The 44,261-nt window shown below is 71.7% G+C and carries 45 protein-coding genes and 1 pseudogene; 21 read left to right on the forward strand and 25 right to left on the reverse strand.

From position 1 onward, the window contains the following. Positions 1–233, reverse strand: a 233-nt coding sequence (locus tag ABD120_RS15645) for a GntR family transcriptional regulator (protein ID WP_343950602.1), incomplete at its 3' end; no start/stop codon positions are given. Between ABD120_RS15645 and ABD120_RS15650 the strand changes: the two genes are divergently transcribed. Further along, complete coding sequence (locus ABD120_RS15650) at positions 232–1,146, forward strand: DMT family transporter (RefSeq protein WP_343950603.1); 915 nt, start codon at positions 232–234, stop codon at positions 1,144–1,146. The two genes, ABD120_RS15645 and ABD120_RS15650, sit on opposite strands and share 2 nt — an antisense overlap. A 53-nt stretch (positions 1,147–1,199) precedes the next feature. After that, the gene (locus tag ABD120_RS15655) at positions 1,200–2,222 is read left to right on the forward strand and encodes a hypothetical protein (protein ID WP_343950604.1); all 1,023 of its coding nucleotides are present in this window, start codon (positions 1,200–1,202) and stop codon (positions 2,220–2,222) included. A gap of 45 nt (positions 2,223–2,267) precedes the next feature. Here ABD120_RS15655 and ABD120_RS15660 read toward each other — a convergent pair whose 3' ends face one another. Together ABD120_RS15660 and ABD120_RS15665 are read right to left on the reverse strand one after the other, a co-directional pair. Further along, positions 2,268–2,741, reverse strand: coding sequence for a GntR family transcriptional regulator (locus tag ABD120_RS15660; RefSeq protein WP_343950605.1), 474 nt, complete (start codon positions 2,739–2,741; stop codon positions 2,268–2,270). A gap of 512 nt (positions 2,742–3,253) precedes the next feature. Continuing rightward, positions 3,254–3,811, reverse strand: coding sequence for a TetR/AcrR family transcriptional regulator (locus tag ABD120_RS15665; protein ID WP_343950606.1), 558 nt, complete (start codon positions 3,809–3,811; stop codon positions 3,254–3,256). A gap of 87 nt (positions 3,812–3,898) precedes the next feature. Here ABD120_RS15665 and ABD120_RS15670 point away from each other — a divergent pair, with 87 nt between their 5' ends. Further along, positions 3,899–4,711 carry an SDR family NAD(P)-dependent oxidoreductase gene (locus ABD120_RS15670; RefSeq protein ID WP_343950607.1) on the forward strand — a complete coding sequence of 271 codons (813 nt, stop codon included), beginning with the start codon at positions 3,899–3,901 and terminating at the stop codon, positions 4,709–4,711. Between the two features lie 18 nt (positions 4,712–4,729). Here ABD120_RS15670 and ABD120_RS15675 read toward each other — a convergent pair whose 3' ends face one another. Beyond that, positions 4,730–5,395, reverse strand: coding sequence for a JAB domain-containing protein (locus tag ABD120_RS15675; protein WP_343950608.1), 666 nt, complete (start codon positions 5,393–5,395; stop codon positions 4,730–4,732). Between the two features lie 174 nt (positions 5,396–5,569). On the opposite strand from ABD120_RS15675, the gene ABD120_RS15680 reads away from it, so the two are divergent. Beyond that, entirely contained in the window at positions 5,570–6,487 is a 918-nt protein-coding gene (locus tag ABD120_RS15680; protein ID WP_343950609.1) for a Rossmann-fold NAD(P)-binding domain-containing protein, read from the forward strand. Between the two features lie 180 nt (positions 6,488–6,667). Here ABD120_RS15680 and ABD120_RS15685 read toward each other — a convergent pair whose 3' ends face one another. Further along, positions 6,668–7,384 (reverse strand): GntR family transcriptional regulator, encoded by a 717-nt coding sequence (locus tag ABD120_RS15685; protein WP_343950610.1) that lies wholly within the window; start codon positions 7,382–7,384, stop codon positions 6,668–6,670. A 627-nt stretch (positions 7,385–8,011) separates the two neighbouring features. On the opposite strand from ABD120_RS15685, the gene dapA reads away from it, so the two are divergent. Both dapA and ABD120_RS15695 read left to right on the forward strand, forming a co-directional pair. Further along, a complete protein-coding gene (dapA, locus tag ABD120_RS15690) occupies positions 8,012–8,929 on the forward strand; it encodes a 4-hydroxy-tetrahydrodipicolinate synthase (protein ID WP_343950611.1) in 918 nt (305 codons plus the stop codon). A 54-nt stretch (positions 8,930–8,983) separates the two neighbouring features. After that, positions 8,984–10,669 (forward strand): ribonuclease J, encoded by a 1,686-nt coding sequence (locus ABD120_RS15695; RefSeq protein ID WP_343950612.1) that lies wholly within the window; start codon positions 8,984–8,986, stop codon positions 10,667–10,669. A 32-nt stretch (positions 10,670–10,701) separates the two neighbouring features. On the opposite strand, the gene ABD120_RS15700 is transcribed toward ABD120_RS15695, so the two are convergent. The 3 genes and pseudogenes from ABD120_RS15700 to ABD120_RS15710 all read right to left on the reverse strand — a co-directional run. Further along, positions 10,702–11,460: an ABC transporter permease subunit gene (locus ABD120_RS15700; RefSeq protein ID WP_343950613.1), complete on the reverse strand. Its 759-nt coding sequence runs from the start codon at positions 11,458–11,460 to the stop codon at positions 10,702–10,704. Further along, positions 11,457–12,188 carry an ABC transporter permease gene (locus tag ABD120_RS15705; RefSeq protein ID WP_343950614.1) on the reverse strand — a complete coding sequence of 244 codons (732 nt, stop codon included), beginning with the start codon at positions 12,186–12,188 and terminating at the stop codon, positions 11,457–11,459. Before ABD120_RS15705 ends, ABD120_RS15700 begins: the two co-directional genes overlap by 4 nt. A gap of 74 nt (positions 12,189–12,262) precedes the next feature. Then, a pseudogene (locus tag ABD120_RS15710) lies at positions 12,263–12,904 on the reverse strand (ABC transporter ATP-binding protein); the annotation flags it as partial. Between the two features lie 101 nt (positions 12,905–13,005). On the opposite strand from ABD120_RS15710, the gene ABD120_RS15715 reads away from it, so the two are divergent. Together ABD120_RS15715 and ABD120_RS15720 are read left to right on the forward strand one after the other, a co-directional pair. Then, positions 13,006–14,112, forward strand: a complete 1,107-nt coding sequence (locus ABD120_RS15715) for a sensor histidine kinase (RefSeq protein WP_343950616.1) — start codon at positions 13,006–13,008, stop codon at positions 14,110–14,112. Continuing rightward, positions 14,109–14,747 (forward strand): response regulator, encoded by a 639-nt coding sequence (locus ABD120_RS15720; RefSeq protein ID WP_343950617.1) that lies wholly within the window; start codon positions 14,109–14,111, stop codon positions 14,745–14,747. The genes ABD120_RS15715 and ABD120_RS15720 overlap by 4 nt, the downstream gene beginning before the upstream one ends. Before the next feature lie 4 nt (positions 14,748–14,751). On the opposite strand, the gene ABD120_RS15725 is transcribed toward ABD120_RS15720, so the two are convergent. The 3 genes from ABD120_RS15725 to ABD120_RS15735 form a co-directional block, all read right to left on the reverse strand. After that, complete coding sequence (locus ABD120_RS15725; protein ID WP_343950618.1) at positions 14,752–15,243, reverse strand: DUF402 domain-containing protein; 492 nt, start codon at positions 15,241–15,243, stop codon at positions 14,752–14,754. Between the two features lie 231 nt (positions 15,244–15,474). Then, positions 15,475–16,587: an alpha-amylase family protein gene (locus ABD120_RS15730; protein WP_343950619.1), complete on the reverse strand. Its 1,113-nt coding sequence runs from the start codon at positions 16,585–16,587 to the stop codon at positions 15,475–15,477. Next, positions 16,584–17,840 carry a glucarate dehydratase family protein gene (locus ABD120_RS15735; protein ID WP_343950620.1) on the reverse strand — a complete coding sequence of 419 codons (1,257 nt, stop codon included), beginning with the start codon at positions 17,838–17,840 and terminating at the stop codon, positions 16,584–16,586. The genes ABD120_RS15730 and ABD120_RS15735 overlap by 4 nt, the downstream gene beginning before the upstream one ends. 99 nt (positions 17,841–17,939) lie before the next feature. On the opposite strand from ABD120_RS15735, the gene ABD120_RS15740 reads away from it, so the two are divergent. After that, positions 17,940–19,400, forward strand: a complete 1,461-nt coding sequence (locus tag ABD120_RS15740) for an aldehyde dehydrogenase (NADP(+)) (RefSeq protein ID WP_343950621.1) — start codon at positions 17,940–17,942, stop codon at positions 19,398–19,400. Here the strand turns inward: ABD120_RS15740 and ABD120_RS15745 are convergent. Genes ABD120_RS15745 through ABD120_RS15765 form a run of 5 tightly spaced genes read right to left on the reverse strand, consistent with a single transcriptional unit; the run spans position 19,397 to position 24,198 of the window. Beyond that, positions 19,397–20,296, reverse strand: coding sequence for a 5-dehydro-4-deoxyglucarate dehydratase (locus ABD120_RS15745; protein ID WP_343950622.1), 900 nt, complete (start codon positions 20,294–20,296; stop codon positions 19,397–19,399). The genes ABD120_RS15740 and ABD120_RS15745 overlap by 4 nt on opposite strands. A 12-nt stretch (positions 20,297–20,308) precedes the next feature. Continuing rightward, the gene (locus tag ABD120_RS15750) at positions 20,309–21,070 is read right to left on the reverse strand and encodes an IclR family transcriptional regulator (protein ID WP_343950623.1); all 762 of its coding nucleotides are present in this window, start codon (positions 21,068–21,070) and stop codon (positions 20,309–20,311) included. A gap of 40 nt (positions 21,071–21,110) precedes the next feature. Next, positions 21,111–21,968: a carbohydrate ABC transporter permease gene (locus ABD120_RS15755; RefSeq protein WP_343950624.1), complete on the reverse strand. Its 858-nt coding sequence runs from the start codon at positions 21,966–21,968 to the stop codon at positions 21,111–21,113. Beyond that, the gene (locus tag ABD120_RS15760) at positions 21,965–22,891 is read right to left on the reverse strand and encodes a carbohydrate ABC transporter permease (protein WP_343950625.1); all 927 of its coding nucleotides are present in this window, start codon (positions 22,889–22,891) and stop codon (positions 21,965–21,967) included. The genes ABD120_RS15755 and ABD120_RS15760 overlap by 4 nt, the downstream gene beginning before the upstream one ends. Beyond that, complete coding sequence (locus ABD120_RS15765) at positions 22,888–24,198, reverse strand: ABC transporter substrate-binding protein (protein ID WP_343950626.1); 1,311 nt, start codon at positions 24,196–24,198, stop codon at positions 22,888–22,890. Before ABD120_RS15765 ends, ABD120_RS15760 begins: the two co-directional genes overlap by 4 nt. 136 nt (positions 24,199–24,334) lie before the next feature. Here ABD120_RS15765 and ABD120_RS15770 point away from each other — a divergent pair, with 136 nt between their 5' ends. Beyond that, positions 24,335–25,135, forward strand: coding sequence for an NAD-dependent epimerase/dehydratase family protein (locus tag ABD120_RS15770; RefSeq protein ID WP_343950627.1), 801 nt, complete (start codon positions 24,335–24,337; stop codon positions 25,133–25,135). 39 nt (positions 25,136–25,174) lie between these two features. Here the strand turns inward: ABD120_RS15770 and ABD120_RS15775 are convergent, their stop codons facing one another. Further along, on the reverse strand, positions 25,175–26,260 hold the full coding sequence (locus ABD120_RS15775) for a mandelate racemase/muconate lactonizing enzyme family protein (protein WP_343950628.1): 1,086 nt from the start codon (positions 26,258–26,260) through the stop codon (positions 25,175–25,177). Next, a complete protein-coding gene (locus ABD120_RS15780; RefSeq protein ID WP_343950629.1) occupies positions 26,257–27,132 on the reverse strand; it encodes an NAD-dependent epimerase/dehydratase family protein in 876 nt (291 codons plus the stop codon). The genes ABD120_RS15775 and ABD120_RS15780 overlap by 4 nt, the downstream gene beginning before the upstream one ends. A 93-nt stretch (positions 27,133–27,225) precedes the next feature. On the opposite strand from ABD120_RS15780, the gene ABD120_RS15785 reads away from it, so the two are divergent. The 9 genes from ABD120_RS15785 (at position 27,226) to ABD120_RS15825 (ending at position 36,644) form a co-directional block, all read left to right on the forward strand. Then, positions 27,226–28,164, forward strand: a complete 939-nt coding sequence (locus tag ABD120_RS15785) for a LacI family DNA-binding transcriptional regulator (protein ID WP_343950630.1) — start codon at positions 27,226–27,228, stop codon at positions 28,162–28,164. Further along, the gene (locus ABD120_RS15790; protein WP_343950631.1) at positions 28,161–29,060 is read left to right on the forward strand and encodes an aldose epimerase family protein; all 900 of its coding nucleotides are present in this window, start codon (positions 28,161–28,163) and stop codon (positions 29,058–29,060) included. Before ABD120_RS15785 ends, ABD120_RS15790 begins: the two co-directional genes overlap by 4 nt. Positions 29,061–29,093: 33 nt before the next feature. Then, on the forward strand, positions 29,094–30,113 hold the full coding sequence (locus tag ABD120_RS15795; protein ID WP_343950632.1) for a WD40 repeat domain-containing protein: 1,020 nt from the start codon (positions 29,094–29,096) through the stop codon (positions 30,111–30,113). Positions 30,114–30,180: 67 nt separating this feature from the next. After that, positions 30,181–32,700 carry a DNA translocase FtsK gene (locus ABD120_RS15800; protein WP_343950633.1) on the forward strand — a complete coding sequence of 840 codons (2,520 nt, stop codon included), beginning with the start codon at positions 30,181–30,183 and terminating at the stop codon, positions 32,698–32,700. Between the two features lie 78 nt (positions 32,701–32,778). Further along, on the forward strand, positions 32,779–33,537 hold the full coding sequence (locus ABD120_RS15805; protein ID WP_343950634.1) for a helix-turn-helix domain-containing protein: 759 nt from the start codon (positions 32,779–32,781) through the stop codon (positions 33,535–33,537). Positions 33,538–33,573: 36 nt separating this feature from the next. After that, complete coding sequence (rimO, locus tag ABD120_RS15810) at positions 33,574–34,974, forward strand: 30S ribosomal protein S12 methylthiotransferase RimO (protein ID WP_343950635.1); 1,401 nt, start codon at positions 33,574–33,576, stop codon at positions 34,972–34,974. Further along, positions 34,971–35,543 (forward strand): CDP-diacylglycerol--glycerol-3-phosphate 3-phosphatidyltransferase, encoded by a 573-nt coding sequence (pgsA, locus tag ABD120_RS15815; protein WP_343950636.1) that lies wholly within the window; start codon positions 34,971–34,973, stop codon positions 35,541–35,543. Before rimO ends, pgsA begins: the two co-directional genes overlap by 4 nt. Further along, positions 35,540–36,037 carry a CinA family protein gene (locus ABD120_RS15820; RefSeq protein ID WP_343950637.1) on the forward strand — a complete coding sequence of 166 codons (498 nt, stop codon included), beginning with the start codon at positions 35,540–35,542 and terminating at the stop codon, positions 36,035–36,037. Before pgsA ends, ABD120_RS15820 begins: the two co-directional genes overlap by 4 nt. A gap of 256 nt (positions 36,038–36,293) precedes the next feature. Then, the gene (locus tag ABD120_RS15825; RefSeq protein WP_343950638.1) at positions 36,294–36,644 is read left to right on the forward strand and encodes a helix-turn-helix domain-containing protein; all 351 of its coding nucleotides are present in this window, start codon (positions 36,294–36,296) and stop codon (positions 36,642–36,644) included. Here ABD120_RS15825 and ABD120_RS15830 read toward each other — a convergent pair. Further along, positions 36,641–37,426 carry a DNA-formamidopyrimidine glycosylase family protein gene (locus ABD120_RS15830; protein ID WP_343950639.1) on the reverse strand — a complete coding sequence of 262 codons (786 nt, stop codon included), beginning with the start codon at positions 37,424–37,426 and terminating at the stop codon, positions 36,641–36,643. The genes ABD120_RS15825 and ABD120_RS15830 overlap by 4 nt on opposite strands. After that, complete coding sequence (locus tag ABD120_RS15835) at positions 37,413–38,000, reverse strand: TetR/AcrR family transcriptional regulator (protein WP_343950640.1); 588 nt, start codon at positions 37,998–38,000, stop codon at positions 37,413–37,415. Before ABD120_RS15835 ends, ABD120_RS15830 begins: the two co-directional genes overlap by 14 nt. A gap of 82 nt (positions 38,001–38,082) precedes the next feature. On the opposite strand from ABD120_RS15835, the gene ABD120_RS15840 reads away from it, so the two are divergent. Further along, a complete protein-coding gene (locus ABD120_RS15840; protein ID WP_343950641.1) occupies positions 38,083–39,270 on the forward strand; it encodes an MFS transporter in 1,188 nt (395 codons plus the stop codon). 1 nt (position 39,271) lies between these two features. Here the strand turns inward: ABD120_RS15840 and ABD120_RS15845 are convergent, their stop codons facing one another. Continuing rightward, positions 39,272–39,721: an RrF2 family transcriptional regulator gene (locus ABD120_RS15845; protein ID WP_343950642.1), complete on the reverse strand. Its 450-nt coding sequence runs from the start codon at positions 39,719–39,721 to the stop codon at positions 39,272–39,274. Between the two features lie 261 nt (positions 39,722–39,982). Here ABD120_RS15845 and ABD120_RS15850 point away from each other — a divergent pair, with 261 nt between their 5' ends. After that, positions 39,983–41,158, forward strand: coding sequence for an ROK family transcriptional regulator (locus tag ABD120_RS15850; protein WP_343950643.1), 1,176 nt, complete (start codon positions 39,983–39,985; stop codon positions 41,156–41,158). 111 nt (positions 41,159–41,269) lie between these two features. Here the strand turns inward: ABD120_RS15850 and ABD120_RS15855 are convergent, their stop codons facing one another. The 4 genes from ABD120_RS15855 to ABD120_RS15870 all read right to left on the reverse strand — a co-directional run. Continuing rightward, positions 41,270–41,707 carry a S26 family signal peptidase gene (locus tag ABD120_RS15855; RefSeq protein WP_343950644.1) on the reverse strand — a complete coding sequence of 146 codons (438 nt, stop codon included), beginning with the start codon at positions 41,705–41,707 and terminating at the stop codon, positions 41,270–41,272. Positions 41,708–41,782: 75 nt separating this feature from the next. Then, entirely contained in the window at positions 41,783–41,956 is a 174-nt protein-coding gene (locus tag ABD120_RS15860) for a hypothetical protein (protein WP_343950645.1), read from the reverse strand. Between the two features lie 70 nt (positions 41,957–42,026). Next, entirely contained in the window at positions 42,027–42,527 is a 501-nt protein-coding gene (locus tag ABD120_RS15865; RefSeq protein ID WP_343950646.1) for a MauE/DoxX family redox-associated membrane protein, read from the reverse strand. Next, positions 42,524–44,261 (reverse strand): ABC transporter ATP-binding protein (locus ABD120_RS15870; RefSeq protein WP_343950647.1); only part of this gene is annotated, 1,738 nt, incomplete at its 5' end. The genes ABD120_RS15865 and ABD120_RS15870, both read right to left, overlap by 4 nt.

Here is a 44,261-nt window from a genome sequence, read left to right on the forward strand (position 1 = left end):
TCGGCGGCGGCGTGCCGCGCCGGGCGGTCGGCCACGTACGCGCCCGCGCCCGGCCGCGTCACCACCCTGCCCTCCGCCGTCAGCCTGCCGATCGCCCGCGACACCGTCACGGGGCTGACGCCGTGCCGCCGCATGATCTCGCGGCTGGACGGCAGGCGGTCGCCCGGACGCAGCCGGTCCACCTCCTCGCGCAGTATCGCGGTGATCTGGGCGATACTGCTATCGTCTGTCATGAAATCTGAGAATAGCGCTATCGTCGCCGGTGGAGTAGCGGTCCCCCGCGCCGGGCGTGGCACCGCGCTCGCCTTCCTCGGAGTGCTCGCCTTCTCCGGCTCCCTTCCCGCCACCGTCTTCGCGATGCGGGGCTTCGACCCCTGGCTCGTGGCCATCGGGCGGGCCGCGCTGGCCGGGTTCGTCGCCGCGCTCTGCCTCAGAGCCGCCGGGCGGCCGATGCTGCCGCCCCGGTCCCAATGGGGGTCGTACGCGGTCATCTCGGTCGGGGTGGTGTTCGGGTTCCCGGTGCTCAGCGGGCTCGCGCTCGACCTCGGGGCGGGGACCGCGCATTCGGCCGTCGTCATCGGGCTGCTGCCCGCCGCCACGGCGGCCTGTGCCGTACTGCGGGCGGGGGAACGGCCCCAGCCGCTGTTCTGGGCGGCCTGCGCGGCCGGGGCGCTGGCCATCACGGCCTTCACTCTCACCCGGGCCGACGGGGGCGTCGCCGGGTGGGCGGACCTGCTGCTCGTGGGGGCGCTGGTGGCCGCGGCGGCCGGGTACACCGAGGGCGGGCGGCGGGCGCGGAGCGTGCCCGGGTGGCAGGTGATCTCGCACGTGCTGGTGCTCTCGCTGCCGGTGACGCTTCCGGTCACGGTGGTGCTGGGTCTCAGCACGCCGGTCGTGCTGTCGGCGGAGGCGGTGGCCGGGTTCGCGTACGTGGGGCTGGTGTCGATGTTCCTGGGGTTCATTCCCTGGTACGCCGGGCTGGCGATGGGGGGAATCGCGCGGGCCGGGCAGACGCAGTTGACGCAGCCGTTGCTGACGCTGGTGTGGGCGTGGGGGCTGATGGGGGAGAGGTTCGGAGTGGCCACTGTGGCGGCGGCGGTCGCGGTGCTGGTCTGTGTGGCGGTGAGTCAGCGGGCCCGGCTGTAGGGCTTTGAGCGGAGTTGGAACTCCCGATGCTTGAATGGACGGGGAGGCGCCGTATGGGAGAGCTGACCGTGCCGGAGGGTGGGTTCTGGCCTGCGCCGGAGGTGCCGCAGCCGAACATCTACCCCATGGAGTGGCGCGTCGAGACGGAGAAACTCGCCGCGATCTACCAGAAGTCCAAGACCACCCTGTGGAACCCGGCCGACCTGCCGTGGGACGGCCTGCGGCCCGAGGACTTCACCCGTGAGCAGCGGCTGGGCATCATGTACTGGTTCTCGGTGCTCGCGAACTTCGACGCCTCCGGGCCTGCGGTGTTCGCCCGCGCGACCATCCAGGCGTTCGAGAAGCACGAGGAGGATCCGGTCCGTAAGTGCTTCTTCTCCATCACCCGCGACGAGATGAACCACGAGGAGTGCTGCCAGCGGACGATCGCCCGGCTCTGGCCCGGCGGCCCGCTCGACTGGACGCCCGCCGACGACCTCGAACGCGCGGCCCACAACAACATCGGCTGGCTGTACCACAACGGCGGCCGTTACTGGACGGGGTACACGGCCGCCGTGAGCAAGTACTCACTCCCTGTCCTGTTCACGAGTTTCATGATGGGGGAGATGGCGGCCTCGACCCTGTTCAGGGGGATGGCGTCGGGGACCGGGCATCCGGTGTTCGGCGAGATGTTCCGCCGCATCGGCCGGGATGAGTCCCGACATCTCCAGATATGCATGACCATCTTGGAGAAGGAGTGGCCGGGTCTGACCGACGAGGTGAAGTCGCTCATCACCCGGCAGCTCCGAGCCGGATTCGTCTTCCTGTCCATGATCCTCTGGGAGCCGCCGGAGGGGTTCTGGGAGCTTCCGCCGTACTTCCTCCCCAACCACCGCGTCCTCATGGACAAGGCGCGGGACGCGGGGCTCGGCGTGCTTTCGTACGAGGAGCAGGCGGAGAACTGGCGGCAGGCGATGGCCCGCATCCGCGCCATCGTCGAACGCTGGGGCATCGCCTTCCCGGCCATCCCGGAACTCGACCTGGACGGCGTGGCGGTCGACGCCATCGACCCCGAGGACATCATCCCGGTGTTCTAGCCGTTCCCGACCTCTGCGGTCAGAACACCTGGACGGCAGGGGCGGTCACCCGCCTGGCCATGACTCCTTCGGCGTGACATAGCTGCCGCGCTGGGCGACCGTGTAGATCCAGCCCTCCTCGCGGAGGAGCGCGACGGCACGTCTGGCCGTCTCACGGGCGACGTCGTACTGCTGGACCAGCGCGGTCTCGCCGGGGATGCGCCGGCGCGGCTGGTACCGCCCGGCCTTGATCGCCTCGACCATGTCCTGCGCGATCTGCTGATAAATCGGGATCTTGCGTGGCGCGCGTGGCGCCTGGTCGGGGCCGACGAACGTGCCCTCGCCTTGGACGGTGTAGATGAGGCCCTCTTCGCGAAGCACGTGGATCGCCCGCCGCGCCGTCGTTCGCGCTACGCCGAACTCCTGCTGGATGGCCGCCTCGCTCGGAACCGGCTGTCCGGAGTCGAGCTCCGCGACGCGGTTTCTGAGGATCTCGGCGATCTGCAGGTAGAGGTGAGTGTCTCCATCATGGTCGAGCACATACGCAAGATAGACGTTCGGGTACGATCCTTCCCATAATGGTCCGTCTAGGTGGGCGAGTGCTCTCGTCTACCTAGACACTGAGATACGACTAGACATATTCTTCCTCTGTGTACCCGAGCGAAGACTGCCCCGGCGGCATACACCTCTCGTCATCGGTGGTGGTCACCGAGATCGAATGGAAGCTCGCCGTACGCCGAGTGAGGGGGGTGCGCGTGTATGAGGCCACGTGTCCGTGCCAACCCGTCGTCTATGAACTGTGTGCCGCAGGTGGGCTGATGTTCATACGAAGGAGCTGCGAGGCGGGCTCGCGCACGCAGGAGTCATCGTGGGAGAGAGCGGCGACCATGGAAGAAATCTGGGGGCGCCTTCTCGCGTCTGGCCGACCCCCTGATCATTCGGCCCGGCCGAGCAGAGCTGAGGAAGTCAGCTTGCTTGGCTGGTGGGAGCAGGTGCAAACGACGTCGCCGAATGAACGAGAGCCCGTGGCGGTGATTCGCGTGTTCGGAGGGTCAGGTGGCCAGGCCGCGTAGTGCCAGGGTGACGTGATGGTCGATCATGTCCGGTTCGTGCTCGGGGATGAGTTGTGCGATGCGGACGAGGCCGAGCAGTTGGTAGGCGAGGTCGTCGGCCGTCACGTCCGGGGCCAGGGTGTGGTCGGTCGCGGAGCGTTCGAGCGCTTCGCGGCCGACGGTTCGCAGGTGTTCGAGGCATCGTTCGAGCTCCGCGTCGGACGGTGCTCCGGCCGCGAGCAGGTCGATCACGGCCTTGTTGCCGACGACCTGGTTCAGCGTTCCGGTGAAGAACTCGCGCAGGGCCTCGATCGCCGAGCCCTGGGCAGGGAGGCGGGTGGCGGCGAGATCGGTGAGGTCGGCCCCGGTGATCGCCTGCAGCAGGTCGTCCCTGGTCGGGAAATGTCGGTACAGCGTGCCGACGCCCACGCCCGCCGATGCCGCGACCGCGCGCATGTCGACGGACAGGCCCTGGGTCCGGAACGCCTCTTGCGCGGCCGTCAGGATGCGCTCCTTGTTCGCCACGGCGTCACGTCGTCGTTTGCGCGCTTCTGCCATGCCCTCAGTGTAACGATTCGGAACGCGTGTTCCGTATCGCGCTAGGCTGTTCTGGAACATGGGTTCCGGATATGAGGAGTGTGGAGCGTGAGGACGATCGTGATCACCGGAGGCACCGACGGGATGGGTGCCTCCTTGGCCCGCCACTATCTGGCCGCAGGTGAGCGGGTGGTGGTGATCGGGCGAAGCCGTGCGAAGTTCGACGCATTGCTCGCGAGCGTGGTCCCGTCGGCGCGGCCCAGGGCCGGGTTCATCGCGGCCGACCTGTCTCTCGTCGAGGACAACCGTCGTGCGATCGACCGGCTGATGCGAGATCACGACCGCATCGACGCCCTGATCCTCGCGGCTTCGTACATTCGGCAGCGGCGGTACGTGACCTCCGAGGGGCGCGAGGCGTCCTGGTCGCTGTTCTTCCTCAGTAAGTACCTGTTCGTCACCGAACTCGCCGAGTCGCTGCGTACGGCGGACCGGCCGGTGATCGTGAACACCGCCGTCCCGGGTGCCCGCGCGGACGCGATCGACTTCGACGACCTGGAGATGGCCGACGGCTTCACCTTCAGGCGGTCCAACGCGCAGCAGCGCCGGGCCAACGAGGTCCTCGGCATCCTCGCCACCGAGCGGAATCCCGCCCTCGGCTACCTCACCTGGGGGCCGGCCCGGCTGGTCCGCACCGGGTTCGCCGGTGAGGTCGGGACGGGGATGAAGGTCGCGACCGCGATCCTGGGACCGCTGCTGGGCCAGCGGGCCGAGGACGCGGTCCGGCCGATCATCCGTCTCGTGGACGCCCCGGCTCCGGGGCGAGCGGCCTACCGGGGCGCCGAGGCGCTTCCCCTCACTTCCGGCGCACAGGACGAGAACGACGCCGCTCGCCTCGCCGCCGCCGTCCGGGCGAGCCTCTGACGCACTTCGAGGCGGGATTCAGAGCTCGGGAGCGCCAATGCGGCGCCACGCGGTGTCCGTGACGACGAGATGGTCGAGAAGGCGCAGGCCGACGGTCTCGGCCGCGGCGGCCACGGCCGCCGTCGCGGCGCGGTCGGCCGCGCTGGGTTCGAGGGAGCCGCTCGGGTGGTTGTGGGCGAGGCCGAACGTGGCTCCGCCCGCCGTCAGCACGGTCCGCACGATGTCGCGGACGGGGAAGGCCGTGTGGTCGGAGCCGCCCTCACTGAGGACGGTACGTCGGAGCACCGCGCCCCGGGCGTCGCAGACGACCAGGACCAGGCGTTCGCGGGCGAGGCCGCGCAGGAGCGGGGCCGCCACGTCGGCGAGGTCGGCGGAGCCGGTCACCCGCGACCGCTCCGCCTTCTCCGAGGCCCGCCGCGCCAGTTGGAACGCGGCCGTCACCCGGGCGGCCTTCGCGGGGCCCACCCCTGGCACCGTCAGCAGGCGATGGGGATCCACTCTCTCGATTTCCGACAGGTCGCCGCAGAGGTTGATGACCTCGGCGGCGAGGTCGAGCGCGCTGGAGCCGCGGAAGCCGGACCCGAGCAGGAGTGCGAGCAGTTCGCGGTCGGCGAGCGCGGCGGCTCCCGATGACAGGAGCCGTTCGCGGGGCCGTTCGTGGGCGGGTAGGTCCTTGACGCGCACTCTCGGGTTGTATCAATTCTCACCGACAGATCGCCGGGCGCTGTGCCGTCAGCGAACCCGCCCGCAGTGCAGGTCACCGCGAGGTTGAATATATGTATGCAAATACTTATTTTGGGTGGAACAGCGTGGTTGGGGCGGGAACTTGCCCGGCAGGCCCTGGGCCGAGGTCATCAGGTGACGTGCCTGGCTCGCGGAGAGAGCGGTGAGGTCACCGACGGGGCGCGGCTGGTCGTGGCCGACCGGCGGGCGCCCGGGGCCTACGACGCGGTGGCCGGCCAGGACTGGGACGCCGTGCTGGAGGTTTCGTGGCAGCCCGGCTTCGTACGCGGGGCGCTAGAGGCGCTGGCCCCCAGAGCCGCGCACTGGACCTATGTCTCGTCCGTCAGCGTCTACGCCGACCACGGCCAGATCGGGGCGGACGAGTCCACCCCGCTGCATCCCGCCATCGACCAGGACGAGGTCGACTCTTCCCAGTACGGCCCGGCCAAGGTCGCCAGCGAGCAGGCCACGTCGGCGGCCGTCGGCGACCGCCTGCTGATCGCCCGCCCCGGCCTGATCGGTGGACCCGGTGACGCCAGCGGCCGCTCCGGCTACTGGGCGGCCAGGGCGGCCCGTGACCCGCACGGCCCGATGCTGGTCCCCGACACCCCCGACGCTCCCACGCAGGCGATCGACGCGCGGGATCTGTCCTCCTGGCTCCTCGACTCGGCCGAGCGGGGCCGCACCGGCACGTACGACGCGGTGGGCCCGATCGTCTCCTTCGCCGAGTGGATCTCGCTGTCCCGCTCCGTCGGCGGCCACACCGGACAGGTGGTCACGGCCGAGTCCTCCTGGCTCCTGGCGAACGAGGTGGCGGAGTACATGGGACCGGAGTCGCTGCCGATGTGGCTCGTGGAACCTGGCTGGGAGGGCTGGTCCGCCCGGCCGGGGAAGGCGGCCCTGGCCAACGGCCTCACTCACCGGCCCCGGGCGGACATGGTGGCCGACACGCTGGACTGGGAGCGTACTCAGGGGCTCGACCGTCCCAGGCGCGCCGGCCTGAGCGTGGAGCGGGAGAGCGACCTGCTCGCCGCGCTCGCTGGTTCACGGTGACTCGGCAGGCCTGACCGGACAGGCGCGGAGGTCGGGACCCCGTCCGTCGGCGCGGACGGCACCCGGCGGCCGTCCGCGCGGCGGATCCGCCTGCCTGAGGGGAGGGCGGCGTTCCGCAGCGCGACGGTCCCGTCGTTGCCGGAGGTCCGAGTGATCACACGGGCGAATCACACGGGCGAATCACACGGGCATGGTGTACACCACCTGGAAGCGATCACCCGGGATCACGATGTCGCTGGTCTCCACCGGTCGTTCGCCCGCCCAGTGGGTCCGCTCGACGTGCAGCACGTGCACCCCGCCCGGCAGGTCGAGCGCGTCCCGCTCGGCCGGGCGCGGCACCCGGGTGTGCACGCTCTCGACGATCTCGGTGATCTTCACGCCGTGGGCGGACATCCTGCTCGCCAGCGTGCGCCGCTCCTCCTCGGAGTGCGCGGCGAACTCGATCGGCTCGTAGGAGGTCGCGAGCTGCAGCGGTTTGCCGTCCCCCCGGAAGACGTACCGCGTGCGCGAGACCGTGACGGACTCGTCCACGCGCAACCGCCGGGCGATCTCCGGCCCCGCCTCGGCCCGCTCGCTGTGCCAGTCCCAGGTCACCCGGCGGCCCTGCGACTGCAGGTCGGCCGCGAAAGGGGACGGGTGTTCGAGGTGGCGCCAGCGGTGCAAGGGGGAGAGGTCGGGTCGTTCTCGTACGTAGTGACCGGATCCCACCCGGCCGATGATGAGTCCTTCGGCGGCGAGGACGCGCAGCGCGTGGCGCGCGGCCGTCTCGCCGACCTGGTATTTGCGGGTGAGTTGCGCCCGTGAGGGGATGGGCGCGCCCGGGAGGAGAGTTCCGTCGTTGATCTGCCGCCGAATGTCTTCGACGACGCGCAGGTAGACCGGATCGGAGGTGGCCACTAGTGCATCCCTGGGGTTCGTGTGAGGCGTTGCCCCATGTTGCCGTATTCGGCAGGTAACCGACCGTCATCGCCGAGTGTTGGAGTACCAACTTTGCGGTGGCGGAAAATTGTCCGCGAAAGGTTGTAACGCCGCCGTAAGGGTGTCCGATTCTCCGGTAGAGGCCGCCGATGTGTGTACCCCCGAGCACATATCGGCGGCCTCTGCCACGCCCACAGCGGGATAAACCCCCGCCCATGCTACGGCAAAGCCCCGCCCCACCCCTCCCCCCGACCAGTGCGAACGGCCTCCAGGGCGCTCCTCGCCCCACCTCCTCCCGCCGCCACGCCGCCCCCTGGGCCGGTTCCCGGCGCCCGGCCGGGCGGCGTTACACACGGACGCCGTCAGAGGGGTACCGCCTTGGAGGCCGTCGGCTGGAAGCGGCCGGGAGGCGTGGGCCGGGGCGGAGCCGTGACGGAGAACGGGGTGGAGCCGTAAGAGAACGGGGTGGGGCCGTGACAGAGAACAAGAGCCGTCGGCGGAGAGCGAAAGCGGCGCTGGGCTGTAACGATGGGGCAGAGCCAAGAGAAGGGACAATGTGGGGTGGCGTTGTCCTAGGGCTTTTGGAATACAGGTAGCGTTCGCACTATGGCATCGCCTACTGGAACCGACGACGCACCCTTCGGCCGCATGCTGACCGCCATGGTCACCCCGTTCGCCCACGACGGCACGGTCGACTACTCCGGCGTGCGCCGCCTCGCCGCCCACCTGGTCGACGAGCAGCGCAACGACGGCCTCATCGTCAGCGGAACCACCGGCGAGTCGCCCACCACCACCGACGAGGAGAAACGCCGGATCCTCGCCACCGTGCTCGAAACCGTGGGCGACCGCGCCACGGTGGTCGCCGGGGCGGGCACCAACGACACCCTCCACAGCGTCGAACTGGCCAGGGCCGCCGCGAGGGAGGGCGCGCACGGCCTGCTCGTCGTCACGCCGTACTACAACAAGCCCCCGCAGGAGGGGCTTTACCGGCATTTCGCCCAGGTGGCCGACGCCACCGCGCTGCCGGTCATGCTGTACGACATCCCGGGCCGCAGCGGCGTGCCGATCGCGACCGAGACGCTGATCCGGCTGGCCCAGCACGAGCAGATCGTCGCCGTCAAGGACGCCAAGGGCGACCTGTTCGCCGCCGGCCAGGTGATGCTCGCCACCGACCTCGCCTTCTACTCGGGCGACGACCTGCTCAACCTGCCCTGGCTGAGCGTCGGGGCGGCCGGGTTCGTGAGCGTGGTCGGCCACGTGGTCGGCGCCGAACTGGCCGAGATGATCCACCTGCACCGCGACGGGCGCCCGCAAGAGGCTTTGGAGATCCACCGCAGGCTGCTGCCCGTGGTCGACGGCATCATGCTGCGCGCCGGGGGCGCGATCATGGCGAAGGCCGCGCTCCGGCTGGCGGGCGTGCCCGCGGGGCCGGTGCGGCTGCCGCTGGTGGACGCCGACGAGCGGCAGCTCGCCGAACTGCGTACCTGCCTCGTGGCAGGCGGAGTGAAGTTGACAGACTCGTGAGAACGGGGAGGACAAGGAAGTTTTGCGAACACTAACGAACAGGGCGGGTGGCTCATGAGTCATCCGCATCCGGATCTCGCGCCGCCTCAGCCGCTGGCCGACGGCGGCCTGCGCATCGTCGCGCTGGGCGGCCTCGGCGAGATCGGCCGCAACATGGCCGTCTTCGAGTACGACGGGCGGCTGCTGATCGTCGACTGCGGGGTACTGTTCCCCGAGCCCGACCAGCCGGGCGTCGATCTGATCCTGCCCGACTTCGAGTACATCAGGGATCGCCTCGACGACGTCGAGGCGCTCATCCTGACGCACGGCCACGAGGACCACATCGGCGCCGTGCCGTACCTTCTGCGCGAGCGGCGCGACATCCCGCTCGTCGGGTCCAGGCTGACGCTGGCCTTCATCGAGGCCAAGCTCACCGAGCACCGCATCCAGCCGGCGAAGATCGAGGTGGTGGAGGGCCAGCGCGACCGCTTCGGCCCCTTCGAGTGCGAGTTCCTCGCCGTCAACCACTCGATCCCCGACGCGCTCGCGGTCGCCATCCGCACCCCGGCGGGGCTGGTGCTGCACACCGGCGACTTCAAGATGGACCAGTTGCCCAGCGACGGGCGGCTCACCGACCTCGGCGGCTTCGCCAGGCTCGGCGCCGAGGGCGTCGACCTGCTGATGTCCGACTCGACCAACGCCGAGGTGCCGGGCTTCGTCACCAGCGAACGCGAGATCGGCCCGGTCGTCGACGAGGTCATCCGCACCTCCGGCCAGCGGGTGATCGTGGCGAGCTTCGCCTCCCACGTGCACCGCGTGCAGCAGGTGATGGACGCCGCGGCGAAGTACGGCCGCAAGGTGGCGCTGGTCGGCCGCTCGATGCTGCGCAACATGGGCATCGCCCGCGACCTCGGCTACCTGAACGTGCCCCCCGACCTCATCGTCGACTCCCGCGACATCGAGGAGTGGCCGCCGGAGGACGTCGTGCTCATCTGCACCGGCTCCCAGGGCGAGCCGATGGCGGCGCTGTCGCGGATGGCCAACCGCGACCACCCGATCCGCATCGCGGAGGGCGACACGGTGCTGCTGGCCAGTTCGCTGGTACCGGGCAACGAGACCGCCGTCAACAAGGTGATCAACGGGCTGACCCGGTGGGGCGCCCGGGTGGTGCACAAGGGCAACGCCAAGGTGCACGTCTCCGGCCACGCCGCCGCCGGTGAGCTGCTGTACGTGCTCAACCTGACCCGGCCGTCCAACTTCATGCCGGTCCACGGCGAGTGGCGGCACCTGCGGGCGCACGCCAGGCTGGCCTCGCTCACGGGCGTCCCCGACGACCACATCGTGATCGCCGAGGACGGCGTCGTCGTCGACCTGGTCGACGGCCGCGCCCAGATCGCCGGCGCCGTGCACGCCGGGTACGTGTACGTGGACGGCACCTCCGTCGGCGAGATCACCGACACCTCGCTGAAGGACCGCCGCATCCTCGGCGACGAGGGCTTCATCTCCGTCGTGGTGGTGGTCGACTCGCAGACCGGCAAGCTGACGGCCGGTCCCGAGATCCACGCGCGCGGCTCCGGCATCGATCCGGCGCAGTTCGAGCAGTTCATCCCGCAGATCGAGCGCGCCCTGGAGGCCAAGGCGGCCGACGGGGTCGTGGACATGCAGGAGATCCGCCGGGTGGTCCGGCGCACGGTGGGGCGCTGGGTGAGCGACACCTACCGCCGCCGGCCGATGATCATCCCGGTCATCGTGGAGGTCTGACCGTGAGGGGTACGGCCGGGCGGCCGTACCCCTCACGCGTCCCTGCGGCGCAGCAGCCACGCCCCCGCGAGCAGCGGCACCACCGCGTACGCGGCCAGCACCAGCGCCGCCACGACCGGCGGCAGTATGTCGCCGAACACGGAGTTCTCCAGGCTGGCGCCGGAGATCTGCCGGGGCAGCGCCGCGATCATCACCGAGTTGACCCGCTCGTTCCAGGGTGCGGGCAACTGGTTGAACAGCATCGGCAGCACGTACACGAGCCCGGCGAGCACCGCCACGGCCGCGCCCGTCCTGCGCAGCACCGCGCCGAGCCCCAGCCCGAGCAGCGCGTACACCATCACGGACAGGCCGGTGACGGCCAGCGTCGGCCAGCGCTCGGCGAACGTGGCGACGGGGTAGCGGCCGTCGAGCATCAGGTGCACGAGGAAGAACGTCCCGAACACCGTCACCACGCCGACGGCCAGCCCGAGCGCCGCCACCACGACGGCCTTCGCCGTGAGCACCGGCAGGCGTCTGGGCACCAGGGTCAGGCTGGTGCGCAGCACCCGGTCGGAGACCCAGGTGAGCACACCGAGGATGCCCATGCTGAGCTGCGGCAGCATGACCACGACCTCCTCCACCTCGGCGATGCTGGCACTGCGCCGCATCGACGGGGTGGCCGTGTCGTACATGGCGATGGCCGACCAGGCGATGAGGGCGCCGACGGCCAGGGCGGCGAGTCCGGCGCCGATGCTCACGTAGCCGGACCTGATCGAGCGGATCTTCACCCACTCCGAGGCCAGCACGCTCATACGTCCCTCCTCCGCATCAGGTGGTGGCCGGCCGCGAGCGGGATCACGGCGTAGGCGAGCAGGGCGAGCACCGCCGCCCACGGCGGCAGTGTGCCGTCGCCGCCGACGGCCGAGGTCAGGTCCCGGATCAGGACGGCCGACAGCCGCTCGTTCCACGGCTCCGGCAGATAGGCGGCGATGCCGGGCAGCACGAACAGCAGCCCGGCGACCGTGACGATGCCGCCCGCCGTCGAGCGGGTGGCCAGGCCGAGGCCGAGCCCGGCCAGCGCCAGCACCGCGACCGACAGCACCGGGCCGGCGACGGTGTGCAGGCCGTCGCTGCGGTAGTCGACCAGGCCGTCACCGGCGAGGACCCGGCCCACCGTGTACGTGGCCAGGATCACCACCGTGCCGGTCGCCAGCGTCACGCCGCCGACGGCGACGGCCTTGGCCAGCACCAGCCGTCCGCGGCTCGGGACCGCAGCCAGGGTGCTCCTGATCTGGCCGCCGGCGTACTCGGGGGTGATCGCCAGTACGCCCAGGACGGCCATGCTGATCTGCACCAGCGGCAGGAATCCCAGTTCCGGCGCCATCGCGCTGACCGCGCGGCCCCGGTCTTCGGCGACGTCCGCGACGTACAGCGTCCAGACCAGGCCGAGGACGATCGTCAGCGTCGCCACGCCGACCGCCTGGGCGGTGGCGGGCACCGAGCGCATCTTCACCCACTCGGCCGACAGCGCCGCCCTCACCGGTTGGCTCCGTACTCAAGGCTTGCGGCGGTGAGCTCCAGGTAGGCCTCCTCCAGAGAGGGGTAGCGCTCGGTCAGCTCGCTCACGGTGGCCTGGACGACCAGCCGCCCCCTGCCGACGATCACGATGTGGTCGGCGGTGAGCGCCATCTCGCTCATCAGGTGGCTCGACAGCAGGATCGTCCGGCCCTCGCCCGCGAGGCCGCGCATCAGGTGCCTGATCCAGCGCACGCCGTCCGGGTCGAGGCCGTTGACCGGCTCGTCGAACATCAGCACGCCGGGGTCGCCGAGCAGCGCGGCGGCGATGCCGAGGCGCTGCTTCATGCCGAGCGAGAATCCGCCCGCCTTCCTGCGCGCCACCCCCGCGAGCCCCACCTGCTCCAGCACCTCGGCGACGCGCGTCTCCGGCAGGTCGTTGCTGAGCGCCAGGGCCAGCAGGTGGTTGTAGGCGCTGCGGCCCAGGTGGACGGCGCCCGCGTCCAGCAGTGCGCCCACCCGGGTCAGCGGGCGCGGCAGGTCCACGTACCTGCCGCCGTCGACCAGTGCCTCGCCCGAGGTGGGCGTGTCCAGGCCGAGCACCATGCGCATGGTCGTGGACTTGCCCGCGCCGTTGGGGCCGAGGAATCCCGTCACCCGGCCGGGCTCCACCCGGAAGGACAGGTCGTCGACGGCGAGCGTGTCGCCGTAGCGCTTGGTGAGGTTTCTGAGCTCGATCACGCCTCCAGGCTGGGCCCTCGGCCCGGTCCCGCACATCGGGCCAGGCTCCGTCAGACCCAGGTATGACGCGGCCCGCCCGGCGGGCCGGGTACCGTCTGCGGGTGGACCTGTTCGCCAAGCGGCTCGGCCGCGCCCAGCTCGTCGGGCTCGACTGCCTGGCCGCATGGGCGTTCGTCCTGGTCTACCTGAGCGAGGCCGGTCTCACCCGGGCGGGCTGGGTGCTCGCGCTGGCCGCGCCGCTGGCCGTACGCCGCCGGTGGCCGCGCACGGTGTTCGCGGCGACCTTCGCCGTCGCCTGCGTGCTCACCTGGGGCGGGGTCGTCACCGGCGCGTTCGGCGCCCCCGCGTACGCGATCTACCTGGTGGCGGTGGCCTCGAAGCGGCGGGTGCGCGTCGACTACGTCGTGATGGGCGTGCTGATCGCGGTGCTGTTCGTCAGCATGTTCGGCGTCTCGGCGCCCGTGGTCCGCCAGGCCGACGGCGCCGTCATGATGGGCCTGGCGGCCGTCATGTGCTCCTACGTCATCGGGCTCGTGGTGCGCGAGCGGCGGGCCTTCGCCGCCCGCGACGCCGAGCGGCTGGCCCAGCAGGCCGTCGCGGAGGAGCGGTTGCGCATCGCCCGCGAGCTCCACGATGTGGTCGCCCACAGCGTCGGGCTGATCGCGGTCAAGGCGAGCGTGGCCAACCACGTGATCGCCAGCAGGCCGCAGGAGGCCCGCGACGCGCTCAGCGTGATCGAGGACGCCAGCCGCGACGCGATGACCGAGATGCGGCAACTGCTCGGCGTGCTGCGTTCGGCCGAGGCGCCCGACCTCGGCCCGGCGCCCGGCCTCGACGGCCTCGCCGAACTCGCCGAACGGGCCAGGCTCGGCGGCGTCGAGGTGCGGCTCCGGGTCGGCGACCTCGGCCGGGTCCCGCCCGGCGTCGGGCTGTCGGTCTACCGCATCGTCCAGGAGGCGCTCACGAACGTGGTCAAGCACGCCGCCCCGGCCGCGTCGCAGGTGACGGTCGAGGACGACGGCGGGTGCGTGCGCGTCGAGGTGCTCGACGACGGCCCCGGCCGCCGCAGCCTGCCCGGCACCGGCACCGGGCACGGGCTGATCGGGATGAGGGAGCGGGTCATGATGTACGGCGGCACCTTCGAGGCCGGGCCGGGCCCCCGGGGCTTCCGGGTGGCGGCGGTCCTGCCGTACGGGGGGTCGCCGTGATCAGGGTGCTCATCGCCGACGACCAGGCGCTGTTGCGGGGCAGCTTCCGGGTGCTCGTCGAGTCCGAACCCGACCTGGCCGTCGTCGCCGAGGCCGAGGACGGCGCGCAGGCCGTCGCCCTCACCAGGAGCGAGCGCCCCGACGTGGTGCTCATGGACGTGCGGATGCCGGGCATGGACGGCATCGAGGCCACCCGCCGCATCGGCGGCGACGCCCGGGTGCTCATCGTGACCATGTTCGACCTCGACGCCTACGTCTACTCCGCGTTGCGCGCGGGGGCCAGCGGCTTCCTGCTCAAGGACACCCGCCCCGGCGACCTGCTGGCGGCGATCCGGGTGGTGGCGGCGGGGGAGGCGCTGCTGGCGCCCACGGTGACGCGGCGGCTGATCGAGGAGTTCGCCCGCACGCCCTCGGCCCCGGTGGTGCGCGGGCTGGAGGGCGTCACCGGCCGCGAACGCGAGGTGCTCACCCTCATCGCCCGGGGCCTGTCCAACGCCGAACTCGCCGCCCACCTGCATCTCAGCCTGGCGACCGTCAAGACGCACATCGGGCGGCTGCTCACCAAACTGGGCGCCCGCGACCGCGCCCAGCTCGTCATCGCCGCCTACGAGGCGGGGCTGGTGCGCCCTTCGTGAGGTGTCAGCACACCTCGGCCAGCCAGCGGGTGTGGGTGAAGCCGTCGAACGGGGTGGCGCCGTCGGCCACGGCGCGCATCAGCATGCGGGCGGTCTCCTCCGCCATGGTGACCACGTCCGGCGGGTAGCCGTAGCGGTGCTGGTGCTCGGAGAACTCGTCCACGTCGTCCAGGTAGACCTCGCCGGTCTGCCGCTTCACCACGTCCAGGTCGAGGTCGACCATGCTCACCTCGTCGTCCTGCCATTCGGGGACCGTGGTGACGTCCACGTAGAGGGCGGAGGAGTGCTCCTCGGTGTTGAACAGCGCCACCCACCAGGCTTCGCGCGGGAAGAGCATCACGAACGGCGTGGGCCAGGTCACGGGCGGACCGTCACCCTTGGCGCCCTCGGCTCCGGCGTGGCACCCGGCCCAGACGCCGTGCTCGTCCTCACCCAGCAGCAGGGCCTCGTGGTGCCAGTGCAGCGAACCGTCGTACTTCCTGAAAACAACGCGCATGCTTCTCTCTCCGCCGGTTCTCTCCGTCACGGGCGATCCAGCTCTTTTACGGCAAAGCCCCACGAACCGCCGCCCACCGCACCACCTTACGGCCTCTCCGTGCGCTCCTCGCGGGTCGTGCTTGTCACCGGAACGCCGTGACGGCCGGGGATCGCGCGGCGAGGAGCGTATTCCTGGAGGCCCTCGGCGGGGGTCGGCGGGTGGCGGGTGGAGCGGCTGTGCCGTACGAGATCAGGAGAGTGCCGCCCGGAGGGCGGCCAGCCGGGACGGGCCTGCCAGGCCCGCGTGGTACAGGTGGAACTCCGAGGCCCCCGCCCGCCGGTAGGCGGCGAGATGGCCCGCGAGCACCTCGGCGTCGGCCGGACGCGGCGGCAGGACCAGCACGTACGCTCCCACCCGCTGCCCCGGCCCGGCCATCGCGCCCAGTTCGCGCAGCCGGGCGGTGTCCGCCGCCGGATCGCCCCAGCAGTTGCCCACCAGCACGTCCGCGCCCGGCTCCCCGGACGGCAGCGCGGCGAACGCCCCCGCCGCCCACGGGCTCGGGTTGGCGTGCAGTGTGATCGGCGTGCCCGGCGCCACCGACCGCGCCACGGCCACCAGTCGGGCGCGCAGCCGCGCCGACAGCCCGACCCGCGCGGCCCGCACCTCGTCGGCGGCCGCCCCGAGCGCCTCCTCGACACTGCCGACGGCCGGGTCCGGCCGGTCGACGGCGGCGCGGACCAGGTCCCGGACCCCCGCCGGATAGCCGCCCGCGCAGGCCACGCAGAAGCACAGCGACAGCAGGTCGGCCAGGTGCCCGTTCCAGTCGGCGCCCGAGGTCTTCTCATGGCTGTGCTGGTGGCCGAAGCCCATCGGCCCGCACGCCTCCAGGATGATCCCGTCCGGCTCGCCGACGGTGAGGATCTCGCGCACCACGCGCTCGCAGTAATCGACGACGTCGGGCCGCGCCGGGCACAGCGCGTGCGTGTACGGGTCGCCGAACGCGTTGCGCACGACCAGCTCCTGGTGGGCGGCGCCGAGGTGAGAGTTGTGCGTGAGCACCGTCCAGGCCAGCACCTTCAGCCCCGCCGCCGTGAGCGCGTCGCGGGCGCGCAGGTAGGCGTCGGGCGCCGTCCACGACGGAGAGGCGGGCACCAGGGCGCCCCACGCCTCGGGCCGGACCGGCAGGTAGAAGGCCGAGTGGGCGACGTCGAGCACCCGGTGGCCCGGATGGTACGGCGTGGCCGCCCGCGTCGAGTGGTAGGAGGCCGCCAGCGCGACCGCCTCGACGCCGAGCCCGGCCAGGCGCTCGGGCGCGGCCGGGTCGCCGACGACGTCCCAGGGGTAGGCGTAGGCGATGTTCACCAGTGGGCCCTTCTCACGGTGAAGTCCGGCTGGAAGCGCCGCATGTACCCGAGGTCGTCGCGGGCGGTGAGACCGCAGGCCAGGTACTGCTCGTGCATGGCGGCCAGCGCGTCCCTGTCCAGTTCGACCCCGAGCCCCGGACCCGGCGGCACGGGCACGGCGCCGTCCACGAAGCGCAGCGCGCCCGGCTTGACGACGTCCTGGCCGTCCTGCCACGGGGTGTGGGTGTCGCAGGCGTAGGTGAGGTTCGGGGTGGCGGCGGCCAGATGGGTCATGGCGGCCAGGCTGATGCCGAGGTGGGAGTTGGAGTGCATGGACAGCTCCAGCCCGAACGTCCCGCACAGCGCCGCGACCTGCGCCGAGCGGGCGAGGCCGCCCCAGTAGTGGTGGTCGAGCAGCAGCACCTGGATCGCCTCCTGCGCGAGCGCCTGCGGCAGGTGCTCGGGGGTGACGACGCACATGTTGGTCGCCAGTCGCGCGCCGCTCTCGCGGGCGACCCGCGCCATGCCGGAGATCTCGGGCGCCGGGTCCTCCAGGTACTGGAGCACGCCGTCGAGTTCGCGGGCGACGCGGACCGAGGTCGCGACGGTCCAGGCGGTGTTGGGGTCCAGCCGCAGCGGCACGCCGGGGAAGGCCGCGTGCAGCGCCCTGATCGCGGCGATCTCCCGGTCGGGCGGGAAGACGCCGCCCTTGAGCTTGATGGAGCGGAAGCCGTACTCCTCGATCAGCAGGGCGGCCTGGGCGACCAGGCCGTCCGGGTCGAGGGCGGTGCCGAAGCGGTCCGGCTCGGCGTCCGGATGGCCGGCCCACTTGTAGAACAGATAGGCGCTGTACGGCACGGCGTCGCGCACCCGCCCGCCCAGCAGATCACAGACGGGGACGTTTGCCGCTTTGCCCCGGATGTCCAGTGCGGCCACCTCGAAGGGGGAGAAGACCCGGTCGACGCTCTTCTCCTTGGAGGAGGCCCCGGTCAGGCCGTGCAGGTCGCCGACGACGTCGCCGACGATCGCGCTGATCCGCGCGTACATCTCGTGGGTGTGGTGCACGTCCAGGCCCACCAGCGCCTTCGCGCACTCGCGGACCTTGTCCAGGTGGGCCAGGTCGCCGTAGGTCTCGCCGAGGCCGCTGTGTCCGTCGTCGGTGACCACCTCGACGACGGTGCGCAGCGCCCAGGGCTCGTGCACTCCTGCGGCGTTCAGCAGCGGCGGGTCCCGGAAGGCGACGGGCGTGACACGGATCTCCTGAATGACCATAGAACCGCCGTCCATATATGTGAACAATCGCCAGGTTTGTGGACAGGTGCGGCAACTGTAAGAATCGCTCTTCGAGGGTGTCAAGCGACAGGAGCATCGATGATCTACGGACACGACCCGAGGACCGGCCGGCCCGCAGGCGAGCCGCAGCCGGAGACGGACGCGGACGGCGTCGACGCGGTCGTCACCGCCTCGGCCCGGGCGGGCGCCGCCTGGCGCGAGCTCCCCGCCCCCGAACGGGCCCGCGTCCTCGACGCCGTCGCCGACGCCCTGCTCGCCCGCGCCGACGACCTGTGGGCCGTCGCCGACCGGGAGACCGCGCTCGGCGAGGCCCGGCTGCGCGGGGAGGTCGCTCGCTCGGCCGGGCAGTTCCGCCTGTTCGCCCGGGTACTGCGCGACGGCGGCTACGCCCAGGCGATCATCGATCACGCCGACCCCTCCCTCACGCCGCCCCGGCCCGACGTCCGCCGCGTGCGGCGCGCCAAGCCCGGCGTCGTCGCCGTCTTCGCGGCCAGCAACTTCCCGTTCGCCTTCTCCGTACCCGGCGGCGACACCGCCTCCGCGCTGGCGGCGGGCTGCCCCGTCGTCGTCAAGGCCCACCCCGCCCACCCCGTCACCTCGGAACTCGCCGCCGACGCGGTCAGATCGGCGCTGCCGGACCCCGCCCTGCTCGGCCTCGTCCACGGATTCGACGCCGGTGCCGCCCTCGTCGGGCACCCGCGCGTCGTGGCCGCCGGATTCACCGGCTCGGTGTCGGGCGGGCGGGCCGTACAGGAGCTGATCGGGCGGCGTGAGACGCCCATCCCGTTCTACGGCGAACTCGGCAGCGTCAACCCGGTCGTCGTCCTGCCGTCGGCGGGAGACGTCTCGGCGGGCTTCGCCGCCTCGCTCACGCTCGGCGTCGGCCAGTTCTGCACCAACCCCGGGCTGCTGTTCGTCCCCGACGACCCCGCCCGGCTCGCCGCCATCGCCGAGGCCGTCTCGGGTACGGCCGGCGGCCCCATGCTGGCCGAGCGCATCAGGGACGGCTACCTCGCCGGCGTCGAGCGCCTCGGCGAGCTCACCCTGCTGGCCGAGGGCGCCGCCGGCGAGGGGGAGTGGGCCGTCGCCCCCAAGGTCTTCGTCACCGACCTCGCCTCCTTCGCCGACAAGCTGCCGCGCGTTGCGGAGGAGTGCTTCGGCCCCGCCTCCGTCGTCGTCACCTACCGCGATCCCGCCGACCTGCCCGCCGTGCTCGACTCCCTGGAGGGCTCGCTGACCGCGACCGTCCACGCCGGGGACCCCGCCGAGGCCGCGTCCGTCGCCGACGTCCTCGGCCGCAAGGCCGGGCGCCTCATCTGGAACGGCTGGCCCACCGGGGTCGCCGTCTGCTGGGCCATGCACCACGGCGGGCCCTGGCCCGCCTCGACGGCGCCCGCCCACACCTCCGTCGGCGCCACCGCGATCGACCGGTGGCTGGCGCCGACCGCCTACCAGGACTGGCCGGACGAACTGCTGCCCGAGGAACTGCGTGAGGCCAACCCCCTCGGCATCCCGCGCCGGGTGGACGGCGCCCATTAGGGGGCGGCGATCTCGCGTCCGGCCGTGATGATGCGTTCCAGCTCGGCCACATGCTCCGGGCCGGGGTCCAGGAGCGGGGCGCGGACGCCGCCGACGTCGAGGCCGCTGAGCCGTACCCCCGCCTTGACCAGCGAGACGGCGTAACCGGGCTGGAGGTCGCGCAGCCGCACGAGCGGCAGGTAGAAGTGGGTCAGCAACGCCTGCGTGAGCGTGTCGTCCCCGCTCGTGACCGCCTTGTAGAAGGCGAGCGCGATCTCCGGCGCGAACGCGAACACCGCGCTGGAGTACAGGTTGACCCCGAGCCCCCGGTAGGCGGGGACGGTCAGCTCGGCCGTGGGCAGCCCGTTGAAGAAGGCGAACTCGCGGTCGGTCGCCTGCCGTACCGTGAGGATGATCCGCTGGAGCAGGTCGAGGTCGCCGAGCCCGTCCTTGAAGCCGGTGACGTTCGGCACCTCGACCAGCCGGGCGACGGCCTCGGGCGTGAAGCGGGCGGTGCCGCGCTGGTAGACGACGACCGGCAGGTCGGTCTCCTCGGCGAGTTCGCGCACGTAGCCGACCAGGCCGTCGATCGGCGAGGACACCAGGTACGGCGGGAACACCAGCAGCCCGTCCGCCCCCTCCTCGGCGGCCACCCTGGCGTGGGCGCGGGCCTGCACGCCGCCCGCGCCGGAGAAGACGGGAACCCGGCCCGCCGTGGCCGCGACGCTCGCCCTGACGACCTGCCGGTAGTCGTCGAGGCCCAGCGCGTTGAACTCGCCCGTGCCGCACGCGGTGAACACTCCTCCCGCCCCGGCCGCGACGCCGCGCCCGACGTGTTCGGCGAGCACCGCCTCCGCCACGGTGCCGTCGGCGGCGAACGGGGTCACCGGAAAGAAGAGGACACCATCAAGACGCATGAACGATCCTTTCTAGCGGATGCCCTCCCTGCGCAGGGTGGCAGCCAGTTTGCGGGTGTGTCGGGTCACCGCCTCGGTGGCCTTCATGACCTCGTCGTCGTCCACCTGGACGGACATCGAGCAGCTGATGGCGTCGGTCGCGGGGATGCGGTAGTCGACCGCGACCGCGACGCACTGCACCTGGGCGGTGCCCTGCTGGCGTTCGAGCGCCCATCCGCGGGTGCGGACCTGGTCCAGCTCCTTGTCGAGCTTCGCGTGGTCGGTCAGCGTGTACGGCGTGTACCGGACGAGCTCGTCCGGCAGCAGCTCCATGACCTCGTCGGAGGTGAGCTGGGCGAGCAGCGCCTGGCCGAGCGCGGTGACGTGGGCGGGCAGCCTGCGGCCCACGCGGGGGATCACGTGGTGGGCCCAGCGCGCCTCCCTGGTGGCGAGGTAGAGGACGTGCGCGCCGTCGCGCCGCGCGAAGTGCACGGTGTGGCCGATCTCGTCGCGCAGGTCCTCCAGCGTCTCCAGCGCCCACGGCAACGCCTGGTCCTTGTCCAGGTAGGCCGTACCGGTCAGCAGGGCGTGGGGGCCGATGCCGAAGGCGGACCTGGCGTTGTCGGTCTCCACCCACTTGAGTTCGACCAGGGTGCGCATGAGCGCGTGCAGGCTGCTGCGGGGGAAGCCGGTCTGCCGCTGCAACTCGGACAGCGAGAGGCGCTCCTGGGAGGCGGCCAGCGTCTCCAGGATGCGCACCGTCCGCTCGGCTGACTTGACCATCGAGGACTCCATGGGATCCAGAATATTGGATGGCGTTCATGTACATGGACACCTAGCCCTTGACGGCGCCGCTGGTCAGGCCGCGCATGAACTGCTTCTGGAACGCCAGGAACGCGATGATCGACGGCAGCAGCGCGAGCAGTGACGCGGCGAGCAGCACGCCGATGCCGACCTCCTCGTCGGAGCGCAACGAGCGCAACGCGATCGGCAGCGTCCACTGGTCGGAGTCGGTCGCCACGATCAGCGGCAGCACGTACTGATCCCAGATCATCGTGAAGCCGAACACCCCGATCACCCCGATCGCCGGACGGCACAGCGGCAGGATGACGGTGAAGAAGGTGCGCAGCTCGCCCGCGCCGTCGATCCTGGCGGCCTCCTCCAGCTCGACCGGGACCTCCTTCATGAACTCCGTCATCACCAGGATCGAGAAGCCCCAGGCCCCGATCGGCAGGATCATGCCCGCGTACGTCCCGATCAGCCGGGTGCCGAGCACCGGCAGCTCGCCCAGCACCGCCGACAGCGGCAGCACGATGACCTCCTCCGGGATCATCATCGTGACCAGCATGAGCAGCAGCACGGACGTCAGGCCCCGAAACCTCTTGCGGGCCAGCGCGTAGGCGGCGAAGACGCTCACCAGCATCTGCAGCAGCAGCCCGAGGCCGACCACCACGAAGGAGTTCAGCAGGTAGAGGAAGACCTTGCGGTTGCCCGCCTGGATGAAGTTGTCGAGCGAGAAGCTGTCCGGCAGCGAGAAACGCGTCGGGTCCGGCACCGCGCCGAAGGCGTTGATCAGCAGGCCGACCAGCGGCCCGAGGAACACCACGACGATCGCCGTGTACAGGAGCGTCTTGAGCGCGACGGCCAGCGGCCCCTTCTTGCTCTCCAGCCCGAGCGTCGTGTCGAACCTCATCGCGCCTGCCTCCTCCGGAGCGCCTGGACGAGCACCGTGAGCACCAGCGTCGCCAGGAACAGCAGGACGGAGGCGGCCGAGGCGAGCCCGAAGCGGTTGTTCTGCAGCCCCTCCTTGTAGATCAGCGTCATCAGGACCTCGGAGGAGCCGTTCGGGCCGCCGTTCGTGAGCACGTACACCTCGACGAAGACCCGCAGCCCCCTGATGGCCGCCAGCGTGAACAGGATCCAGAACACCGGCCGCAGCGCCGGGAGCGTGACCCGCCGGAAGCGCTGCCAGACGGTCGCGCCGTCCACGGCCGAGGCCTCGTACAGGGTGCGGTCCACGCCGACCAGCCCGGCGACGAAGATCATCATGTCGTACGGCGCGCCGCGCCAGATCATCATGCCCATGATCGACCACAGCGAGCTGTCCTCGCTGGACAGGAACGACATCGGCCCCAGCCCCAGCCACCCGGCGACGGAGTTGAACAGGCCGTCCGGACCCGGGTGGTACATGATGCGCCAGACCTCGGCCACCGCCGCGATCGTCGTCACGACCGGCAGGAACGCGGCCGTCCGCACGAACCACAGGTGCTTGGCGGGCCCTTCGACCAGCAGCGCCAGGACCAGGCCGAGCACGATGGAGCCGACCGTGGTGAGCAGGGCCAGCACGGCGCTGTGCCACATCGCCGAGGTGAAGGCGCCGTCGGTGAGGGCCGTCCGGTAGTTGTCCAGCCCCACCCACCGGTTGCCGAGGAAGGGGCGGACCTCGAAGAAGCTGTCCCGCATCATGATGAAGATCGGGATGAACTTGAAGTACAGGAACAGCAGCAGCGCGGGCGCCAGGAACAGCCAGGGGACCAGCGCGCCGCGCCGCCGGGCCGTCATGTCCCGGAGGTGCGGCGCGCTCTTCGCGCGCGGGGGCGACAGGGTGCCGGTCATGACGCTTTCTGGGTCGTCAGTTCCGCGGCGAAGACGGTGTTCAACTCCTCCATGGACGCTTTGACGTCCTTGGAGCAGTCGGCCCATGCGGCGTTGATCGCGTCGGCGGCCTTCTGCCTGAACGGTGTCCAGTCCGGCACCGGCGGTGTGTAGACGGCGTTCGGGTAGGCGTCGGCGAAGACCTTCCAGCGGGCGTCCTTGCGCTCGGCGCCCATGTCCACCTCCGTGTTGACCGGGAGGCGGACGATCGGGCCCTCGGCGTCGCCGTTCATGCCGATTCGCTGGCCGGCGGCGGAGATCGCGTACTCGGCGAACTTCTGCTGGCCGGTCTCCATCCGGGAGCCGGCCATCAGGTAGACGTTCTCGCCCTCGCCGAGGGTGCCGGGGCCGCCGGAGGGGCCCTTCGGCACCTGGATGACCTCGATCTTGTCGTCGCCCACGCTCTTCACGAACCGGGCCAGCACGTACGGCCCGACCAGGTAGATGCCGCCCTGGCCCTTCTCGAAGACGGTGTGCGTGACGGTCGTGTCGTTGCTGACCGCGCCCGGGTTGACGGTCTTGGCGGTGCAGAACTGGTCCTGCATCCACTTGACCGCCTCGACCGTCTTCGGGTCGGTGACCGATGGGGTGAACCTGCCGCCGCCCTCGGCCTTGAGGAAGTCGCCGCCGTTGGCATACACGAGCGAGGAGACGTACCAGGAGGCGTAGCCGCGCTTGGTGCCCGCCGGGGCGACGAAGCCGTAGGTGTCGGCGGTGCCGTTGCCGTCCGGGTCCTTCTCGGTGAACGCCTTGGCCAGTGCGGCCAGTTCGTCCCAGTTCTTGGGGGGCGCCAGCTTGAGCCTCTCGCGCCAGTCCTTGCGGACGATCAGCGCGAACGCCTGGGCGGACAACGGTGCCGCGTAGTACTTGCCGTCTCCGGCCTGGGCGGCCTTCCAGGCGAGGCCGGAGACCTTGTCCTGGCCCGCGAGCTTCGTCCTGTCCACCTCGCGCAGCCAGCCCTGGTGCTGCATGTTGCCGAGGCGTGCGGTGTCGTTGACGACCACGTCGGGCAGGTCCTTGGCCTGGGCCTGTTGCTGGAGCTTGGTCTCGAAGTCGTCGAAGAGGGCGACGAGCTTGGTCTTGACGCCGCTCGCCTTCTCGAACTCCGCCACGAACTTCTGGGCCGTCTTGTGCGAGGGGGAGTTGGGGACCTGCCGGATCCAGATCTCCAGGGCGCCGCCGCTCCCCTCACCGGAGCTTGACCCACAACCCGCCGTCGTCACGGCCAGAGCCATGGCAACGCAGGCCCCGATCAGGTTGCGTGACATCAGACCGCCTCCTGTTCACATATGTGGATGACTAATCTGAATATGGAACTCGTCCAAATGAACGTAACTACGTGCCTGATCGTTGGTCAACATTCAAGGATGTGAATTTCGACCAGACTTGTGTACAACGGAGCGCATGCGCATCCTGATGACCGGTGCCGCCGGCAAGGTCGGCACCCTGCTGCGGCCCCGCCTCGCCCGCGAGGGCCGTGCCCTCCGCCTGTCCGACCTGCGCCGGCCGGAAGGGGCGCTCGCACCCGGCGAGGAGTTCGCCGCCGCCGACCTGACCGACGCGGACTCGACGGCGGCGGCGATGAAGGACGTGGACGCCGTCCTCCACCTCGGCGGACAGAGCCGCGAGCACCCGTGGGAGCACATCGTGGCCCACAACATCACCGGCACCCAGGTGCTGCTGGAGGCGGCGCGGCGGGAGGGGACCGGGCACGTGGTGCTGATGGGCAGCCACCACGCGGCCGGGTTCCACACGCGTCCCGCCGACGGCTCGGTCCTGGAGGACTACGCCTTCCCCCGGCCGGACACGTTCTACGGGGTGAGCAAGGTGGCGATGGAGGCGCTGGGGAGCCTCTACCACGACAGGTACGGCATGAACGTCACCGTCGTCCGGCTGGGGACGTGCAACGACGGCTCCGGCGACACGCGCGGACTGGCGACCTGGATCTCGCCGGACGACCTGGCCCGGCTGGTGGAGGCGAGTCTGACGGCGCCCGGCTACCACGTGGTGTGGGGCGTGTCGGACAACACCCGCCGATGGTGGTCGCTGGAGGAGGCGGCGGCGATCGGGTACGAGTCGCGGGACGACTCGGAGGCGCACGCCGGGCCGGTGCTCGCCGCCCAGGGCGAACCCGACCTGACCGACCCGGTGCACGACCGGGTCGGCGGCATGTTCACCATCAGGCCGGTGGGCGAACCCTGGTGAGCGCCGTCGAGGGCCAGGAGATCTTCCGGACGGTCGGGATCAGGCCCGGCCGGAGTCGGGTGGGGGCCAGGTCAGGCCGAGGCCGGGGGTGCCCGTGGCGGTCAGGCGGCCGTCGGCGATCGCGATCGGGTACGGCGCCGCCACCACCCCCAGCGCCGCGAACGAGGCGTCCTCCACCTCCTCCACCATGCACGGCAACGGCAGCGACAGCGCCACCTGCCCGGACAACTCCGGCAGCAGGTGCGGGAACGTGGGCACGTCATACCCCCTGGCCAACTCGGCGATCCGCATCAGCGGCGTGATCCCGCCCACCCGGACCACGTTCGGCTGCACGACGTCGCACGCCCCGGACGCCAGCAGCCGCCGGAAGTCGTGGAGCGTGTACGCGCTCTCACCGACCGCGATCGGCACGTCCACGCACTCGCGCAGCCGTACGTGTGCCTCCACGTCGTCGGCGGGCAGCGGCTCCTCCACCCAGTACAGCCCGAACTCCGCCAGTGCCGCGACGGCCCGCCGCGCCCGGGGCAGGTCCCACCGCTGGTTGGCGTCCACCATGAGCAGCGTGTCCGGCCCGATCACCTCGCGGACGGCGGCCACCCGGCGGACGTCCTCGGCGAGTGACGGCTTACCCACCTTGACCTTGACCCCCGGATAGCCCGCCCGCCTCCACCGTCGGGCCTGCGCCACGAGGTCGTCGAAGGCGTAGTGGAGGTTGACGCCGCTGCCGTACACGGGCACGCTCTCGCGCCGCCGTCCGAGCACGTCGGGCAGCGGCGCGGTGCCGCACCGCAGGTCCCACAGCGCGAGATCGACGCCCGCCATCGCGATCGTGGTGAGCCCGCCGCCGCCGGCCTCGCGCAGGTGCCGCCACAGCAGGTCCCACAGCACCTCGGGGTGCGGGTCGCGGCCGACGACGAAGTCGCGGACGTCGTGCGCGAGCAGCGCTCGTACGGCCTGCGCGCCGATCTGCGGCGTCCAGGACAGGCCGGTGCCGACGCGTCCGTCCGACAGACGGAGGTCCACCCGCAGGACGTGGTTGTCGGGCACGTCCGGCCCCCATGGCCGGGGCAGCGGGACGCGCAGCGGCGTGACGACCAGGTCGGCGATCACGGGCTTCGAGGTCACGGGTTCAGCTCCGTCCGCCAGCTGCGGGAGGCGCGCCAGCCCAGCAGCCTGGCCGCCTTCTCGCAGGAGAACACCGGGCCGGTGAGTCCGTCGGCCAGCCCGCGCGCCGACGGCAGCACCCTGGGCAGGGCTTCCGCGATCGGTTCCCTGGTCAGCGCGTCCGGCGCCCCGGCGAAGAAGATCTCGCCGTTGGGCAGCACGGGCAGCCTGTCCAGCAGTGCGAGGACGAAGTCGGCGGCGTCGCGGGCGTCGAGGTAGTTGAACAGCGACACCCCGGCGAGTTCCGGCCGGTCGAGGCGATCGGCCACGGTGTGGCCCTGCTGGGTGGCCGCGCCCGCCCATTCCTCCGGCGCGACGACGTAGCAGGGGCGGAAGGCGGCCAGCCGGGTCCGCGAGGTCCGCGCGTAGGAGGCCACGACCTGCTCCGCCACCTGCTTGGACAAGCTGTAGGCGTTCCACGGGGCGAGCGGGTGGCGCTCGTCGATCGGCAGGTACGACGGGCCCCAGCCCGGTGTCCCGTACCCGATGACCGTGGGGCTGCTGGCCACCACCACGTGCGCCACGCCCGTGCGGACGGCGCTCTCGCAGACGTTGAACGCGAGTTGCGTGTTGACCTGGAAGGTGAGCGCGTCCGTCGTGCTGAACGGCACCGCGATCGCCGCCAGGTGCACGACGGAGTGCGGCCGGAACCGGGTCATGACCTCGAACGCCTCCCCGAGGTCGGTGAGGTCGGCGGGCAGGGTGGCCGCCGCCGCCGAGGGGGTGCCGGGCGACCGGTCGATCCCGATCACCTCGTGCCCGGCCGCCGCCAGTGCGGTGACCACGCTGCGGCCCAGCCGTCCCGCGCTACCGGTGACGAGCGTGCGCGCCATCGACACTCCCTCCGCAAACGGTTGCATCGACCTTGACGGGCGCGGGCGCAGCCGTCAAGGTGTGCAGGCAACCGTTTGCATCGGGAGGCGCGGATGGCCGCGACGATCAGGGACGTGGCACGGGCCTCGGGGGTGCACGTGTCCACCGTCTCGCGGAGTTTCTCCGCTCCTCACCTGGTCAACGACACGACCCGGAGTCGCGTCATGGCCGCCGCCGACGCGCTCGGCTACCGCCCCAACCGGGCCGCCCGCGCGCTCACCACCGGCCGCACGCTCAACCTCGGCCTGGTCGTCGCCGACATCGCCAACCCGTTCTTCCCGCCGCTCATCAAGGCCGCCCAGGCGCACGCCAGAAGCGGCGACTACCACGTCTTCGTCGCCGACGCCGACGAGGACCCGCGCGCGGAGGAGGAGCTCATCCGCACGCTCACCAAGCAGGTGGACGGCGTCGTGCTGTGCAGCCCCCGCCTGTCGAACGAGGTCATCGTGCGCCTGGCCGCCGACGTGCCGTTCGTCGTGGTCAACCGCGAGGTCGACGGGCTGCCGTCGGTGCTCATGGACGTCGCGCGCGGCGCCCGCCTGGCCGTCGCCCACCTGCGCGCGCTCGGCCACACCCGGCTCGCCTACCTGGGCGGGCCCAGCGGCTCGTGGACCAGTCGGCAGGCGCGCGCCGCCGCCGGGATCCCGGTGATCGGCCCCAACCAGCCCACCGCGCAGGGCGGCGCCGACGCCGCCGAGGCCGTCGTCGCGGCCGGGGTCACGGGCGTGCTCGCCTACAACGACCTGGTCGCGCTCGGGCTCGTCGAGGGCCTGGCCGCCCTCGGCGTACGGGTGCCGGAGGACGTCAGCGTCGTCGGCGTGGACGACATCCTGCCCGGCCGCCTCAACCGGCCCAAGCTCACCACCGTCGCGATGCCCACGGAGGCGGCCGGGCGTACCGCCGTCGACCTGCTGCTCGGCGCGGCCGACGGGCCGGTGACCCTGCCCACCGCGTTCATCGTCCGCGAGTCGACCGGAGAGGCCCCCCGATGATCGAGCTGACCTCGGGTGCGATGCGCGCCCGCGTCCTGACCTACGGAGCGGTCCTGCAGTCGCTGGAGGTCGACGGGCTCGACGTGGTGCTCGGCCTGGACGACCCCGCGGACTACCTGACGCGCTCGCGCTACTTCGGCGCGGTCGTCGGCCGGTACGCCAACCGGATCGCGAACGGCCGGTTCACCCTCGACGGCCGTGAGTACACGCTGCCGGTCAACGACGGGCCCAACAGCCTGCACGGCGGCGTCGCGGGCTTCGACCGGCGCGTCTGGGACGTGGCCGCCGCCGCACCGGACTCCGTCACCCTCACCCTGGTCAGCCGCGACGGCGACCAGGGCTATCCGGGCACGCTGCGCGCGGCCGTCACCTACACCCTCACCGAGGACGCCGTCCGCCTCGACTACACCGCCACCACCGACGCGCCCACCGTCGTCAACCTCACCAACCACACCTACTTCGACCTGTCGGGGCGCAGGGACGTGCGCGGCCACGTCGTCACCATGGACGCCGCCCGCTACCTGCCCGTGGACGAGACCAAGATCCCCACGGGGGAGCTGGCGCCGGTCGCGGGCACGCCGTTCGACTTCACCTCGCCGGTGGCCGTAGGGGAGCGGTACGACGGCCGCTACGACCACTGCTTCGTCCTCGACGGCGGCATCCGGGTCCTGGAGCCCGACACGGGCCTGTCGATGACCGTGTCCACCTCGCAGCCGGGGGTGCAGTTCTACACCGGGAGCATGCTGGACGGGGTGGCGACGCCGTACTCCGCGTTCGCCGGCTTCTGTCTGGAGACCCAGCACTTCCCCGACTCGCCGAACCGGCCCCATTTCCCCTCGACGGTGCTGCGGCCGGGAGAACGGCTGGTCAGCCACACCGTCTACCGGTTCGCCTGATCTTGTCGGTTCTCGGTGCTAGCGTCGCCGCCCATGACTGATCGACTGGTGAAGGCGTCCTCCGAGCGCCGAGGTACCATCAAGGACTTCCAGGTGGTCGAGGCTGACGGCGGTCCGCTCGTCCTGTGCGCGCTCACGGACACCGTCGACGTGTGGGACCCGGTCGCCGACCGGTGGACCACCTCGCCCCTCCGCGAGCCCTATCTGTGGAACGGCGAGGCTTACATCGCCTCGCCTGACGACGGGGACCACCCCGATTTCGACGGGGAGATCGAGGTGGGCTCGCTGGCGGCCGTCGTGCACGATGGCCGGGTGCTCGTGGCAGGCGGCGGCGAGCACACGCCGCTGGCCGTGTGGGACGCGGTGACCGGGGCCGTGGTCCGCAGGACCGCCCTGAGAGGGGATGTCTGGAACACCGCGGCGGCCTGGCTCGACGGTCGGCCGATCTTCCTCGCCTGCCCCAACAGCGCGCCCTTCCTGAGCATCTGGCCGTTGGAGCCCCAGGCACCGCCGGTGCGACTGCCGCGTCACCACGGCGACGGCATCACGGCGCTGGCGGCCGGCGAGTACGACGGCGGCCCGCTGGCCGTGTCCGGGTGCCTGGCCGGGATCGTCGGGGTGTGGGACCTTCGCCGCGCCGAACTCCTCACCGGTTTCGAGGTGGAGAAGGGCAGCGTCAGGGGCGTCGCGCTGTCCCGTGTCGGCGACACGCCCGTCGTCGTGGCGGCCGAGGACAAACCGGGCACCCTGTATGTGCGGGAGCTCGTCTCGGGTGGCCTGTTGTCGAAGATCGAGACCGACCACCAGAGGCGGATCTTCGCCTTGGACGCAGCCGTCGTCGGGGGCCGCTCGATCGCGGTGACCGGCTGCGAGGGCGGGGTCGTCCGCCTGTGGGACCTGGGGGCCGGAAAGCCGATCGGCGAGCCGCTGACCGGGCATCGGGGCCAGGTCTACCACGCTGCCATCACCACCCTGGACGGCCGCCCGGTCGCGCTCACCGCCGGGCAGGACTCACGCGTGCGCGTGTGGGATCTGAGCGACCTGCCCGGGTAATCGGATCCGGCGCCGCCCGGCGTGCCTCTGTGCGTTTCGCAGGGGCCTCGTCGTACCCTTTGGCATCATGGCCACCCGTACGCCGAAAAGCGCATCGAATGGGCCGGCGAAGCGGTCGGCCTCGTCCCGCAGCACTGCGGCGAAACGTCCGGCGGCTTCGGGAAAGTCGGGAAGCAGGCCCCCAGCCAGGGGAAAGAGCGGCTCCCGTAAGCCCGTGACCCACCAGGACCCCATCAGCTGGGTCTTCACGATGATCGGCAAGCTGGTCGTCGGCCTGTGGATGCTCCTGGCCAACGGGATCGGCGGCGCCGCGCGGGCACTCGGCAGCAGCGCCCGCGACCTCGACCCGGCCCACCGCCGCGACGGCGTGGGCCTCGCGGTCCTCGCCGGCGCGATCGTGCTGGCCGCCATGACCTGGCGGGAGAGCGCCGGTACGGTCCCCGACGTGGTCAACACGGTCGTGAAGAGCGTGTTCGGCTCGCTGGCCTGGGCGCTGCCGTTGCTGCTCGGCCTGCTGGCCTGGCGGTTCCTGCGCCACCCCGACCAGAACGCCGACACCGGCCGCATGGTGATCGGCTGGAGCGCGCTGCTGATCGGCGTGCTCGGCATCGTCCACGTGGCCAACGGCGTCCCGTACCCGTCGGGCACCGAGAACGACGGCATGGACAAGGTGTCGGGCGCCGGCGGCATCATCGGGTTCATCGTCTCCGCGCCCCCCGCCAGCATCCTGCCGGCGTTCATCACGATCCCGCTGCTTCTGCTGCTGTCGGGCTTCGGGGTGCTGGTGATCACCGCGACGCCGGTGCACCGCATCCCCGAACGGCTGGCGGAGCTGAAGCACATGCTGTTCACCCGCCAGGCGCCCGCGCGGCCGGGCGAGCCCGCCAAGAAGCGGGCCAGGACGGGCAAGAAGTCCGCCGAGCGGGACGTGACCGACTCGGTGAAGCCGTACGACACGCCGGTGCTGGCCGACGGCGAGAAGCGGGCCGACCACTCGCCGGAGATCGTGCCGGGGCTGACGGACGAGGAGGAGGCGGCCTCGGCCGAGCGGCGCAAGCAGCCGGAGCCGCCGCAGCCGTCGCCCGCGCCGCGCAAGGTCGAGCAGCTCGTCCTGTCGCCGCAGGCGGGGCCGTACGTGCTGCCCGACCTGCTGACGTTGAAGCAGGGCAGCGCGCCCAAGCCGCAGACGAAGGCCAACACGGTGGTGGTCAACGCGCTGACCAGCGTGCTGGAGCAGTTCACCATCGACGCCCAGGTGATGGGCTTCACCCGGGGCCCCACGGTGACCAGGTACGAGATCGAACTGGGTCCGGCGGTGAAGGTGGAGAAGGTCACCGCCCTCACCAAGAACATCGCTTATGCCGTTAAATCGGCTGATGTTCGGATCCTCAGCCCGATCCCCGGCAAGAGCGCCATCGGCGTCGAGATCCCCAACGCGGACAAGGACCTGGTCTCGCTCGGCGACGTGCTGCGCTCGCAGGTGGCGCAGGCCGACCAGCACCCGATGATCGTCGGGCTCGGCAAGGACGTCGAGGGCCGCACCATCGTGGCCAACCTCGCCAAGATGCCCCACCTGCTCATCGCGGGCGCCACCGGCGCGGGCAAGTCCGTCTGCGTCAACGGTCTCATCACCAGCATCCTCATGCGCGCCACCCCCGACGAGGTGCGCATGGTGCTCGTGGACCCCAAACGCGTCGAACTCAGCGTGTACGAGGGCATCCCCCACCTGATCACCCCCATCATCACCAACCCCAAGAAGGCCGCCGAAGCCCTCGAATGGGTCGTGGGCGAGATGGACCGCCGCTACGACGACCTGGCCGCCAGCGGCTTCCGGCACGTGGACGAGTTCAACAAGGCCGTGCGCGCGGGCAAGCTGCAGCCGCCGCCCGGCAGCGAGCGCGTCTACCAGCCGTACCCGTACCTGCTGGTGATCGTCGACGAGCTGGCCGACCTCATGATGGTCGCCCCCAGGGACGTCGAGGACTCCGTCGTACGGATCACCCAGCTGGCCCGCGCGGCGGGCATCCACCTGGTGATCGCCACCCAGCGCCCGTCCGTGGACGTCGTGACCGGCCTGATCAAGGCCAACGTGCCGTCCAGGCTCGCCTTCGCGGTCTCCTCGCTGACCGACTCCCGCGTCATCCTCGACCAGCCCGGCGCCGACAAGCTCGTCGGCCAGGGCGACGCGCTGTTCCTGCCGATGGGCGCGAGCAAGCCGATCCGCATCCAGAACGCCTTCGTCGGCGAGAAGGAGATAGCGGAGATCGTCGCACACTGTAAGACGCAGATGCAGGCGGAGTACCGCGAGGACGTCTCCGCCGCGCCGGTCAAGAGGGAGATCGACGAGGACATCGGCGACGACCTCGACCTGCTGCTGCAGGCGGCCGAGCTGATCGTCACCACCCAGTTCGGCTCCACCTCGATGCTCCAGCGCAAGCTGCGCGTCGGCTTCGCCAAGGCGGGCCGGCTCATGGACCTGCTGGAGAGCAGGAACGTGGTCGGACCGAGCGAGGGATCCAAAGCGCGCGAAGTAATGGTGAAACCCGACGACCTACCAGGTTTGCTGGCCGACCTGCGCGGCGAGTAATCCCAATGCTCCTCCTCCCGATGATTACTGGTTGAATATGGACCACTACGCAACGTCGGGACGGGGGAGGCGTTTGCCGTGCAGGAACAGAGCATCGGATCCACACTGGCGGCGGCCAGGAGGGCGACCGGGCTGACGGTCGGCCAGCTGAGCGCGATCACGTGCATACGCGAGGCCCTCATCTACGCGATCGAGCGGGACGACTTCTCCATGTGCGGAGGAGACTTCTACGCCAGAGGGCACGTCAAGGCGATCGCACGGGCGGTGGGCCTCGATCCGGAGGCCATGGCCCATCTGTACGAGGAGCAGCACGGGGGCGTGCCGCTGCCGGTGCGGGCGGCCACGGTCTTCCAGGCCGACCGCAAGGTCAAGCTGCGCGAGCGGCGCAGCCCCAACTGGACGATGGCGCTGGGCGTCGCCCTGGCCATCGTGGTGGTGTTCGGGGTGGTCAGGGTGATGGGCGGAGGGGAGGCGCCCTCCGACGTCAAGCCGATGGCCACCTCGGTGCCGAGCGTGCCGCCCAACACCCCGTACACCGAGCCCAAGCGCCGCAGCCAGCAGTCGACGGTGGCGCGCAAGGATCTGGTGACCGTACGGATCAAGGCCACGCGCTCGTCGTATGTGAACGTGCGTGATGCCGAGGGCCGCAAACTGTTCGCCGGGACACTGGTGGCGGGCAAGAGCTCGACGTGGCAGGCGGCCTCGCAGGTGAAGCTTCTCATCGCGGACGGCGGAGCGGTCTCGCTGCAGGTCAACGGCAAGTACCTGGGCCGGCCCGGCAGCTCGGGGGAGATGGTGCGGCGCTCGTTCGGGCCTTCAGTGCCGAGGCCACGGTGAAGGTAGTGGCCAACTCCCGATACCGTAGTGTTCACCATGTCAAAGTCCGTATCGCTGATCACCCTGGGTTGCGCGCGCAACGAGGTCGACTCCGAGGAGCTCGCCGCGCGCATTGAGGCTGCCGGATGGCGGCTGGGCGAAGACGACCCCGACGTGGTCGTCGTCAACACGTGCGGTTTCATCGATTCGGCGAAGAAGGACTCGATCGACACGTTGCTGGCCGCGGCCGACTCCGGCGCAAAGGTCGTCGCGGCCGGCTGTATGGCCGAGCGCTACGGCAACGAGCTCGCCGAGGCGCTGCCCGAGGCGAGCGCGGTCATCTCCTTCGACGACTACACCGAGATCGGCGACCGCCTCGACGACGTGCTCGCGGGCAAGTCGCTCAAGCCGCACACACCGCGCGACCGCCGCACACTGCTGCCGATCTCCCCGGTCGAACGGTCCGCCGCGAAGGCGGCGATCCCCGGCCACGGGGAGCTGCCAGCGGGTCTCGCGCCCGCCAGCGGCCCGCGCGTGCTGCGCAAGCGGCTCGACGAGAGTCCGGTCGCCTCGCTGAAGCTCGCCTCCGGCTGCGACCGCCGCTGCTCGTTCTGCGCGATCCCGGCCTTCCGGGGCGCCTACGTCTCGCGCGACCCCGAGGAACTCGTGGCCGAGGCCGACTGGCTGGCCCATCGGGGCGTGCGCGAGCTCGTCCTGGTCAGCGAGAACTCCACGTCGTACGGCAAGGACCTGGGCGACCTGCGCGCCCTGGAGAAGCTGCTGCCGAGGCTGGCCGCGACCGAGGGCGTCGAGCGGGTGCGGGTCAGCTACCTGCAGCCGGCCGAGCTGCGTCCCGGCCTGCTCGACGTGATCGCGGGCACCGAGGGCGTCGCGCCGTACTTCGACCTGTCCTTCCAGCACGCCAGCGGCACGGTGCTGCGCCGGATGCGCCGCTTCGGCGACCCGAGGCGCTTCCTCGACCTGCTCGACGGCATCCGGGCCAAGGCGCCGGAGGCGGGCGTGCGCTCCAACTTCATCGTGGGCTTCCCCGGCGAGACCGACGCCGAGTTCGCCGAGCTGGTCGGCTTCCTGCAGGAGGCCAGGCTCGACGTCATCGGCGTGTTCGGCTACTCCGACGAGGACGGCACCGAGGCCGCCACGCTGCCGGGCAAGCTGCAGCAGGAGGTCGTCGACGAGCGCGTGCGCGTGCTCACCGAACTCGCGGAGGAGCTCACCGCCCAGCGCGCCGAGGAGCGCATCGGCACCGAACTCGACGTCCTCATCGAGGAGGACCTCGGCGACGGCGGCTACGAGGGGCGCGCGGCGCACCAGGGCCCCGAGGTCGACGGGTCGGTGACGGTGCAGGGCATCGGCCTGGTGCCCGGGCAGATCGTGCGCGCGATCGCGGTCGACGCCGAGGGGGTCGACCTGATCGCGCGCATCAAGGCCTCTCCATGACGAGGGACGAGCGCCGCGTGGTGAGCCCGTGGAACATCGCCAACGTCCTCACGGTCCTCCGGTTGGCGCTCGTCCCCTTCTTCGTCATCTGTCTGTTCTTCCCCGGCACCGGCTGGCGGCTGGCGGCGCTCGGGGTGTTCGCACTGGCCTCGATCACCGACCATCTCGACGGCGAGCTGGCCCGGCGCTACGGGCTCATCACCGACTTCGGCAAGATCGCCGACCCGATCGCCGACAAGGCGCTGACGGGTGCGGCGCTGGTGAGCCTGTCGCTGCTGGGCGAGCTGCCGTGGTGGGTCACGCTGGTGATCCTGGGCCGCGAGCTCGGCATCACGCTGCTGCGGCTGCTGCTGCTGCGCCACGCGGTCATCCCCGCGAGCTACGGTGGCAAGGTCAAGACGGTGCTGCAGATCGCCGCGATCGGGCTGTACATCCTGCCGGGGGTGCCCGACCCGGTGCGGTGGGCGGTCATGGGCGCCGCCGTCCTGGTCACGGTAGGCACCGGTGCCGACTACGTGATCCGCGCCGTCCGGCTGCGCCGGGTGGCCAGGAGGGCGCGCGGCCGATGAGCGCCCGGAGTGCGGCGCAGGCGCTCGACCTCCTCGTACGCCACAGCGCCACGCTGGCCGTGGCCGAGTCGCTGACGGGCGGCCTGATCGGCGCGACGATCACCGAGGTCCCCGGCGCGTCCCGGGCGTTCAGGGGCGGCCTGATCGCCTATTCGACGGATCTGAAGCACGACCTGCTGGGAGTGCCGCCTGAACTGCTGCGCCGCGAGGGTGCGGTGCACCCGGAGGTGGCGGCGGCGATGGCGGCCGGTGCGGCGCGGGTGTGCGGCGCCGACTACGGTCTCGCGGTCACCGGCGTGGCCGGACCGGACCCGCAGGACGGCCGCGCGGTCGGCACCGTCCACGTGGCGGTGTGGGGGCCCGGCGGCCGGGTATGGCGGCGTGACCTGCTGCTGGCCGGGTCGCGGGAGGAGATCCGCCGGGCGACGGCCGAGGCGGCCGTCGAGCTTCTGGCGGGTGTCCTGAAGGCGGCCGTGGGGGAACATTTCGGGTGATTACCGCGTTACGTCCCCAGCGAACATGCCAGGCACGGTCTGACGCGGTGTCGGTGTCTACGGGTACGGTGGAGCTGTGAGTGAGGTCCGAGAGCCAACAGCAAGCCCCGAGCGCCCGGCCGGAGGGCCTGACGAGCGACGAGCGACCCGGCGGCGACGCCCGATGATGACGGCGAGGAGTATGTACGAAGCGAAGAAGAAGAGTCCGATCGCGCGTGGCGTGGTGCCGACATCCGCGCCGGGGAGGGAGCGACAGATGATTCTGCTGCGTCAGCTGCTCGGCGACGTGCTGCGGCGGCTGCGGGTGCGTCAGGGTCGCACCCTTCGTGAGGTGTCCACGCTCGCGCGTGTCTCGCTCGGCTACCTGTCCGAGGTCGAACGCGGTCAGAAGGAGGCCTCCTCCGAGCTGCTCGCCTCGATCTGCGGAGCGCTGGGCGTTCCCCTGTCGCAGGTGCTGCGCGAGGTGTCCGACCAGTTCGCGCTGGCCGAACTCCAGGCCGCGCCGGTGCTGGCAGACGTCCCCGATCACGAGCGCCTGCCGCTCGCGGAGACCGTACCCGGTTCGATCTCCGAGTTCCCCGAGGTGAAGGACATGGTGGCCGCCTAGCGCGGCTGGCAGTTCTCACACCACAGGATCAGCCGTTCCTGTGCGTGTGCCCCCATCTCTCCACGGCTGATGCGCCTGCCGCATCGCCGGCACGGCCGCCCCGCCCTGCCGTAGACCCAGGTCTGGCTACCGGGACGGCGATCACCTGTCGTCACCGTGCCCGCATACCGGAGGTTCGCTCGCAGCAGCCGTCGCGCGAGCGTGACCAAGTCCTCCAGCTCCTCGATCTCACCCACCCGGCGCCACGGCCACAGGCCGCGCAGGAAAAGCGTCTCCGCGCGGTAGACGGTTCCCAGGCCCGCGAGCGCGCGCTGGTCCAGCAGCGCCTCCCCGATCGTGCGCTCCGGCCGTTCACGCAGCCGCCGTACCGCCTCCGCCGCCGCCCCGGCCGCCTCCCACTCCTCACTCAGCAGATCCGGGCCCAGGTGCCCGATGACCTCGCTCTCGTCGCTCACCAGGTCCACCGCGCCCAGCTTCAGGCCGACCGCCTGCCATTCGGCGTTGGCCAGGATCAGCCGTACCTGGTCGCCCGGTGGCGGGCGCCTGCCGGAGGGCAGGATCCGCCAGCTTCCGTCCATGCGCAGGTGGGTGTGGACGATCGGGCCGCCCGCCACGCGGGTGAGCAGGTGCTTGCCGTACGACACCGTGGTGAGGACCGTGCGCCCGGACAGGTCGGAGGTGGCGTGGCGCGGCACGCGGAAGTCGGTGCGCGTCAGCACCCGGCCGTCGAGCGCCTCGCGCAGCCGCGCGGCGGTGCGGTAGACGGCGTCACCCTCCGGCATACTCGCCCACCCACGTGTCGATGAGCCCGGTGAGCTGGTCGAGCGCGGCTTCGACGCGGTCGCGCTCGCCGGTGATGAGCAGGTCGAGCTGCAGGCCCGTGTAGGCCGAGTTGGCGAGCGTGGACAGGCGCAGCGCGTCCGGTTCGGGGACGCCGCGTTCGCGAAGGAGCCCGGCGACGAAGCCGGAGCGCTCCGACAGCAGCCTGGGCACGGGTCCGGGCAGCTGGCCGCCTGCCGCGAGGCCCTCGATCTCGTGGATGAGGCGGGCGATCGGCAGATTCTCCTCACGCAGTTGCCAGTCCCAGGTGCGGCGGACGATGGTGCCGACGCTGTCGGCGCCGTCCCAGCCGGGCAGGCTGCGCAGCCAGGCGCGGTGGCGTTCGTCGAGGCGGATCATGGTGGCCGACAGCAGTTCACGCTTGTCGGCGAAGTGGTGGGTGAGCACCCGCGTGGACTTGCCGAGGTGCTCGGCCAGCGGCCGCATGGACAGGGTCGCCAGGCCGTGTTCGGCGAGGTAGTCGACGATCTGGTCGAGCAGCTCGGTGCGGCGTTCGGGGTCCGGTGTCCTTGCCATCTTCTCATTCTCTTTGACGGCATGGGGGTAACACCCGTTACCTTATATGGGTAACGAGTGTTACCTCTATCTGGGGAGAGTCATGCCCGCGTGGTTGTTCGCGCTCATGTTCACCGCGTTCGCCTTCGCCACCGACGACTACGTGATCGCCGGAGTGCTGCCCGCCATCGCGGCCGACACCGGGGTGAGCGAGGCGGCGGCGGGCCAGCTCGTCACCGTGTTCTCGCTGGCCTTCGCGATCGGCGCGCCGTTCGCCTCCGTGACGACGGCCACCTGGTCGCGCCGGAGGCTGCTGACCGGGGCGCTGCTGCTGTTCGTCGCCGCCAACTGGGCGGCCGCCCTCACCGACTCCTACGCGCTGCTCATGGCGCTGCGGGTGGTCGCCGCGCTGGCGGCCGCCGCCGTCGTGCCCGCCGCGTACGCCATCGCGACCGCGCTCGCGCCGGAAGGCCGCGCGGGCAGGTACCTGGCGCTGGTCATGGGCGGGCTGACAGGCTCGCTCGCCTTCGGTGTGCCGCTCGGCACGTGGGTCGGCGGCGCCTTCGGCTGGCAGGCCACGTTCGTGCTCGGCGGCGCGCTCGGGCTGATCGCGTTGATCGCGATCCGGGTGACGCTGCCCGACCCGCCTGCGGCGCCCGCCATGCCCATCCGGGAGCGGATCGCGCCGCTCGCCCGCGCGCGGGTGCTGCTGGGGCTGCTCGGCATCGTCGCGATCGTCATGGGCAGCATGATGCTCCTGACGTACCTGGCGCCGTTCCTGCGCGACCTCGCGGGGGTCGGGGCGACGGCGCTCGGCTGGGTGTTCGTGCTGGCCGGTGTCGCCGGGCTGGTCGGCGGTCAGCTCGGCGGACGCGCCGCCGACGGGTGGGGGGCCGATCGGGCGCTGCTGGCGGGGGTCGCCGGGTTCACGGCCGTCATGGCGCTGTTCACGGGGCTGTGGTGGCTGCGGCCGATGCCGCTGCTCGCGCTGCTGCCGCTGCTGGCGCTGTGGGCGGCCGTCTCGTGGTGGATCCCCCCGCCCGCGCAGACCCGGCTGCTCGCGCTCGCTGGATCGGCGGGGCCGCAGGCGCTGGCCCTCAACAGCAGCGCGGTGTACGTGGGCGTGTCGCTGGGCGGCGCGGCGGGCGGGCTGCTGCTGGAGGCAGCGGGGCCGGGCGTGCTCCCGGCGGGGTCCGCGGTGGTCGAGGTGATCGCGCTGGCGCTCTTCTGGACCGCGGCACGCCTGGCCCGCCGCGAGGAGGCCGGGCGATCGGTCGCCGCCTCGCCGTGAATCAGTCCCAGGCGGCAGGGTCGGCCGCGAGGTTGCGGACGCTTTCGGGGAGTTCGCCGGTGGCCACCTGCTCCAGCGTGACCTCCTCCAGGATCGCCCGCTCGGTCGCCCGCAACGCGATCCAGACGGCCTGCAACGACTCGGCGGGACCTCGGTAGGGTACGTGCTCGGGCCGCTCGCCGCGTACGTTGGCCAGCGGGCCGTCGACGGCCCTGATCACGTCGGCCAGCGAGATCTCACCGGCCGGGCGGGCGAGGACGTAGCCGCCCTCGGGGCCGCGCTGCCCGCGTACGAGCCCGGCCCGGCGCATCTGCAGCAGGATGTTTTCCAGGTATTTGGGCGGCATATCCTGCTCTTTGGCGAGTTCACCCACGGTGGTGGGGCCGGCACCGGCCGCGGCGAGTTCGGCGGCGGCGCGAAGGGCGTAGTCGACACGAGCGGAAAGGCGCATGTTGTCGATTATCCCCCCTGGTCACCCATGGTCAGGCGCAAGAGCGCCACAACGGGCAGGTGATCGGAGTATGGCAGTCGGGGGTACGGAAGCCGACACGACGCTCAGGCCAGGGCTGACGAGCACGTCGCCGATGCGCGACGGGCCGGTCGGAGGGTCGGCCGGGAGGGTCGCCCGACGCGATCAGCAGGTCCATCCTGGCCCCAGGGCAAGAGCGCTAAACTCTCAGCAACCTTAACGATTTGACGTTGGGATACGAGCGTGGAGCGTCGTCCTGGAGTACCCCGGCTGCTACGGGAGATCAATGACCGGGCTGCCCTGGAGCTCCTGCTCGCCGAGGGGCCGATGACCCGGGGGCAGATCGGCGACCAGACCGGCCTGTCCAAGGTCACCGCCTCCCAGACGCTGGCCCGGCTGGAGGAACGCGGCCTGGTCGAGGTCGTCGGCGTCCAGGCGGGCGGCCGGGGTCCCAACGCCGCGCTCTACTCCGTGGTCTCCAACTCCGCCTACGTCGCCGGCCTCCAGATCGGCCCCGAGACCGTCTCCACGGCCATCGCCGACATACACGGCCGCACCCTCGCCGAGGTCACCGTCACGCCCGACGCCGGAGACCCGGTGTCGGTCGTCCACAGCGCCGTCGTCAAGGCGTGCCGCACCGCCAGGGTCAGCCTGGCCAAGCTGCGCGGCGTGGTCATCGGCACCCCGGGCGTGGTGGACCCGCGCAGCGGCGACGTGCACTTCTCCTTCGACCTGCCCGCCTGGCACGAGGGCATCCAGCAGGCCCTGGCCAGAGACCTCAAGCGCGATGTGACGATCGAGAACGACGTCAACCTCGCCGCCGTCGCCGAGCGGGCCGACGGCGCCGCGCGCGGCCTCGACGACTTCGTCCTGCTGTGGGCCGACCGGGGCATCGGCCTGGCCATCGTCCTGGACGGCAAGCTGCACCGGGGCCGCACCGGCAGCGCCGGCGAGATCGGCTACCTGCCCGTCCCCGGCGTCCCCCTGCCGGAGGACGTCAGGGACGAGCCCGGCCGGCTGCCGTCGCTCGCGGGCGGCCTGCAGTCCCTGGTCAGCGCCGAGGCCGTGGCCGGGGTCGCCAAGGGGTACGGCTTCGCCGACTCCGAGCCCGACGAGTACGTCGGCGCCGCGCTCGCGGCGGGCGAACTCGGCGAGCCGTTCCTGGACGAGATCGCCCGCAGACTGGCGCTGGGCGTGGCCGCCGTGTGCGTGGTCCTCGACCCGGGCCGCGTGGTGCTGGCCGGAGAGGTGTGCAAGGCGGGCGGGTCCGCGCTGACCGAGCGCGTCGAGGAGGCCGTGGCGCGCATCTGCCCGATCCGTCCGGAAGTGGTGACCACGACGGTCGAGGGCAACCCCGTGCTCAGGGGAGCGGTCCTGGCCGCCCTCGACCAGGCGCGGGAAGAACTGTTCGTCTCCTGAACCGCCGGGCAGGGCGGCGCTCTCCCGACCCTGGTGCGGCTCGGCGGTCCCCTGGCCGCCGAGCCGGACGGTCTCCCGACGGGTCCGGCTGAGGCGGTCTCCCCAGACCGCTCAGCCGAGCGCGCGTGTCACCGTGCCGACCAGATCGTCGGCGGAGAAGGAGCCCAGCACCCGGGAGTCGGCGCTGAACCCCGGATTGTCGCCGAGCAGCCAGAGCCGCCCTGCGGGCACGACCTCTCCCGGCGAACCGGGCACCCGGTCGCCCGGTTTGCCGGCGAGGCGTTTCACAGAGTGGATCGTCGGCGCCCCCCGGTTCGCCCCCGTGGGAGCCGGGTGGAAGGCGGCGTCGGGCCCGGCCGGATGGGCGAGCACGACCAGCTCGCCGACCGCCACCCGGGCCAGTGGCCGACGGCGCACGAGCAGGCGGTCGCCGTCACGCAGGGTGGGTTCCATGCTCGGCCCCCGTACGGTCACCACGAGCAGCGACCACCGCGCCCACACGACCAGCACGGCCACCAGGACGAGCGGCGAAATCAGTACGACGAGCACGGTTCACCTCGCAGGTCGGAGCGGACCGGAAGGACGCGCCGCATGGGGGCGTCGCGGCGCGTCCGGTCTCCGGGCTCAGCAGTTGCAGCCCCAGTAGCGCCAGATGCCGCTGACCATGCAGTACTTGTGGTTCCAGCCAGGCCGGTCGAGGCACGGACCGGCGCATTCGCACATCAGCGCCTCGGCTTCGACCTGCGGCACCACCGTGGAGAGCATGCGGTCGCTCAGCCGCTCGATCAGTTTCGTCATCGATGTCCCTTCTCGCAACGGGATGGACGGACGAGACAGATGCTCTCGGAGGCCGCCATACATCCGGTACTCACGCGAACAGCTCCACCACGTCGTCGAAACGCACGACGAGCAGCGCCGCGCAGGCCGCCCCCGCGAGCGCGACGGCCACCCCGGCCGGGTCGGCGCCCCGCGCCCCGCCGGTCAGCAGGGCGGTGAGCGCCGAGGCCGCGAGGACGCCGTTGCGCACCAGGTGGCGGCGGCCCAGCGGGGCGGAGGAAGCGCCGAAGCAGCGGCAGGGGATGCCGGCGCCCTGCCGTACGGCGTGCTCGACGACCCCGCAGAACGCCAGCGTGAGCGCCAGGGCCAGCCACAGCCCGGCCGGGCGAGTGACAGGGAGCGCGAGGAGGAGGGCGGTCAGGCCCTCCACTGCGATGACGGCCCCCGCCAGCGGGCCTGCCAGCGCGGCCGGTACGGGCACCAGGCGCGGCAGCGACGCCCGGAACTCGCCCGGCGACCGGATCTTGCCCAGGGCCGAGGCGGCGAAGACGAAGGCGAGCAGCGCGGTGCAGCCCAGCGCCAGGTAGGTCACGGTGTCACACTCCGGTAGTCGGCGGCCTGCAGTGTGAAAAGTTGGGCGTAGCGCCCGCCCGCCGCCATCAGCGCCTCGTGATCTCCCTCCTCCGCCACGGCGCCGCCGTCGAGGACGACGATGTGGTCGGCGCCCCTGACCGTGCCGAGACGGTGGGAGACGAGCAGGCTCGTCCAGCCCGCGCGGTGCTCGCGCAGCGTCGTGTGGACCCGGTGCTCGGCGGCGGCGTCGAGGCCCGCGCTGGGCTCGTCGAGGACCAGCAGGTCGCGCCCCTCGCGGACCAGCGCCCTGGCCAGCGCCAGCCGCTGCCACTGGCCGCCGGACAGCAGCGTCCCCGGGCCGTCCGGGTCCTCGAACAGGCGGCTGAGCAGCGTGTCGTAGCCCTGCGGCAGCCCGGCGACCACCTCGTCCACCTCGGCCAGGCGGGCGGCGCGCGCCAGCCGGGGCTCGTCGCCGAGGGCGCTCAGGTCGCCCAGGGCGATGTTCTCGCCGGCGGTCAGGTCGTACTCCATGAAGTCCTGGAAGACGGCGCCGATCCGGGCGCGCAGCGACTCGGGGGTGAACTCGCGCAGGTCGCGGCCGTCCCACAGGATCCGGCCGAGGGTGGGGTCGTAGAAGCGGCACAGCAGCTTGACCACGGTGGACTTGCCCTCGCCGTTCGCGCCGACGAGTGCGACGGCCCGGCCGTACGGGAGGAAGAGCGAGACGCCGCGCAGCACCCACGGATGCTCGGGCGAGTAGCGGAACCACACGTCGCGCAGCTCGATCCCGTGCCGCAGCGGCGGCGCGGGCAGCCGCCCCCTGGGCAGGTCGTCGTCCATGGCCAGCACGTCCAGGTAGTGGCCGAACAGCAGCAGCGAGCGCTGCACCTGGGAGTACTCGGCCACGAGCTGGGCCAGGCCCGCCTGGACCGCCGCCATGGCGGCGGCGAACAGCGTGAGCTGCCCCGGGGTGAGCTGCCCGCACAGCGCCGCCGCCACCGCCCACACCAGCCCGCCGCCCACGAGCAGCGCCGACAGGGCGGCGAGCGCGCCTTGCGCCCAGCTCTCCCGCAGGTCGCGCGTCCGCTCGGCGGCGTCGGCGCCTCGGCGCTCGGCCAGCATGCGGCCGAGCAGGAACGGGCCGGTGGCGAACAGCCGGATCTCCTTGGCGGCGCGCAGGTCGAGCTGCAGCTGCGCGTAGAACAGATCGCGCCGCAGGGCCGGGCTGACCTGCCACATCATGGCGGCCCTGCGGCGGTTGAGCGCTCTTTCCGCCAGTACGGCGGGGACGGCGGCGGCCACCGCCACCCCGGCCACGACCGGGCTGACGGCGGCCAGCGACCCGATGAAGCCCAAGCCGGTGAGCACCGTGCGGGTCATCCCGGTCGCGCTCTGGGTGAGCGAGCCCGCCGCCATCAGGCTGGAGTCCTGGGCCAGGCGCAGCCGGTCGCGGAACTCCGGCGTCTCGAACGGCCGCAGCCCGGAGAAGGAGCCGACGGCGCGGTGCAGCCGCTCCCGGGTAAGCAGCGCGATCCTGCGTTCGCTCTCCGCCGACAGGTAGCGGGCGGCGGCCGAGCAGGCGGCACCCGCGACACCCGCCGCCGCGAGGGCCGCGACCAGCGGCAGGACCTGGGCCCACGGCCGCCCGTCCACGACGGCGTCGATGACGGAGGCGGTCAGCAGCGCGGCGGCGACGGGCGCGGCGGCGAGCACGGCGGTCACCGCCACCTGGGCCGCCGCCAGGCCCGGCGCC

Origin of the sequence: Nonomuraea longicatena (genome assembly GCF_039525605.1) — a bacterium.
Lineage (GTDB): Bacteria > Actinomycetota > Actinomycetes > Streptosporangiales > Streptosporangiaceae > Nonomuraea > Nonomuraea longicatena.

Coding starts and splice junctions, on each gene's coding strand:
- ABD120_RS15700 (WP_343950613.1), bottom strand. CDS start 11,460: ATGAGCGTGCTGGCCTCGGAGTGGGTGAAGATCCGCTCGATCAGGTCC.
- rimO (WP_343950635.1), top strand. CDS start 33,574: ATGTCAAAGTCCGTATCGCTGATCACCCTGGGTTGCGCGCGCAACGAG.
- ABD120_RS15835 (WP_343950640.1), bottom strand. CDS start 38,000: ATGGCAAGGACACCGGACCCCGAACGCCGCACCGAGCTGCTCGACCAG.
- ABD120_RS15735 (WP_343950620.1), bottom strand. CDS start 17,840: ATGGTCATTCAGGAGATCCGTGTCACGCCCGTCGCCTTCCGGGACCCG.
- ABD120_RS15795 (WP_343950632.1), top strand. CDS start 29,094: ATGACTGATCGACTGGTGAAGGCGTCCTCCGAGCGCCGAGGTACCATC.
- dapA (WP_343950611.1), top strand. CDS start 8,012: ATGGCATCGCCTACTGGAACCGACGACGCACCCTTCGGCCGCATGCTG.
- ABD120_RS15750 (WP_343950623.1), bottom strand. CDS start 21,070: ATGGAGTCCTCGATGGTCAAGTCAGCCGAGCGGACGGTGCGCATCCTG.
- ABD120_RS15800 (WP_343950633.1), top strand. CDS start 30,181: ATGGCCACCCGTACGCCGAAAAGCGCATCGAATGGGCCGGCGAAGCGG.
- ABD120_RS15725 (WP_343950618.1), bottom strand. CDS start 15,243: ATGCGCGTTGTTTTCAGGAAGTACGACGGTTCGCTGCACTGGCACCAC.
- ABD120_RS15780 (WP_343950629.1), bottom strand. CDS start 27,132: ATGGCGCGCACGCTCGTCACCGGTAGCGCGGGACGGCTGGGCCGCAGC.
- ABD120_RS15770 (WP_343950627.1), top strand. CDS start 24,335: ATGCGCATCCTGATGACCGGTGCCGCCGGCAAGGTCGGCACCCTGCTG.
- ABD120_RS15760 (WP_343950625.1), bottom strand. CDS start 22,891: ATGACCGGCACCCTGTCGCCCCCGCGCGCGAAGAGCGCGCCGCACCTC.
- ABD120_RS15655 (WP_343950604.1), top strand. CDS start 1,200: ATGGGAGAGCTGACCGTGCCGGAGGGTGGGTTCTGGCCTGCGCCGGAG.
- ABD120_RS15830 (WP_343950639.1), bottom strand. CDS start 37,426: ATGCCGGAGGGTGACGCCGTCTACCGCACCGCCGCGCGGCTGCGCGAG.
- ABD120_RS15840 (WP_343950641.1), top strand. CDS start 38,083: ATGCCCGCGTGGTTGTTCGCGCTCATGTTCACCGCGTTCGCCTTCGCC.
- ABD120_RS15860 (WP_343950645.1), bottom strand. CDS start 41,956: ATGACGAAACTGATCGAGCGGCTGAGCGACCGCATGCTCTCCACGGTG.
- ABD120_RS15665 (WP_343950606.1), bottom strand. CDS start 3,811: ATGGCAGAAGCGCGCAAACGACGACGTGACGCCGTGGCGAACAAGGAG.
- pgsA (WP_343950636.1), top strand. CDS start 34,971: ATGACGAGGGACGAGCGCCGCGTGGTGAGCCCGTGGAACATCGCCAAC.
- ABD120_RS15745 (WP_343950622.1), bottom strand. CDS start 20,296: ATGCGTCTTGATGGTGTCCTCTTCTTTCCGGTGACCCCGTTCGCCGCC.
- ABD120_RS15650 (WP_343950603.1), top strand. CDS start 232: ATGAAATCTGAGAATAGCGCTATCGTCGCCGGTGGAGTAGCGGTCCCC.
- ABD120_RS15785 (WP_343950630.1), top strand. CDS start 27,226: ATGGCCGCGACGATCAGGGACGTGGCACGGGCCTCGGGGGTGCACGTG.
- ABD120_RS15845 (WP_343950642.1), bottom strand. CDS start 39,721: ATGCGCCTTTCCGCTCGTGTCGACTACGCCCTTCGCGCCGCCGCCGAA.
- ABD120_RS15765 (WP_343950626.1), bottom strand. CDS start 24,198: ATGTCACGCAACCTGATCGGGGCCTGCGTTGCCATGGCTCTGGCCGTG.
- ABD120_RS15820 (WP_343950637.1), top strand. CDS start 35,540: ATGAGCGCCCGGAGTGCGGCGCAGGCGCTCGACCTCCTCGTACGCCAC.
- ABD120_RS15695 (WP_343950612.1), top strand. CDS start 8,984: ATGAGTCATCCGCATCCGGATCTCGCGCCGCCTCAGCCGCTGGCCGAC.
- ABD120_RS15740 (WP_343950621.1), top strand. CDS start 17,940: ATGATCTACGGACACGACCCGAGGACCGGCCGGCCCGCAGGCGAGCCG.
- ABD120_RS15825 (WP_343950638.1), top strand. CDS start 36,294: ATGATTCTGCTGCGTCAGCTGCTCGGCGACGTGCTGCGGCGGCTGCGG.
- ABD120_RS15755 (WP_343950624.1), bottom strand. CDS start 21,968: ATGAGGTTCGACACGACGCTCGGGCTGGAGAGCAAGAAGGGGCCGCTG.
- ABD120_RS15790 (WP_343950631.1), top strand. CDS start 28,161: ATGATCGAGCTGACCTCGGGTGCGATGCGCGCCCGCGTCCTGACCTAC.